Source organism: Candidatus Xenohaliotis californiensis, assembly GCF_963930935.1.
Classification (GTDB): domain Bacteria; phylum Pseudomonadota; class Alphaproteobacteria; order Rickettsiales; family CAWVOK01; genus Xenohaliotis; species Xenohaliotis californiensis.
In genome coordinates this window covers 1-57671 of record NZ_CAWVOK010000014.1, presented here as the reverse complement: position 1 = coordinate 57671, position 57671 = coordinate 1, and the positions used below count along the sequence as shown (strand labels likewise).

At 31.8% G+C, this 57671-nt stretch carries 52 protein-coding genes, 2 tRNA genes and 2 pseudogenes; 23 read left to right on the top strand and 33 right to left on the bottom strand.

Annotated features, from left to right (window positions below):
- Positions 1–271 precede the first annotated feature (271 nt).
- The 3 genes from AABI72_RS01805 (at position 272) to dcm (ending at position 2246) form a co-directional block, all read left to right on the top strand.
- Positions 272–436 (top strand): hypothetical protein, encoded by a 165-nt coding sequence (locus AABI72_RS01805; protein ID WP_338363820.1) that lies wholly within the window; start codon positions 272–274, stop codon positions 434–436.
- Positions 437–479: 43 nt separating this feature from the next.
- Positions 480–977 (top strand): Eco47II family restriction endonuclease, encoded by a 498-nt coding sequence (locus AABI72_RS01800; RefSeq protein WP_338363842.1) that lies wholly within the window; start codon positions 480–482, stop codon positions 975–977.
- A gap of 75 nt (positions 978–1052) precedes the next feature.
- On the top strand, positions 1053–2246 hold the full coding sequence (gene dcm, locus AABI72_RS01795; RefSeq protein WP_338363818.1) for a DNA (cytosine-5-)-methyltransferase: 1194 nt from the start codon (positions 1053–1055) through the stop codon (positions 2244–2246).
- A 527-nt stretch (positions 2247–2773) separates the two neighbouring features.
- Here dcm and AABI72_RS01790 read toward each other — a convergent pair.
- The gene (locus tag AABI72_RS01790) at positions 2774–2947 is read right to left on the bottom strand and encodes a hypothetical protein (protein ID WP_338363816.1); all 174 of its coding nucleotides are present in this window, start codon (positions 2945–2947) and stop codon (positions 2774–2776) included.
- A gap of 177 nt (positions 2948–3124) precedes the next feature.
- Here AABI72_RS01790 and AABI72_RS01785 point away from each other — a divergent pair, with 177 nt between their 5' ends.
- Entirely contained in the window at positions 3125–3346 is a 222-nt protein-coding gene (locus tag AABI72_RS01785) for a hypothetical protein (protein WP_338363814.1), read from the top strand.
- 364 nt (positions 3347–3710) lie between these two features.
- On the opposite strand, the gene AABI72_RS01780 is transcribed toward AABI72_RS01785, so the two are convergent.
- Both AABI72_RS01780 and AABI72_RS01775 read right to left on the bottom strand, forming a co-directional pair.
- Entirely contained in the window at positions 3711–4142 is a 432-nt protein-coding gene (locus AABI72_RS01780) for a DUF3987 domain-containing protein (protein ID WP_338363812.1), read from the bottom strand.
- Complete coding sequence (locus AABI72_RS01775) at positions 4120–4764, bottom strand: DUF3987 domain-containing protein (RefSeq protein WP_338363839.1); 645 nt, start codon at positions 4762–4764, stop codon at positions 4120–4122. Before AABI72_RS01775 ends, AABI72_RS01780 begins: the two co-directional genes overlap by 23 nt.
- Between AABI72_RS01775 and AABI72_RS01770 the strand changes: the two genes are divergently transcribed.
- Positions 4727–4921 carry a hypothetical protein gene (locus AABI72_RS01770; protein ID WP_338363810.1) on the top strand — a complete coding sequence of 65 codons (195 nt, stop codon included), beginning with the start codon at positions 4727–4729 and terminating at the stop codon, positions 4919–4921. The two genes, AABI72_RS01775 and AABI72_RS01770, sit on opposite strands and share 38 nt — an antisense overlap.
- 35 nt (positions 4922–4956) lie before the next feature.
- On the opposite strand, the gene AABI72_RS01765 is transcribed toward AABI72_RS01770, so the two are convergent.
- From AABI72_RS01765 to AABI72_RS01755, 3 genes are all read right to left on the bottom strand, one after another.
- A complete protein-coding gene (locus AABI72_RS01765) occupies positions 4957–5298 on the bottom strand; it encodes a hypothetical protein (RefSeq protein ID WP_338363808.1) in 342 nt (113 codons plus the stop codon).
- A gap of 165 nt (positions 5299–5463) precedes the next feature.
- Positions 5464–5658 carry a hypothetical protein gene (locus AABI72_RS01760; RefSeq protein ID WP_338363806.1) on the bottom strand — a complete coding sequence of 65 codons (195 nt, stop codon included), beginning with the start codon at positions 5656–5658 and terminating at the stop codon, positions 5464–5466.
- Positions 5659–6178: 520 nt separating this feature from the next.
- Positions 6179–6267, bottom strand: a tRNA-Ser gene (locus tag AABI72_RS01755).
- 640 nt (positions 6268–6907) lie between these two features.
- Between AABI72_RS01755 and AABI72_RS04980 the strand changes: the two are divergent.
- From AABI72_RS04980 to AABI72_RS01740, 4 genes and pseudogenes are all read left to right on the top strand, one after another.
- A pseudogene (locus tag AABI72_RS04980) lies at positions 6908–7060 on the top strand (hypothetical protein); the annotation flags it as partial.
- A 693-nt stretch (positions 7061–7753) separates the two neighbouring features.
- Positions 7754–7990 carry a BolA/IbaG family iron-sulfur metabolism protein gene (locus tag AABI72_RS01750; protein WP_338363803.1) on the top strand — a complete coding sequence of 79 codons (237 nt, stop codon included), beginning with the start codon at positions 7754–7756 and terminating at the stop codon, positions 7988–7990.
- Between the two features lie 2 nt (positions 7991–7992).
- A complete protein-coding gene (grxD, locus tag AABI72_RS01745; RefSeq protein WP_338363801.1) occupies positions 7993–8328 on the top strand; it encodes a Grx4 family monothiol glutaredoxin in 336 nt (111 codons plus the stop codon).
- Positions 8329–8330: 2 nt separating this feature from the next.
- Positions 8331–9287 (top strand): ABC transporter ATP-binding protein, encoded by a 957-nt coding sequence (locus AABI72_RS01740; RefSeq protein ID WP_338363799.1) that lies wholly within the window; start codon positions 8331–8333, stop codon positions 9285–9287.
- A 37-nt stretch (positions 9288–9324) separates the two neighbouring features.
- Here the strand turns inward: AABI72_RS01740 and AABI72_RS01735 are convergent, their stop codons facing one another.
- From AABI72_RS01735 to glpX, 3 genes and pseudogenes are all read right to left on the bottom strand, one after another.
- Entirely contained in the window at positions 9325–12348 is a 3024-nt protein-coding gene (locus tag AABI72_RS01735; protein WP_338363798.1) for a UvrD-helicase domain-containing protein, read from the bottom strand.
- 88 nt (positions 12349–12436) lie between these two features.
- A complete protein-coding gene (locus AABI72_RS01730; RefSeq protein ID WP_338363797.1) occupies positions 12437–13198 on the bottom strand; it encodes a gamma-glutamyl-gamma-aminobutyrate hydrolase family protein in 762 nt (253 codons plus the stop codon).
- Positions 13167–14110, bottom strand: a pseudogene (gene glpX, locus AABI72_RS01725) (class II fructose-bisphosphatase). Before glpX ends, AABI72_RS01730 begins: the two are co-directional and overlap by 32 nt.
- A 104-nt stretch (positions 14111–14214) precedes the next feature.
- Here glpX and AABI72_RS01720 point away from each other — a divergent pair.
- Positions 14215–15006: a metal ABC transporter permease gene (locus AABI72_RS01720; RefSeq protein ID WP_338363796.1), complete on the top strand. Its 792-nt coding sequence runs from the start codon at positions 14215–14217 to the stop codon at positions 15004–15006.
- Here the strand turns inward: AABI72_RS01720 and sdhD are convergent, their stop codons facing one another.
- Both sdhD and sdhC read right to left on the bottom strand, forming a co-directional pair.
- Positions 15007–15396, bottom strand: a complete 390-nt coding sequence (sdhD, locus tag AABI72_RS01715) for a succinate dehydrogenase, hydrophobic membrane anchor protein (protein ID WP_338363795.1) — start codon at positions 15394–15396, stop codon at positions 15007–15009.
- Entirely contained in the window at positions 15393–15776 is a 384-nt protein-coding gene (gene sdhC, locus AABI72_RS01710; protein ID WP_338363794.1) for a succinate dehydrogenase, cytochrome b556 subunit, read from the bottom strand. Before sdhC ends, sdhD begins: the two co-directional genes overlap by 4 nt.
- Positions 15777–15834: 58 nt before the next feature.
- Here sdhC and AABI72_RS01705 point away from each other — a divergent pair, with 58 nt between their 5' ends.
- The 4 genes from AABI72_RS01705 to tig all read left to right on the top strand — a co-directional run bounded on the left by AABI72_RS01705 (position 15835) and on the right by tig (position 19333).
- A complete protein-coding gene (locus tag AABI72_RS01705) occupies positions 15835–16620 on the top strand; it encodes a M23 family metallopeptidase (protein ID WP_338363792.1) in 786 nt (261 codons plus the stop codon).
- A 48-nt stretch (positions 16621–16668) separates the two neighbouring features.
- Positions 16669–17154, top strand: coding sequence for an NADH-quinone oxidoreductase subunit NuoI (gene nuoI / locus AABI72_RS01700; protein WP_338363837.1), 486 nt, complete (start codon positions 16669–16671; stop codon positions 17152–17154).
- 582 nt (positions 17155–17736) lie between these two features.
- A tRNA-Leu gene (locus tag AABI72_RS01695) sits at positions 17737–17817 on the top strand.
- Between the two features lie 25 nt (positions 17818–17842).
- A complete protein-coding gene (gene tig / locus AABI72_RS01690; protein WP_338363790.1) occupies positions 17843–19333 on the top strand; it encodes a trigger factor in 1491 nt (496 codons plus the stop codon).
- Positions 19334–19356: 23 nt separating this feature from the next.
- Here the strand turns inward: tig and AABI72_RS01685 are convergent, their stop codons facing one another.
- The 4 genes from AABI72_RS01685 to AABI72_RS01670 all read right to left on the bottom strand — a co-directional run bounded on the left by AABI72_RS01685 (position 19357) and on the right by AABI72_RS01670 (position 23812).
- Positions 19357–20193 carry a polyprenyl synthetase family protein gene (locus AABI72_RS01685; RefSeq protein ID WP_338363788.1) on the bottom strand — a complete coding sequence of 279 codons (837 nt, stop codon included), beginning with the start codon at positions 20191–20193 and terminating at the stop codon, positions 19357–19359.
- Positions 20194–20946: 753 nt separating this feature from the next.
- The gene (locus AABI72_RS01680) at positions 20947–21978 is read right to left on the bottom strand and encodes an NAD(P)/FAD-dependent oxidoreductase (protein WP_338363786.1); all 1032 of its coding nucleotides are present in this window, start codon (positions 21976–21978) and stop codon (positions 20947–20949) included.
- On the bottom strand, positions 21975–22898 hold the full coding sequence (locus tag AABI72_RS01675) for a class I fructose-bisphosphate aldolase (protein WP_338363784.1): 924 nt from the start codon (positions 22896–22898) through the stop codon (positions 21975–21977). The genes AABI72_RS01680 and AABI72_RS01675 overlap by 4 nt, the downstream gene beginning before the upstream one ends.
- A gap of 47 nt (positions 22899–22945) precedes the next feature.
- Complete coding sequence (locus AABI72_RS01670; protein ID WP_338363782.1) at positions 22946–23812, bottom strand: 3'-5' exonuclease; 867 nt, start codon at positions 23810–23812, stop codon at positions 22946–22948.
- Between the two features lie 109 nt (positions 23813–23921).
- Between AABI72_RS01670 and AABI72_RS01665 the strand changes: the two genes are divergently transcribed.
- From AABI72_RS01665 to AABI72_RS01655, 3 genes are all read left to right on the top strand, one after another.
- Positions 23922–24632 carry a hypothetical protein gene (locus AABI72_RS01665; RefSeq protein ID WP_338363780.1) on the top strand — a complete coding sequence of 237 codons (711 nt, stop codon included), beginning with the start codon at positions 23922–23924 and terminating at the stop codon, positions 24630–24632.
- Positions 24633–24663: 31 nt separating this feature from the next.
- Entirely contained in the window at positions 24664–26577 is a 1914-nt protein-coding gene (locus AABI72_RS01660; RefSeq protein WP_338363777.1) for a RecB family exonuclease, read from the top strand.
- Between the two features lie 99 nt (positions 26578–26676).
- Positions 26677–27915, top strand: a complete 1239-nt coding sequence (locus AABI72_RS01655; protein WP_338363775.1) for a hypothetical protein — start codon at positions 26677–26679, stop codon at positions 27913–27915.
- 6 nt (positions 27916–27921) lie between these two features.
- Here AABI72_RS01655 and uvrC read toward each other — a convergent pair whose 3' ends face one another.
- The 5 genes from uvrC to AABI72_RS01630 form a co-directional block, all read right to left on the bottom strand.
- Positions 27922–29760, bottom strand: a complete 1839-nt coding sequence (gene uvrC / locus AABI72_RS01650) for an excinuclease ABC subunit UvrC (RefSeq protein ID WP_338363774.1) — start codon at positions 29758–29760, stop codon at positions 27922–27924.
- Positions 29761–29772: 12 nt separating this feature from the next.
- Positions 29773–30933, bottom strand: a complete 1161-nt coding sequence (gene dxr, locus AABI72_RS01645) for a 1-deoxy-D-xylulose-5-phosphate reductoisomerase (protein ID WP_338363773.1) — start codon at positions 30931–30933, stop codon at positions 29773–29775.
- Positions 30930–32189, bottom strand: a complete 1260-nt coding sequence (gene mtaB, locus AABI72_RS01640; protein ID WP_338363772.1) for a tRNA (N(6)-L-threonylcarbamoyladenosine(37)-C(2))-methylthiotransferase MtaB — start codon at positions 32187–32189, stop codon at positions 30930–30932. The genes dxr and mtaB overlap by 4 nt, the downstream gene beginning before the upstream one ends.
- A gap of 62 nt (positions 32190–32251) precedes the next feature.
- A complete protein-coding gene (locus AABI72_RS01635) occupies positions 32252–32998 on the bottom strand; it encodes a hypothetical protein (RefSeq protein WP_338363771.1) in 747 nt (248 codons plus the stop codon).
- 193 nt (positions 32999–33191) lie between these two features.
- Positions 33192–33782 carry a hypothetical protein gene (locus AABI72_RS01630; RefSeq protein WP_338363770.1) on the bottom strand — a complete coding sequence of 197 codons (591 nt, stop codon included), beginning with the start codon at positions 33780–33782 and terminating at the stop codon, positions 33192–33194.
- A 274-nt stretch (positions 33783–34056) separates the two neighbouring features.
- Here AABI72_RS01630 and AABI72_RS01625 point away from each other — a divergent pair, with 274 nt between their 5' ends.
- The 3 genes from AABI72_RS01625 to AABI72_RS01615 all read left to right on the top strand — a co-directional run bounded on the left by AABI72_RS01625 (position 34057) and on the right by AABI72_RS01615 (position 39492).
- The gene (locus tag AABI72_RS01625; RefSeq protein WP_338363769.1) at positions 34057–37638 is read left to right on the top strand and encodes a porin; all 3582 of its coding nucleotides are present in this window, start codon (positions 34057–34059) and stop codon (positions 37636–37638) included.
- A 338-nt stretch (positions 37639–37976) separates the two neighbouring features.
- Entirely contained in the window at positions 37977–38576 is a 600-nt protein-coding gene (gene coaE, locus AABI72_RS01620) for a dephospho-CoA kinase (RefSeq protein WP_338363768.1), read from the top strand.
- Positions 38554–39492, top strand: coding sequence for an RluA family pseudouridine synthase (locus AABI72_RS01615; RefSeq protein WP_338363767.1), 939 nt, complete (start codon positions 38554–38556; stop codon positions 39490–39492). Before coaE ends, AABI72_RS01615 begins: the two co-directional genes overlap by 23 nt.
- Here the strand turns inward: AABI72_RS01615 and AABI72_RS01610 are convergent.
- The 12 genes from AABI72_RS01610 to grxC all read right to left on the bottom strand — a co-directional run bounded on the left by AABI72_RS01610 (position 39489) and on the right by grxC (position 48604).
- Positions 39489–39920 carry a hypothetical protein gene (locus AABI72_RS01610; RefSeq protein ID WP_338363765.1) on the bottom strand — a complete coding sequence of 144 codons (432 nt, stop codon included), beginning with the start codon at positions 39918–39920 and terminating at the stop codon, positions 39489–39491. The genes AABI72_RS01615 and AABI72_RS01610 overlap by 4 nt on opposite strands.
- A 71-nt stretch (positions 39921–39991) precedes the next feature.
- A complete protein-coding gene (gene dusB / locus AABI72_RS01605) occupies positions 39992–40981 on the bottom strand; it encodes a tRNA dihydrouridine synthase DusB (protein ID WP_338363763.1) in 990 nt (329 codons plus the stop codon).
- Between the two features lie 2 nt (positions 40982–40983).
- The gene (locus tag AABI72_RS01600; RefSeq protein WP_338363762.1) at positions 40984–41283 is read right to left on the bottom strand and encodes a hypothetical protein; all 300 of its coding nucleotides are present in this window, start codon (positions 41281–41283) and stop codon (positions 40984–40986) included.
- Positions 41284–41315: 32 nt separating this feature from the next.
- Entirely contained in the window at positions 41316–41753 is a 438-nt protein-coding gene (rpsI, locus tag AABI72_RS01595; RefSeq protein WP_338363761.1) for a 30S ribosomal protein S9, read from the bottom strand.
- Entirely contained in the window at positions 41753–42238 is a 486-nt protein-coding gene (gene rplM, locus AABI72_RS01590; RefSeq protein WP_338363759.1) for a 50S ribosomal protein L13, read from the bottom strand. The genes rpsI and rplM overlap by 1 nt, the downstream gene beginning before the upstream one ends.
- A gap of 76 nt (positions 42239–42314) precedes the next feature.
- On the bottom strand, positions 42315–43970 hold the full coding sequence (locus tag AABI72_RS01585) for a hypothetical protein (RefSeq protein WP_338363757.1): 1656 nt from the start codon (positions 43968–43970) through the stop codon (positions 42315–42317).
- Positions 43957–44340 (bottom strand): DNA-directed RNA polymerase subunit omega, encoded by a 384-nt coding sequence (gene rpoZ / locus AABI72_RS01580; RefSeq protein WP_338363755.1) that lies wholly within the window; start codon positions 44338–44340, stop codon positions 43957–43959. Before rpoZ ends, AABI72_RS01585 begins: the two co-directional genes overlap by 14 nt.
- 52 nt (positions 44341–44392) lie before the next feature.
- Positions 44393–45577, bottom strand: a complete 1185-nt coding sequence (dapE, locus tag AABI72_RS01575; RefSeq protein ID WP_338363754.1) for a succinyl-diaminopimelate desuccinylase — start codon at positions 45575–45577, stop codon at positions 44393–44395.
- Positions 45578–46195, bottom strand: coding sequence for a 50S ribosomal protein L25 (locus AABI72_RS01570; protein ID WP_338363753.1), 618 nt, complete (start codon positions 46193–46195; stop codon positions 45578–45580).
- A 71-nt stretch (positions 46196–46266) separates the two neighbouring features.
- A complete protein-coding gene (gene sucD, locus AABI72_RS01565) occupies positions 46267–47163 on the bottom strand; it encodes a succinate--CoA ligase subunit alpha (protein WP_338363752.1) in 897 nt (298 codons plus the stop codon).
- Between the two features lie 2 nt (positions 47164–47165).
- A complete protein-coding gene (sucC, locus tag AABI72_RS01560) occupies positions 47166–48335 on the bottom strand; it encodes an ADP-forming succinate--CoA ligase subunit beta (RefSeq protein ID WP_338363750.1) in 1170 nt (389 codons plus the stop codon).
- 5 nt (positions 48336–48340) lie between these two features.
- Positions 48341–48604 (bottom strand): glutaredoxin 3, encoded by a 264-nt coding sequence (gene grxC, locus AABI72_RS01555; protein ID WP_338363748.1) that lies wholly within the window; start codon positions 48602–48604, stop codon positions 48341–48343.
- Positions 48605–48664: 60 nt separating this feature from the next.
- Between grxC and AABI72_RS01550 the strand changes: the two genes are divergently transcribed.
- The 3 genes from AABI72_RS01550 to AABI72_RS01540 all read left to right on the top strand — a co-directional run bounded on the left by AABI72_RS01550 (position 48665) and on the right by AABI72_RS01540 (position 56517).
- Positions 48665–49072, top strand: coding sequence for a DUF2628 domain-containing protein (locus AABI72_RS01550; protein WP_338363746.1), 408 nt, complete (start codon positions 48665–48667; stop codon positions 49070–49072).
- A 94-nt stretch (positions 49073–49166) separates the two neighbouring features.
- On the top strand, positions 49167–50480 hold the full coding sequence (locus AABI72_RS01545; RefSeq protein WP_338363743.1) for an NAD-binding protein: 1314 nt from the start codon (positions 49167–49169) through the stop codon (positions 50478–50480).
- Positions 50481–50547: 67 nt separating this feature from the next.
- Positions 50548–56517, top strand: coding sequence for a hypothetical protein (locus AABI72_RS01540; RefSeq protein ID WP_338363742.1), 5970 nt, complete (start codon positions 50548–50550; stop codon positions 56515–56517).
- Here the strand turns inward: AABI72_RS01540 and AABI72_RS01535 are convergent.
- A complete protein-coding gene (locus AABI72_RS01535; protein ID WP_338363741.1) occupies positions 56514–57542 on the bottom strand; it encodes a nitronate monooxygenase in 1029 nt (342 codons plus the stop codon). The two genes, AABI72_RS01540 and AABI72_RS01535, sit on opposite strands and share 4 nt — an antisense overlap.
- Between the last annotated feature and the right edge of the window lie 129 nt (positions 57543–57671).

Here is a 57671-nt window from a genome sequence, read left to right as displayed (position 1 = left end):
AGACATGCAATATTGTGTCATCATCTGTTGTTTTTACTGGTATAGCGTCATTAATATCTGTTATAGTTCAAATATAGATTGTCAATTACATCCCCTGTAGCTTACCTTGTATTTATTAGCTTTTCTAATTTCTTCTGCAATTGATTGTAGTTGCTATATTAAGGTTACACCTATGCTTAGTAACCCCCTTTCTTTAGTTAGTTGTAATTAAATTTATAAGCAGATATAATCATATAAACAATTAATAATCTATGTAATAATCAGTTTGACTATGGATAATAATAAAAGTGATCTATCTTTCATAAAGTATGAAAATTTATATTTAATATGTAAAGAAATTATAGATATTTTACAAAAAGCCAATGAGCAAATAGAATCTACTATACATAGCAATATTATAGACCCTTTTTCAGCTGTATTTGAAGCATCATTTTAGGTTACCACTTGAAGAATGGATTGAAAGAGAAAAATCAAGATAAATACATAAAACATTTCAAAATGCTATAGGTGGGTTTCATCAAAAAATTCTAGGAAAAATAAAAGGCTGGGAAGATCTAGGGAGTGGTAATGTTGTTGATATTGTTAACCATGAAAAGAAAATAATTGTGGAAATCAAAAACAAGTATAATACAATCAAAGGCAATCATAAGGTAGCAATATATGATGATATTGATTTAATCCTAAAAGATAAATATATAGGATATACAGGATATTATGTAGCTATTATTGATAAAAAGAGAATCAACTTATCATTTACCCCTCCGGATAACAAAACTAAAACAAGAAGAAAAGAAAATCAGTATATTAGGCAAGTAGGTGGTAAAACATTCTACACAATAGCTACTGGAAATGAGAATGCTATTGAAATGATTTATCAAATAGTTCCTAAAATTATTTCAGATATTATTGGTGCATCTGACACTAACATCAGCAAAAGCTCTTTATTTACAGAATTCTTTGAGAAAAGCTTTAAATAACCCTTGCTTTATGCAATGGTTATTTATATAATAGAGTTATTGGTTATAAATTTTCTCAATGATTAATTATATATAATGAAACTAACAGTCCACGAAGTGAGTAAAAATCTTTCTGTTTCTCCTGACACAATTAGGAGATGGAATAAGAAAGGATTAATTAAAGCTACTCGATCTTCTCAGAATTATAGATTATTTGATTTAAAAGAAGTTACTAGATTGTACAATAAGCTTAATCTTAATAATACTATTACTGATAACCTTTATAAGATATTCATTGAACAAGACAAAAGTAATTACACTGGTATTGATTTATTTGCAGGAGCTGGAGGAATGGCTTTAGGCTTTGAAAATGCTGGTTTACATCATCTTTTATTAAATGAGATTGATAAAAATTGCATAGCAACATTAAGAAATAATTTTTATAATACTGAAATCATTCACGATGATATTAATTATATTTGTTTTAAACAATATATGAATAAAATTGACTTCATTCAAGCTGGGTTTCCTTGTCAGGCTTTTAGTTATGTAAGAAAAAGTCTAGGGTTTGAAGATACTAGAGGGACATTGTTTTTTGAATTTGCAAGAGCCATTAAAGAAACAAATCCTAAAATAGCTATAGGTGAAAATGTACGAGGCCTTATTAACCATGATGAAGGTAGAACATTACAAACAATGATTAAGGTTCTAAAAGAATTAGGTTACAAGGTAGAATATAGATTACTTAAAGCACAATATTTAGATGTACCTCAAAAAAGAGAAAGATTGATAATATTAGCTATTCGTAATGATTTGGATATAGATTTTGTATTTCCTCAAGAAAAAGATTACATTGTTACCCTTAAAGATGCCTTGAAAGATTGCCCTCCATCAATAGGAATGGAATATTCAGAAAGAAAAAAGAAAATATTATCTTTAGTACCTGAAGGTGGGTATTGGAAAGATTTACCTGAAGAGTTACAAAAAGAATATATGAAAGTTAGCTTTTACCATACTGGTGGCAGAACTGGAATGGCTAGAAGACTTGCTTGGGATGAGCCTTCTTTAACGTTAACTTGTAGCCCAGCACAAAAACAAACTGAAAGATGCCATCCAGAAGAAACAAGACCTTTAAATGTAAGAGAATATGCCAGAATACAAACTTTTCCTGATAATTATAAATTTGAAGGTTCAATGCATGCTCAATATAAACAAATTGGTAATGCTGTACCTGTAAATTTAGGCTATCATATAGGTTTATGCGTAAGAAAGATGTTGGATAGTATTTAACTAACTCTTTGTTCTCATTAGCTCAATTATTGGCTCATTATGAGTGTCACTATAGGATATTAGTTCTATTCTGATATTAACTACCCATCTAACAAAACAATAGGAAAAAAATGACATCAATGCACTTCATTGGTAAAAGGAGCATTGGTTCTCAGAACTAAATTATAATCACCATTGTAGCCCAACTCTGGGTTGACTTTGATCATATTATCTAATGCTCAACCCGAGATGTGTGCCCAATTCCCACTGTTATTGTGGTGTTTGCCATTTAGTGGCATAGGTTAGATAGCCTAAAAACATCATGTGAGACATATCCGCAATCCCAGAGAATATTCTTTTGTTAGCCAGCTTGTCCAAGATGTCATTTTCTAAAGTAAGATACGTGTTGTAGGTAATATTGGCAAAAGGGGAGGCTGTCCCTTGCAATTAAATCTGACGCTGTTGTTGTTCCTCTTTTCACAGTAGCAGATTTTCCAAAGGTTGTGCTGTGAGGAGATGCTCATTGTCCTGCTCCAATTTCTGCAAACCTATTTCATTGACGACGTTAAGTGGATACTCTCAAGGATCTTATTGATAGTGGTTTTGATCTCAATCTTCACTGATTCGATAGCAGCATTTATAAAATTTAATAACTTATTGCTTGCATCAAACCCAGACAATACCTTTCCTTTGAATGACTCTAGGATTTGGTTTGAATCCATGTTTTGGTGTAATCAAGTTGTCCTAGAGACACATGCTTGCAATGTTAAGTATGTATGTGGTTATAAATGAGATTTTTCTCACCATGACTTGAAAGAATAGTAATAAGAATGATTGTATATATATCGTTTTTATTACCTGTAATTAAGTTGGGAACAGAAGAAGAAGGATGGCAGAGGATGAGCGTTTCTCCTGTAGGGTTTCATGTAGGAAGGTTTTACGTTGCGAGAGTATTTCGAGAGATTTTATTAAAAGAGAATTTACATTTCGATGGTAAATTAAATCAGCTTGCATGGAAGGCATTTAATTATAGACCATTTCCAATAACTAATAAAATAAATCAGAGAAATCTTTTTCAACAAGAAGTATGCCAAGAAAGAAAAAGGTTTGTCTTTCCTTAATAAATTTAGATAGGTTTAAAGAGGAGTTGATTGCCTACTTTACCGAAGAAGAAGTCCTCTTTCTTGTTAAATACTTAAGAGGATTTGCCAATAGGGTGAGAGATGAATTCTTTCGTGTTCGTAAACCAATCTCCATAGAAGCTTTTATGGAGATTTTCGATCCTGTTATAGACAAATCAGTTGTTTTATGCATTTATTTGTCTTTCATTTTGATGATTTTGCTATAAAGAATAAATTAAGAAATAATAATTACAATAATTCAACTTTTTTTCTTTAGTATTGTGAATTATCCAATTATGTTTTTCTAATATTTCAAGAGCTTGCAATATATCTTCTTTTCGTCTAGGTCTAGGGGCTTTTTGCATCAGCTTGTTAACAGTGAAGGATTTTTTTCTTTGTTATACTGCAACCATTCTAGTATTTTTTGAGCATGTAGTATTTCTTGTGATGCAGTATATTTATTCATAATATTATTTGTCTCATTGAGGTAGACTTCAGTAAGTTTTATGGCATTTTGCATATTGTGTGCTTCTATTTTAGATGTTTTTTTATTTTCAAATAAGGTTAATACTGCTGCTATTCTTGCACACATTTCACTAGCCTTAGATGCATTAGCTTTTATATGATGGTATTTATTTTCTTTACGTTGCTGTTTTTCAATATACTGGCTGAATTCATGTAAAATGTTTTTTGCTTCATGTGATAGTGGTATTTTTTCTATTACCAAATCATTTATTGTGTTTTTTTCGATATTGAGTTTTGTCAACAATAGTTTATTTATTTTTTTTACATGCATTTCTAATGCATTCTTCAGATTCAACATTATAAAAATTTTTATTTCTATATCCAATCTTACTTACAGGATATGCAATAAGAAAATGCAACAAGATTTCTTGCTCTATTGTTAAAATATCTGAAAGCAATAATTCTGATATTTTAGGTTGCATTAGTATGTGAATTGAAAGGCATTTTTTATAAATGTTAGAACAATCAGATCCTGCTCTAGTTCTATTCAGTGGGGTTCCATCCCAAAATTTTGAAAATTCAGAAATTGTTTTAGCTCTATTTTCTTTATTCATCCCATGGCCACCAATAAACTGACCTCCTTTATTGGAAAATAATCCAACAGAAGGTCTTCCTTCTTCAAACAATTTAAATAAACCTTCATAAGTAGGATCAGTAGTAACAATAGCGCTAGACATAGGTGGGGGAATAGTATTGAGTTCATCACAATTTTGAGTTTTCTTATTTAGTATTTTATTTAATTTTTTATCTTCTTTTATTTTAAATACTTTCTCATTGATTCTATATTTTTCTAATTCATTACGATAATTTTTGTATAACTCTAATTGTGCATCAAATGCTGCTTTCATCAACAAATTGTCACAAGAGCTTTTACGTTCTCCAGATTCTGCAATTGTTAAACAAAAAAGAGAACATGGCTTAAATCCATTAAGAGTTTCTACCTCTGCAATATGCTACACACATAATGAAGCAATACTTAGTGCAGATTGTACTGCTATTTCTATGGGTGCTTGTGTTATATCTTCTATTGCAACCACTATATCCTTTTAAACATCCGGGCATCAATAGGATAGTTAGTTTTTGCCTCAGATCCTATTAACAATGGTATGGGTTTTTTTGCATATATTGTTTTGGAGCAAATGAATAAAATTTATTTTTATCAATATCATTCCAATTTTTGTTTTCTGGAAAGGATAATGATTTTTTGAAAAACTATGTTCTAATTTTGGATGAAATAATAAATTATCATTTAGCTCAATTTTTATGTTGCGTTCTTCACGTAAATATTTTTCTGCAATAGTTCCTTTTAATGGAATGCATTCTGATAAGATTTTATCTATATATTCTTGTATATTTTTGTTTGTTTTTCTTTCTTTGTTGAGATTATTTAATCCAAATTGATCACTTATAGTTTTTAATATATCCACACTGTCACATCCTGCATGACAATAAACAAGTAATTTATCATTGTCTTCTGATATAGATAGTGCAGGAGTTTTAGTATTATTGTAACAAGGGCAATATGCAGTTCCATAACAATCATACCAATACCAGGCCAGGTGCCATTTAATGAAAGTGTTGTTTGTTTTGCACTAATCATTACTCACCTCCAGCTGTGTTATATAATTTTTAATTGCTGCTAATATAGTAAGTCTTCTTGCTCCAATTTTGATGCTTTTTAATTCTTTATTTTTAATTAATTCAAATACTTTTGTTTTACCTATGGCAATTAAAATTGCTGTTTCTTTTGGTGAAAAAGCTAATGCTATTATGTTTTTGTTTGTCATAAAATTTTTTTGTAAAATTAAGTTATAATGAGTATTACATAGGGTTATGTGCCAATAAAGGTGACAATATTAGAGTTTTGGCACGAGTTTTGGCGCGTGATAATCCTTAGAAAATATGAGCCTACAGCCTTTTAGGGCAAAAAATAAAATAGTTTTGGCGCGAAGTTTTTAGCCATTAGCCAAGACAAGATATTTTTATTGGTTTAATAAAAGGAGGAGTATGGTTTAAATATTATTGTTAATTTATGCAGAGAATATGAATTAACATAATATTTGTAATATTTAATGGTAATTATTCTATGCAATATAAAAAATTTGTTTTCATGAAAAATAGGAAGAGAATTTGGCAACGATATCTTTAAAGAGATAAGTATATTTTTAATTCTTGATCTGAAATTAATCTAACAATTTATAGGTAATTTATATATTTAAATTAAATTAAAATGTGGGAATGCATGTGGGAACGAAAAAATAGTAACTTTATATAATGCCCTATAAATAGTATATTGAAGAAAATTATTGGCGGAGAGAGAGGGATTCGAACCCTCGATAGGGAAACCCTATACTTCCTTAGCAGGGAAGCGCTTTCAGCCACTCAGCCATCTCTCCATTTGTAGAATAATAATATACCACTTTATATAAAAATGATATAAATAATTTAGGTAATTACATAGTTCTGCATTAACCTGATAAACTAACATTACTACATACATAATTGTTAATTTTAATTCAATCATAGAGCTAATTATTTTCCAATAGGCATTTGTATAAAATGTTTTAGATGAAATAATTTTATTATTAGCTTACCTGATAGGTTATCCAGAGCGTTAAATGTAAAGATAATAGATACAAATATATAAAGACAAAAATATTTTATTGTAAAATAATGGGATTATAAAAATGGTTTTTTACAATATGATTTGCTGCATATTAATAAAAGGTTTTTCATCTCTATAATCACTCAAAGACATTAAGATAATTCAAAAACTACATGACTAATTGTTGCAAAGAACTATAAGGTGTCTTGATCTGAAAAGACAGAAAACTAAGCAATAATGTTGAAATTTATGAAAAATATGAAGCAAATAGGTATTTCAATAAAGAAATAAATAGAAATCAAGCAGAAAATAATAAAAATAATTCTGATACTAGTTATTTTATGTATCATTATCTAAATATTATTGTTTTATACGTTAATAAAGACCATCTTTATTTCAGATAATTATAATGTTCCTGTTTTCATAATGCACAGAATATTATAACTAATGCTCCTACTGAATTTACTAAGCTTCCTTCTGATCTTCATTCTCGTTTTGATAATTATTTTGGTAAGTTTATTAATTTTTTTGATGATTCTGCTAATTGTGATGAGATTATTAATATAATGTGCTACTATTTTTGAGGCATTCAGAGGGTAAATCTGAATTGCCTTTAATTCTGTTGTTATTGATCCAAAAGGTTAACAGGCAGTCCAATTCTAGTTAAATGATGTAATCCACTATTAGTATATACGTTTTTTAACTTGATGTTAATTTATCTAGTGCTATTGCTGAATCTATAAATGCTCTTCATATGATACTTCAATTGCAACTTTTTTACAAAAGAGGTGTGTGAGGTAATGCTAGATATATTGAGATTATTTGATCTCATTTTATGTTGTATCTACTGATGTCCATTTTTAATGTTTTGAATATTCAGGAAGGGGTTCTATTCTATTATTATTTACTCCTATGCTATAAATAGTTTTTATGGATAATATATTTCTTCATGATAATTTTTCTTTATATGATACGCTAATGGCAGAGCTAATGGTTTTTTTAAAGAACTTTGTTAAACATGATGTTTTAACAGGTTTAATTTCTGTTAGAGTTGATTTAAATTACCAGTAAGGTCTTGATAGATATTTCTTATATAAAGTTTATTTTGATTATTATCTTTTTGTTAATGCTCATTTAGCTGAACAAGTTGTTTTTAATAAGAAAATTTATATATTGCATTGTTGGTGCTATCAATGTTCTTGCTCTTGCATTACTTTGTAAGTGTTGTATACTAGTATGCATGTAAATGATGAATTATAGTGTTTGTTGTGTCTAATGTGACAAAGATAACAGAAGCTTTGCATAAAAATTTAACAGATCCAGAATTGTCTGTGGATGATTATATGGGCGATGACCAGCATCTTTCTATTACTGTACGTTCATCTGACTTCTTAGGTCATAGCTCATTAATGTGTCATAGAATGGTACAGCAGATTATTAAGAAAGAGCTTGGCAATGATTTTATTGGTGGTGTAGTTCATGCATTGAAAATAGAAGTGGAGGCAAAAGAGTAGTTATGTCAGATGTGCCAAATAATAATGTTGCAATAGTGATAAAAAATTTGATTATGAAAAATAATGTAGTGCTTTTTATTAAGGGTGAGAAACAAGAGCCAAGGTGTGGCTTTTCTCAGTTTGTAGTAAAAGTTTTAGATGATTTAAATGTAGATTTTTTAGATATTAATGTTTTGGCAGATGATGAGATGCGTCAAGGAATTAAGGATTATTCTGATTGGCCTACTATACCACAGTTATATATTAAAGGTGAGTTTGTAGGTGGTTGTGATATTGTTCGTGAGATGTTTATTTCTGGTGATTTGCAATCTCTGTTAAAGTCTAAGGGAGTTATGTAGGTGTGTCTAATGCTATCGTAATTAAGAATCTTAGCAAGAGATATAAGGATGGTATTGGTGTGCTTGCTCTTGATAATGTTAGTTTAAGCATTCCAAAAGGTGCTTTTTTTGGACTTATAGGTGCCAATGGCGCTGGTAAATCAACAATGATTAACATTATAGCTGGAATGGTTAAGAAAACGTCAGGTACAGTGCAACTTGATGGCTATGATTTAGAGAGTGATTTACTGATGTTTCGTCGTTCAGTTGGCATTGTTCCTCAAGAGCTTGTCTTTGATCCATTTTTTACAGTTTCTGATATATTGTATTATTATGCTGGATTCTATGGTGTGCCCAAGAAAGAGCGCAGAGTAAAAGAAATTATGGAGATGTTAGGAATAGATAATAAAGCCAATGTTAAGCCAAGAGGATTGTCTGGTGGAATGAAACGTAGGCTCCTTATAGCAAAGGCAATTATTCACTCACCTCCTATAGTTATTTTTGATGAACCAACAGCTGGTCTTGATATTGAATCAAGGCACAGGCTATGGGAATGTATAGAGAATATTAATAAAAGTGGAGTTACAATTATGTTAACTACTCATTACATGGAAGAGATAGAGCGGTTTTGCAGTACAATAGCAATATTAGATTCTGGCAACATAATTGTTAATTGCTCCAAAAAGGCATTGTTTGAACAATTTGGCACTAAATCATTAACATTAGAATTAAATAAAGCACTATCAGATAATGTTTTTAGCCGTTTAGCTCACTATGGTATTGAGCGTGTAGGTGATAAAATGATATGCATTAAATCTGTTGATGCTGGATGCAATAGAGATTTTTCTCTAACGCAAATTGTTAAAGAGCTTGACTGTGAAGGACTGGAAGTTATAGATGTCAATTCTTTAGAAAGTAATGTGGAAGAAATAGTTATGGAGTTAATAAATAGGAATAGACAAATAGGCAATTCACAGTAACAGCATTAATCTTTTAAAATGTTTCATTTGTTATGTGTTAATAACTATCCATTGAGAATTGCATTTGTTTTATGCTAGGTGTTTGATATTGTGTATTTTTTATAGCTATGCTTTTTATTCCTTTTATTGTTGGGGCAAATTTAGATTTTTGTGTCCAGCTAAGAAATAACTGTAACTTAGCACGCGTCATACCAACATATAGCAATCTCTTTTCTTCTGCAGCATTTTCTTTTTCTCGATTGTTGTGTTTTATAAGGTCATTTGGCATAAATATAAAAACAACATTAAATTCTAGTCCTTTTGCTGAGTGTAATGTCATAAGATTGATGGCATTTATATTGTGATTGTCATTAAATTGTTCTGCTAAGATATATTCATGCTTAAATTGCTTAATATTGTTTTTACTCTTATGTGCTAGATCAATCATTTTTGCTGATATATTGCTTAACTCAGATTTATTTTCATTGTTTAATATTTCTGTTGTATATTTTTGTATTTCATCTGCTATATTTTTTGGTTTGGTTGTATTAATATGATGCATAATACCCTCAGCTATTTTGGATTGCATCAGTGGTTTTGAGTTATGTTTTTTAAAAGGTAAGTTAGCTTTGTTGAGAGCATCAATAATGATTTTAGAATGTGTATCATATCTATACAATATGACTATGTCTGAAAATGACAGCTCATCAATTGTTTGTTTTGTATAAGTTTGTAATTCCAATGAATCAGATGCACCAGTAATTTTTTTTATTGTTTTTGTAATGTTGTTTGCTGCATCATGAGAAGATGATGTTTTGTATGATAAAATGTTTTCTGTATGTTGATTATTATGTGTCTTAGGGAGCCCTAGCAGACTGTTTGATAGATCAATAATATGACTTTTAGAGCGATAATTATGCTTTAAAGTTATAGTTTTGCTGTTAGGATAGTCTTTGGAGAATTTATGGAAATATGAAATATCTGCTCCTCGAAAGCTATATATTGCCTGATTTGGATCACCTATTGCACATATATGGTTTGTTTTGCCTGCTATTAGTTTAATTAATCTATATTGATTATGATCAATATCTTGATATTCATCTATTGATATATGCTGATATTTTTTTTGGTAGTATATGCATATATCTGCTTGTTCTTCTAGCATTTTTATAGACATTAGAATTAAATCATCAAAATCAATCTTATTTGTAGCCTTGAGTATATTGTCATATTTTGTGATTATTTCTAGCAAACTAGATGATGGTGTTAGCTGAAAATATTTAGTTTTTGATATTTCTTTGATTGTGCTGCGTATTTTTGTAGTACTTAGTTTGACATTTTCTGTGATTATGGCTATTTTTTCAGTCTCTGCTATAACTTGGAAATCAGCAGGTATATCAATTGTATTATGCCACTTTTGTAGCATTTCTAGGCACATTGAATGAAAGGTATGTATATTGATTTTTTGGCTACTCTCAGGTATAAGATTTGTTAGTCTATGCCTCATCTCATTTGCAGCTTTATTTGTAAAAGTTATAGCTAGTATGTTTTCAGGCAATATTTGATGTTTGCTAACCATGTTACATATTCTGTGTGATAGTGTGTTTGTTTTACCTGAGCCTGGTCCAGCAATTATTAACAATGGGCTGTTTATATGTTCTACTGCATGTTTTTGTTCTGCATCAAATTTATTTGTATTATTGATACAATGATATTTTTCTTTAGGTTCAGTTCTCTGATTTTTGATATTTCTGCCATCTAATGATCTATTTGTTTTTTTTGTTGGAGTGATAGGCAGGAAAATTGGTAATGTGTTATTTATTTCATCTGGCTTAAAAAGTTTAATAATTCCATACTCACCATCATAACCAGCATTACATATTACAGACTTTGATCTAAGTCTGCTTATGGCCTCCGCCAATATACTGGAATCATGTTGGCGTAATTCATCTACAGAGGTATGCATAAGTATTGATAACTCTGAACCAAATGTGTTAATAAGATGATTGTAGTTTTTCATAACTTTTTTGGTGCCTGGACCCACTTTATGTATTTCAGATAAGATTTCATTTAATGGTATTAGGCTGGTGAATTTAGCGGCATTTGGTGGTGGTGAATTTATGGCTGACTCCATTGTTCTAGAAGCAAGATTTACAACTCTATGATGCACACCAATAGTAATTGGATTGCCACAAGATGGACAAATACCGTTATGTTTTTTTGTTTCACTAGGAATCATTTGTATATGGCATTTTCTATGACCATCCATATGATATTTACCTTCTTCAGGGAAGAATTCTAGTGTTCCTTGATATCCATTGCCAGTTTTTAATGACTGCATTATAGCAAAGTAGCTTAGTTCTGTATTATATACTGTGGCCTCACGTGCTAATTTTGTTGGTGAGTGTGCATCAGAGTTAGATACAAGTCTAAATCTATCAAGTGAGCCAACCATCCAGTTCATTGGTGGGTCAGATGATAATCCTGTCTCAACTGCAAATATTTCTTGTGACAGGGTGCCATAACATTCATCTATTGAATCAAATCCTGACTTTGAGCCTAGTGCAGCAAACCAAGGTGTCCATATGTGTGCTGGTATTAAATATGAATAAGGATCACTTGTTTTTACTATTTCAAGCAAATTGCACGAGTCTAATCCTAATATTGGTCTGCCATCTGAGGCTAGATTGCCAATTTTGGCAAGTTCAACAATTATTTTATCAGCTGCTTCAAAGCTTGGAGCCAATACAACGTGGTGCACTTTTCTTACTTTTTCCATTTTTTTATATATAGTAGATATCTCTACTTGCAGTGTGAACAATACAATATTGTTGCGAACTGATACAGGAAGTGTTTGATTTATTTTAGATGTTATATGTGGTGATAGTTGGAATAATCCAGATTCAGTAGGAATAAGTTTTTCTTTTAATTCTTTTATCCATAGTGGGTGTGTGAAATCTCCTGTTCCTACAACGTTTATTCCTTTTATTTTTGCCCATATATACATATTCTCCAGATCAAGATTTCTACTTGTTGCTCTGGAATATTTGGAGTGCACGTGAGTATCAGCATAAAAAAGCATATGGCAGTTAACTAGACATTTGATGTAATATTGTATGTCTTGTTGATGTTTTTGTCTATGCTTACATCTTAACAGCATTTTAAAATTTTTAAGGCATATGGTTAATGAATTTATCATATTTATTTTGTTTATATTTTTTTACAGCCTCCATAAAAGCTGTGAAGATTTTTGTGTCGTGTTTGCTAGAATGTAACTCAGGATGCCATTCAACACCTATACAGAATTCCTTGTTTGTGTGTTCAATTGCCTCATGAACTCCATCTTTTGCAGTTGCAGAAATTTTTATATTTTTTCCTGTTGTTTTAACCGCTTGATTGTGGGTTGAATTAACAACAATTTCAGTTTCTCCAATAATTTCAAAGAGTTTAGTATTTTTGTCAATTGTTATATTATGAACAAGTTCAGCTCTGTTGGCATCTGTTGATTTATGATTTAATGCATTTGGTATTTGTTCTGGTATGTGCTGTATTAGCGTTCCACCACAGACAACATTCATTAATTGCTCACCTGCGCAAATACCTAGCATTGGAATATTAGTTTTAAGTGCTTCTGACATAAGAATACTTTCAAAGTTGAAGCGTAATTCATTGTATAATAATTTTTTGATTGGTTTTTCACCATAGGTCTCAGGTCTTATATTGGAATCAGATCCACTAAATATTATTCCATCTGCTATTTCTAGGTAGTGCTTTATGCTAGGTGTTGAGTACGGTGTCAAGAATGGTGTACCCCCAAGATCTCTGATAGTGCGTGAATAATCAGCACGTAAACAGTACCAATCGCGGTTGGAATATCCATCTTTGGATCCATATTGAATATCAAGAGTTATTAGTATAATAGGTCTCTGCATGTTTATTTACCTTATATGTGTTATTTATGTTTGTAATACTCTGGTCTTCAGTACACATTATAATTGACTCAATATTTAGCCATTCACCATAGATATTTATACCATTCATTCCCATTGCATTGGTAATAGCTGTGGCAATGAAGACTGTATCACCTTTAATCATTTCTTCAGCTGTATATATTTTATCTTTATTATCTATACCCATATTTTTTGCCCTTAGCCATTCTGTGTCATTATTAAATATTAGACGTCCTTGTATAGTTCCACCTAGGCATTTTATTGCAGCAGCAGCAAGCACACCTTCTGGTGCACCACCTGTGCCAATATATACATCTGCTTCATTGGTGGCAGCTTTTATTGCTGCAACAATATCACCATTTCTAATTAATAATACCCTTGAACCAAGTTCTCTAATTTCTTTAATTTTTTCATTATGTCTTGGTCTATCTAAAATTATAACATTTAGCTCATTTACATGTTTTTTTTTTGTTTAGCAATAGCTTTTAGGTTTAGTGTAAGGCTTTTGTTTAGATCAATAGATGATGGTTCTATGTCTGAGCTTGTGATAAGTTTATCCATATAAACATCAGGTGAATGTAATATTGTGTTTGGTCGTGCAATTGCTAAAACTGACAGTGAGCCACTCTCTCCTTTGGCACACATTGAAGTTCCTTCAAGTGGATCAAGAGCAATATCAAGCCTTATTCCTTTTTGATTTCCAACTATCTCACCTATTGACAGCATTGGTGCTTTGTCGCGTTCTCCTTCGCCAATTTTTATTGTACCATGAAAATTAGTTAAATTGAGCTGTTTGCGCATTGCACTAACTGCTGCTTGATCTGCCATATGCTTATTGTCTTTGCCTAGCCATGAATATGCCGCTATTGCAGCTTTTTCTGTTGCAATAAGCATTGGAATTTTGAAGTTGATCAATGACATAATATATTTTAATTTTTTGCTTGTTGTATTGATACAATTTTTTTAACCTATAGACAAGATATTAAAATATTTTTTTTATGTTAGCCATATGTTCAATTGTTGTAGTGTTGTTAATTGCTGCAGTTGCTGCAGTTATAGGGTGTTTTGTGGTTTGGCGTAAGATAGAATATTTTGGTGATGCTTTGTCTCATTCTTTAATGATTGGGGCTGCAGTAGCATTATTTGTTGATATTGACCAAATGTTAATTATGGCAGCAATGTCTTTAATGTTAGCAGTTATAGTAGTTAATCTTAGCAATAGTGCTCATGGTGAAAATTTGGTTGTCAGTATACTGGCCAATGGTTTGATGGCTTTTAGCATTGTGATAGTTTTCTTTTTCAAAGGTTCTGGTTATGAGAGTTTTGAAGAATTTTTGTTAGGTGAGGTTAAGAGTCTTAGTTTTACAGATATTTATGTTGCATTAACATTGGTGCTGCTTGCTATTTTTATGTTTTATTTGCGTTGGGACAAATGGTTGTTGATTTCTGTTAGTAAAGATTTATCTATGGTTGATATACCCAATAAAAAGAGACTTGATATGGAATATTATGCTTTGCTTTCACTTTTTATAGCAGTAACAATTAAGATTGCTGGTATACTTTTGGTTACTTCTGTACTAACAATACCAGCAGCAATTGCACGGTTTTATGCCAAGAATATACCATCAATGGTTTTTTATTCACTAATTATTTCTTTAACAGCTACAGCACTAGGATTATTTATTGACTACTGTTATGGAGTGCCATTTGCTTCAGTTACTGTATCATTAGAGTTTACTGCTTTTGTATTAATATCATTGATTAGAAAATCTAATGTTTTTATTACATAATTAGTGAATTTTATAAAGCATTGCTGTTAATGCTATTATAGTTACTGCTGTAATAAGCTGAAATCCTATCTTAAAGACCACTCTAATACATTTAGGTTCTACATAATCTTCTAGCACTAGGCCAAATCCCATAGCACCATGGGATAACCCAAGTAATAAAAATAGCCAAAGAATTAAAACATTCAATGGTTTGTGGATTAGATTAGATAAGTTTGCACCATTTTTTAAATCTCCTTTAGCTACAGTCCAGCAAAATAAATATATAGCACGTGGGATGACTAATAAGATAAATGTTGCTGTAAGGTGTTGGGTTAACCAAAATAGAACACCATTGTTCCCAGATCCTAATCCTTTAGTTTTATATAGTGGTGTTTGGAAATTTTTTTTCATAATTTTTTCAATAGTATAATATATAATATGCTTGTAATAATTGTTAATAATATTGTTAATATGCCAATGCTGTTTACTGCTTTGACACTATGAGCTTTGCCTGTGATCCAGAGTAAATACTTAATTCCATTGAATGTATGGTAAAAAGCAGCAACAAGAAAAAGAGACATAAGAATAAAGCCTATGTTACCAGTACCAAAAAAAGTTATAAGTTTTGGTACTTGTTTACAGTAGTGACTAAAAATTAACAACCATGAAGTGCAAAGTAGATATAAGTATGCTAGAGCACCTGTTATTCTGTGCGCACCAGAAAGAAGTCCAGCAAAAGGAAATTTATATATACCCATGTGAGGTGACATTGGTCTAAAATTGTTTGACATATATTCTTTTCAGGATATTATTTGCTATAATGATAATAGCTTCACTCATTGAGTCAAGATGCTGGTAAGATTTTGTTTTGTATTGTGTATATCATTTACACTATTATCTTGTATACAAGAGCCAGCACCAGTGGTTTACAAAGATAGAAGTAGCTACATAGCTAAACCTATTATATATAGTGACCATAATCAGGGATTTACATACATTGATTATAATAATCAGGCATTAGTTGACATGCAGAACAAGGCTGATACTAACTTATCAACAGATGCTACTAAATTAGGTACTGCTCAACATATACCATCTGTTAACAAAGATAATATTTTTGCTAATGCTGTTAATAAGGTTGAAGTTGCTAATGTTGAGATAAAAAAAGATTTACCTATTCTAGAAAATGTTAAAAGTGATGTTGTTATAGAATTTGACTCCACTAATTTATTAGAAAAAGAAGACTTACCAGAGTTTATAATGCCCATGACAAGGGGTTACTTTCATCGACAGTCAGAAACAGACAAGTTAATGGGCAGAGTTTATATAATGAGCCCAGTTACAGGAAATGTTATGTCTGTTGCCAGTGGAAAAATTGTTTATATAGGTGATAGAAAAAAAGGTGATAAATTAAAAGATTACAATAATTTAATTATTATTGAGCATGATAATAAAATTATGTCTGTGTATGCTAATTTAGATAGTATAGAAACTACTGTTGGTAGCTTGGTTGAAAAAGGTCAATTGATAGCATCTGTAAACAAGAAGTATGGCAGAGATTATGAGTTGAATTTTTCAATGCGCTTAAATAAGAAAGAAATTGTGAATCCAAAAGATTATATTGCTAACCCATAATAGAGAATTTCTATGTCTTTGAAATCAAAGTTAAAGAAATTTATTGCCGTGTTTGATTTCATAAAATTTATATTATTATGGGATATACTGAAAGGTATGCTGCTTTTGTTATGTAATATGTTCAAACGTAAGGTGACTATTAAGTATCCTTATGCTAAAAATGCAATGAGTTGTAACTTCCGTGGTGAGCATATGTTGCGTTGTTATGATACTGGCATTGAAAGGTGTATAGCATGTAAGCTATGCGAAGTTGTTTGTCCTGCACAAGCAATAACTATTAAATCTGGTGTTGGTAAGGATGATGGACTGAGAAGAGCCTCATCTTATGATATAGATATGACAAAATGCATATATTGTGGATTTTGTCAAGAAGCTTGTCCAGTTTCTGCAATAGTTATGGGATCAAATTCTGAGTTTTCTACTGAAACTCATGAAGAATTATTGTATACAAAAGACAAACTTTTGTCTAATGGCAATGATTGGGAAGTTTTAATGAGTGAGATTTTGTTAAAAAGGCGGGATAAAGCTGGTTAGGATAATGATTAATTTTTGTGTTAATTAATTATTTGATTTATTAATATTCTGTTTGTTAGATTAGATATTTTGTTTGTATTAAGTTAATTATTTAGATTGCATGTTGTATAATTTATTTTTACTATTATTGGTGCTGGCATTCCAAATTTTTGTTTTAACAGCATAGTAAATGCATTAAGTTTTTTTAAATAGTATATGTCATTAAATGAAGTATTCTATTGATATGTTTTTGACCAATAATTTTTATTGGTAAACTATTGAATAGTTTTACTTGTGTCATGATTTGAATTTAATTGAAATATTTCAGTTATTATATCAGTACTGCTAGTTATGCCAATTATATTCAAAATTCTTTGTGATTTGTTCTTATTACTAAATGTCTTGCATACACTATAGTGGTGGAAGCAATTCACTATTTTTAGATTTGAGTCTTTGTAAAGTTTATAATATAATATATTGCTAAATAATTATTTAGCTTACTGGTAAAGTTTTGGATTATATATGCCAAATTGTTATGTGGGTCTGAAATTCTGTTGCAATTTTTCATTATTAATACTAGTATAGCTATGTATTTGCATATGTGTGGACATGGCGGAATGGTAGACGCGCTAGGTTTAGGATCTAGTGGGGTGACCTGTGGGGGTTCAAGTCCCCCTGTCCATATTTCTTAAAATAAATGGTTTTTTTTATGGTAGCTTATAGTTTAAAAGAATTATCTAATGATGAATTGAAATATGAATATAGATTTCATCTTATTGATAGTGATATCAACAGTGCAGTAGATGATAAAGTTAAGGAGTATTCTGCAAAAATTAGGATGCCAGGTTTTCGTGTTGGTAAAGTAAGTCCATTTGTTGTCAGGCAAAAATTTGGTGCTGATATACGCAAAGAGGTTGTAGAATCTGCCTTTAAAGAGGTTCATAATGAAATAGGTAAAAGATTTAACCTAGCTACTAATGTGGATGTAAAACTAGATGAGGAGACTGAAGGCAATATTTCAGCAACGCTGACATTTGAAGTTTTGCCAGCTATGCCTAAGATAGATTTGTCTACCATTAATGTGACTAGTTTTATTTGTGAAGTTAAAGATGCTGATGTTGATAAAGAAATAGAAATTATAAAAAAAGAGCAGAAAAATTTTATTGTTAAAGCAGGAAGGAAAGCCTTAGATGGTGATGCTATTGATGTTGATTTTGAGATTTTTGTTGACAATAAGTTAATAAAAGGTGGTGAAGCCAAGAATTATCGCATTGTGCTTGGAAATGGGCAGATGATTAAAGGTTTTGAAGATGGCTTGCAAGGAATGGAAGCTAATGAAAACAAGACATTTGATTTTGTTTTTCCTGATGACTATCAATCATCTCAAGTTGCAGGTAAAAAAGCTAAAGCCAATGTTAAAGTTTTAAGTGTTTTATCAGAAGAAGAAATAATTAGCAATGATGATCTTGCAAAAGTGTTTAATTGCACTCAAGATGAGATTAGAGTCAATACTAAAGCATCTTTACATAAAAAGGTTGATACTATGATAAAAGGTGTCAAAATAAAAGACCTTTTTGATGCACTAGATGAAAAAATAGATTGTCCTATGCCTAAAGCACTTCTGGATCGTGAGGAAAAAATGTTACTTGATAATGGCAATTTAGGCAATGTGCCATTAGATATAGTACGGTCAATGGCAGCAAGAAGAGTGAAAATAGGACTTTTTTTGATGAGCATAAGCAATGATAATGGTTTAAAGTTAAGCAATGATGATTTAACTCATTATGTTATGGAACAAGTTAGGAATAGTGGTTCCTATGGACGTGAGTTGTTAGATTTTTATATGAATAATGAGAAGGCTAGGGAGGCTATAGCTAGAAGTGCTATGGAAGAAAAAGGTGTGAATTTTGTTTTGACAAAGGTTTTAACTAAAGATGAAGAGATTACTTTTAGTGAACTGCAAAAGAAATATGATGCAATAGATAATGATTTACTGAAGAAAAGTAAAGCACCTAAAACGATAAAAAATACCAGCAAAGCAAAAATTATGACTGATGATAAAAAAGAATCATCTACTGAAAAGGTTAAATCAATTACTACTAGAGCAGCCAATGCTACAAAGAAAAGCACTAACATGGTAAAGTCAGCCAATAAGAAGAAAACAGCTTCAGTAAAGACTAGCATTAAGAGCAGTGAATAACATTATGAAATTTATTTAGGTAATTAAGCTGGCAATGACAATGTGATGTGCTTTGTGATATTGTGTAATAATATATTATTATTGTTTCTAAGTTTTTTGATAATTCCACTTGCATTTTTTAGAAGCTCTATTGCTAGATCAGATTGTTCTGTATGTTTAGATTTATCTTGATTGTCATGTATATCATCAATAATCTGAAATGCTATGCCAATATTAGTGGCATATTCTTTGATTAATGCAATTTCTTCATTACCTGCATTTCCCAGCATTGCACCAATTTCACATGCTGCAATAAATAATTGTCCAGTTTTCATTTTATTTATCTTAGTTCTTTTATCTATGCCTATATGTTTATTTTTATTCATTATATCAAGCATTTGACCACCAGTCATTCCATGAAAGCCTAAAGATTTTGATAATTTGTGTATTATCATACATTTTTTTTTATAAGGGATTGCAAGCATATAGCTAGATAGCAACTCAAATGATAATGAAAGCAGCGTATTGCCAGCTAATATAGCTGCTGCCTCACCAAATTTTTTATGGCAAGATGGTTGTCCTCTACGCATATCTGCATTATCCATAGCTGGCAAATCATCATGTATAAGTGAGTAGGCATGTGCCATTTCTATTGCACTAGCTGCCAATAATGAATGCTCCCAATTAGCATTAAAAATGTTTGCACACCCTATTAATAAGGCTCCTCTTATGCGTTTTCCTTTAGACATTAGGGAGTAATGCGCTGCTTGCATTAGTTGTGATTTGTAGTTTGTGCTATAGATTGTCCACAATTTATTTAAATGTTCATTGATTAATAATCTAATTTGATCAATTGTTTGGGGTTTATGTTTATTACTCATAGTTAATACCATTTTTTGGACAATATTTGTAATAGAGGTATTTTAGTAGTGTTTTATTGCTAACAACCACAGCTTGTTTTGTGGCAATTGTGTTTTGTTGTTTTAGTTTTTTGTTGTGGTTAATTTGCATTATTGTGAGCAGTCTCTTATAGAAGATTGAACAGCTAATTGTGTATATTTCACTTGAATTATTTTGTTATATACATAGTAAACATTAATAGCAAGTCTAATATTAAGTGTTTGTAATGTTGTATGAGAATTGGCAATGTGCTCAATATAATTTATTAGCATTGTTTCAAATAATGTTATTCTTGGCAAACAAACAACTTGTTTTATTGTAGTCTATACTTATGGTTAAATTTAATAATTAGATATTGGGTTTTGTTGTAATTTTTGCCTTTTGAATTATTGATTATGGTGCTTGTTGCTGTAATTTTATGATGGCTTAAATTAAGCAGAGATGCAGGCAGTACTAAATTTTTTTGATTAGGGTTGATTTTATGTATACACAGATTATTTTAATATAGCATTAGTAATCAAGCAATTGCAGGAATGCAATCATGGCTAATTGCTTCTAAATTAGATTAACAATTTTATCTGTTGATAATACAAGTGTTTTCTAAATGTCTGTAACACTAGTCTGTAACACTATCATTCAAGATACATTGTGCTGATATTTTAATATCTTTTTTTCATCGGCCTTAGCAACATGAAATTTATTCACTCATTTTAGCTATCAGGTTAATTTTTGCTTTATGCTTCCTGTTTTACATCATGTTGATTTTTAATTTTTACTGTTGAGTATTGGACAACAGGTTTTTTTTGATTTATCTGCTGATAAGCACTATGACAGGCTGTTACTGCTTCTGCAAATCCAGTTACTATTAGTTTTGTCTTGCTTGAATGTGTAGCAATGTCACCAATGGCAAATATACCATGAATATTTGTTGATTGTGTACTTGGGTCAACTGTTATAAAAGACTTTTCAACTGATGGTTGGCATGTCCAATTTAACATTGCCTTATTATTAAATTCTAGGCCAAAAAATAGTAATAGTTTTTTTACTGATATGGTTTTATATTCATTTTTACTGTTTTTAAGTGTAACACTATTGAGTTGGCCATTGCTACCACTGATAGCTTGCAGTTGATATGGAGTTATAAGTTGTACTAGCCCTTGTTGAGCAAAGTCCTCAATTTTTTTTAGCGTGGCAGGATTTCCTCTAAAATCTACCCTTCTATGAACTAGATATATTTTTTTTGTTATGTTTGCAAGTTCAATGGTCCAGTCTAATGCTGAATCACCGCCACCAGCAATCATTACCACTTCATTATTAAATGATTTTATATTTGTTATTTTATAGAAAATTGATTTTTCTTCAAATTCTCTAAGATTCTCAAGTGGTGGCTTGCGTGGCTGAAAGAATCCAGCACCAGTAGCAATAATAATTTTTTTGGATAGTACTTTATTGCCAGTGGAGGTTGTTGCAGTCCAAATATTATTACTGACTGATAGGTCAACTACAGCTTGAGATAGGTAGTAGTTTGGCTTAAATCTATCAGTTTGTTTTTTTAGCTCTACAATAAAATTGGCAGCTGTTATTTTATAGTGGCCAGGAATGTCATAAATAAATTTTTCTGGATATAAAGCAGTGCATTGTCCACCAACTTCACTGGATTTGTCAATAATATTAGAGGTTATGTTTAGCATTCCTGCCTGAAATGCTGCAAAAAGACCAGCCGGGCCAGCACCTATAATAGTTATATCAGCTACTTCTGTATTCATTTGTATATATTGATAATTTGTTTTAATAATAGCAGTGCATCTTTTCTAGGGCGCTGAAATGCATTACGACCTATAATTGAGCCATTGCCGCCTCCATCTTTTATACACTCTATTGTTTTTAGCAGGTTTTGCTCATCTGTAGCAGCACCACCAGAGAAAATAACCATTCTTTTGCCATTAAAACAAGATTTAATTATATGTTTTATTGCCGCTGTTTGTGCTATTTTTTCATCATTGGAGTTAAAACAATCCTTAGGATAAGATTTATCTAAAGCAGGATTTTGTAATAGATTATATGTTGGTGGCTTTACTTTCACTATATGTGCACCTAGTAAGCATGCCATATGTGCTGCATATGAAACAATGTCTAGCGCAGTCTCATGTATTTTTTTTATACCAGATCCTCGTGCATATGCCCACACAACACAAATTAAGCCAAATTGCTTGGCTTGTTCTATTATTGGTGCCAGAGATTCTATCATGTTTGTATAGCTATCTGATCCAGGATATATAGTAAAGCCAATACCAATGCAACCAAGTTTTAATGCACTCTCTACAGAAGCATAAATAGCTTGATATGGATCAAGTGTATTAGAATTTAGGAGTGTTGAGCTGTTTATTTTTAATATAAGTGGTATTTGACCAGCATATTTATCTGCTGTTGCTTCTAGCATTCCAAGTGGTGCAGCAAAAGCACTTAATCCAGCTTCTATAGCAAGTGTAATATGATATTCAGGATCATATGCACATGGATTAGAGCCAAAGCTTTTATCTGGACCATGCTCAAAACCTTGATCAACAGGTAATATAACCATTTTACCTGTGTTAGCCAATGCACCATGTATTAACATGCGTGCTAAATTGGTTTTAATGCCTGGATTTTCTCCATTGTAATTTTCTAATATTCTTTGTAAGGTCATGATGTTTATGATTGTGCAAAGAAGATTAATGTATTTAATATTTTACATTAATGTACAGTATTGTCAACTTTTGTAGCTATGATTTCAGCATCAATTGAGCTGTCAGCAGCTCCTAACCAAGCTTGATGAAATTTATTTAGATGTTCTTTATTGGAGTATGCAATAAAGTTTATAATTTGTTTGATTGCATCTTTGTATACATTTAATGTAATTGCTGCAGAATGTAGGGCATAGCGTAGATATACTAGATAGGTGTTTAGTGCATCAGTTTCACAATAGTTCCTTATTTCTGCTACTTTTCCAGAGTCATAAAGGCTTGCAACATTTGCACCATCTATTCCAAATTTGCCAGGATATCCAAATGCTGCACATATTTCATTAAGTTTAATACGTGCTGATGCACCAAAATCTGAAAGACTTTCTATTAAATCATAGTGATAAGTAGTGTTATATCTCTGATTATAGTTGTTCCATTTGTCACCACTGTTGTTGAATGTTTTGCCAACTATACCATGAACCATTGCTCTGTATTTGAGCACTGGAATGTCAAATGTTCTGCCATTGAATGATATTAAACCTGGTTGATGTTTGTCTATAAGCTGGAAAAACCATGATACTAACTCTTTTTCTGTAGCATTAGTAGTTAGTGCTGATTTTATATCTTCTAATTCTAAATATAAATCATTAGTGCTTTTTTGTACCAATATTTTTACATAGCTGATGGCAACAATTTTATGAAATGGTTGTCGCAAAAATGGATTTTTTCCTTCAGTGATATTAAGATGATAGTTTGTCATCTGCTCTCGAGCTTCATTGATGTTATTGCCATTGTATCCTACTAGATTTTTTGCAAGATTAGTGTCAGGTATGGTTTCTATATCAAAAACCATGATTTGCTTTCTAGTGTTTAGCATAAGTATAACCAATATAATTTTATTTGTGTTTTAGGATAAATATTTTTCTATAATTTACAAAATTTTATTTTTTTGTTTTAATTAGATAAGCTAGAATTTTATTCTATTCATGAGTAGAGTTTTTTTATTAAAGGGCATTGTTCAACTCATAGAAGAGTTGCCAAAGTTTGTTGCAGATATTGCTTGTGATAGTGTGCATATTATTGTTCCATCTAAATTATTTGCAAACACATTATGCTATAAAATTCGTAACATTGATTTTAGTAAATTAGTACAAATATCTACTATTTATGATATTGATCATTCCATAACAGGAAATGTGGCACCAGGTAAAAAAATAATTAGCAAGGCTCTTCGTGGTTTTTTGGCTAAGAAAATTTTGCATGATATGAATTTAGCTCTCTATGGTGATGAGTTGCTGATAACAGAAGATATGTGTCTAGCTATGGATAAATTATATTCTTATGGCCTAGGGATAAAAGATATTTGTTTGAAATCAGCTGGTGTGCAAAGCTTAGAGATTCTTGTAGAGTTTATAAATAGATGGGATGCATATTTACATGAGCATGATATGATTGATGCACATAAATATCATGAATTGAGAGTAAGAAGAATCATAGAGAATGGAAAGAGAATGCCATTTATAGCTATCAATTTACCTGTTGCTGATGTTGTTTTGCATGATTTTATGCTCAATATAGCTAGTGGTATTGGTGCAGTTATTTTTACTGGTGTGAGTATGAAATGGTTATCTGCAAAGCTTTCTAGTGATAGTCCATTTTTCCATCATCAGTCTTTTTTAACAGCTGTATATAAATAATATTGAATATGTTTTATTGTGTAGGTTTATCATGATGTTTAAATTGTCAAATGATATGGTGCATTTAGATGGTTTTGCATCCATAGTAGAAGCTGGCCTGTTGTTTCAGCAGCTTGAATGGGTTTGGAATGTGGTTAGTAGGAAGTATATTGATCAGAAAATATGTATTGCTGTATGTGATAACAGTGTTGCACGAGCTGCATATGAATATTTTTGTACTAAAACCAGCATGATTGCCATGGCTTATAATTCATGCTTATCATCACCAGAGATGATATTTTTTAGTCTAATTTTAGAATTTACAGAAATAGGCTGGAGTTCAACTAGTTTATTATCATTGTTAAAGTCACAATATTGTTCTTTTGGGTTTGCTTCTGATATAGTGTATAACTGTGTTTTGTTTTTAGAAGATGAAATTTTAAGGTCATATGCACCAGCTTATAGCACTAAACAATTGATTTGTTGGGTAGAGGACTATAAAGGAAAGGTTGTTAAACCTAAATATTTCACCAATTTTTTTTCTAAGCTTGTAAATACACTGAAATATATAGAAAGCTGGAGAGTAGGTGATTTGTCTCTTGATGTGCTTTGGCTTAATCATCTAAAGATTGTATCTGTGATTGCTGGGTCTAATAGTTGGTATAAATTAAACAGCAACTTTGTTGATTTTGTTGCAGAAGGTTGTAGAAGTTTTACTGTTAATGAGAGCATTTCTTTTACAGAATATAAGAGCCTTATTTCTAGGTCTATGCATAATTTTAATCCACCTATAATCACAGATAATGATTGGCTGACAGTGTGTGGCTTGCGGCATGCAGGATCTGTTTATGCTGATATTTTTTTTGTTCTTAATTTGTGTGATGAAAATTTATTTACTGGCTCTGCTTGGCCAGCAATATTAGATAAGCGTGCAATTAAGAATCTTGGTTTTACAACACTTGAGGATGTAATTAATCTAGAGTATTTATTGTCTTTGATTCATTCTGGTAAGTTATATATTTTGTGCAAGAGTTTGTCTATGGTTTCTGTATTACAGCATAGTATAGTTGATATACAAGTAACAAAAGCATTTACAAATGTTGAAAGATGTAGTCATTATATTGCACCATCTCCAAGTCCACCATTGCATATGCGACCTGTGGAACTCTCTGTTAGTAAGTTGCAATCCCTATTAAATAATCCATATGGTTTTTATGTGGAGAATATTTTGGGCTTGCATAGAAAGCTAAAAATTGATTTAGATGTAGATAATAATGTTAATATTGGCACCATTGCACACAAGTTGATTGATATGGTAGTAAGCAAAAAAGTTGTGTTAGATGCTGATAGTGTTAAAAGAATATCTAGGGAAATGATAGTTGATTTGCTTGGTACAAATTTAGTTTTGCCAAAAGTTGATTTTTCTATTATTCCATTATTGCAGAAAATTATTTGTGATTTTATAAAAATGCATCAGAAAAGATTACAAGGGAATATTAATGTTTTTGGTGAAGTTGATGGTGCAATATCTTTTTTTATAAAAGGCAAGAAGGTTGCGATAAAGGTACGATGTGACAGAATTGAAGTTGATAGAGATAGTGGCTTAGTTAAGATTTTTGACTACAAGACTGGCAGCATCCCAGCAATGAAAGATTGTAGGGCAGGCATGGAATTGCAGCTTTCAATAGCAGCTCTTGCAGCTCTTGATGGTGGATTTTCTAATATTGGAGAGATTGCTGGTATAGAAGAATTAAGTTATTGGGACTTGAGGAGAAATAAACTACAACCTGTTAAAAGTATAGGTTGTTTGGATAATATGTTAGACACAATAAGGAATAATATAAAATGTTTTCTGGCAGATTATCTCAATAAAGATAGTGGTTTTTATGTTAAGCCAAGGATTAATAGGAGGTATTGCATCACTGAACATGATAATTTGTCACGCATTGATGAAGAAGGATATTAGTATAATTTTAATTAAAATTTTATATATTAAATAGATGTTGAATTTAATACTTTGATTTAAAAAATTGTAATAATTTATATAGATCCAAGTGAGGTAAAAATGAGCGCAGGATCTGCAGATGGTAATGATATGGCAAATATTGCAAAAGAAAATAAAGTTGCAATAAGCAATGAGCAAGATGCAGAGGTACTGTTAGATAATATTTTTTCTAGTCTTGACAACAATGCTAAATTTACTAAGATCTCTACATCTAAGGTAAAAGATGATAGTGGCAATGAAACTATTGCCAGAGCTGTTGACACGCCAGTTGTCAGTGATAGCAATGAGGAGAGCTTACAGCTTGAGCAGGGTGATCTTAATAACAACAATGCTAAATTTACTAAGATCTCTACATCTAAGGTAAAAGATGATAGTGGCAATGAAACTATTGCCAGAGCTGTTGACACGCCACTTGTCAGTGATGTTGATAATGAAGAAAGTTTACAGTTTGAGCAAGGTGGTTTTGATGATAATGAAGATAATTTAACTGACAATGAGTCATCAGAAGATAAGAGCTTGTCGTATGGATTTGCACTGCCTAAAAAAATTTTTACTGGAGGTGGTAAAAAATCTAGAATGTTTAGGCATGAAATTGAGATGGATGCACTAATTAGTCATAATAATGCAGTACATAATGAAATGATTAAGTCAAGTAATTTGAGTAGACTGAAATCTGGTATTGATAGACAATATAATACTAAAGAAGTTAATGATCTTAAGCAAGAAGGTTTGTTTTATAACAAAGAAGGGTCACTAGGATTAAATATACTAGGTAAAGAGCATGATAATAGTTTGCATAATAACAATGTTGCCAATACTAACACATTGAAAGAGAAAAGCGGTGAATCTGTTGATGTTGTGAGTGCAAATAATTCTTCACCATTGGTAAATAAAATAGATGCACAAACAGTAAAAGCTGTAAAGAGCAAGATTCCTAATAAGATTACTGCAGATAGCAATAAAGAAAGTTATAAAAGCTCTGCAGTTAAAAGCAATTCTAGTATAAATAGTCATAAGTTACATAATATTACTAAGGATGTTGAGATAGCAGAAGATGATCATGATTTGAATATGGATGATGTTAAATTAAATGTATTGCATCCAGATCACTTAGCTGTGGAGAACAATTTTTCTAGGGAAATAACATATAAATTATCCACAGGTGATTTTACTAGTATTGCTTTTATTCCAGATGATAGGTTGCCAGCATTAGTTAAAGATAGTAATGGCAATATGATTAATCCAGTATTAGTGCCACGTAAACTATATAATAGCTTGTTTAGTGTAAATTATAAATAGTTAAACTCATTTTCCACTTTTTAGAAATCCATGCACTTTTTCTGCTAAAAATATGCTAAATCCCTTGGTTCTTGATATTTCTGCTACAGATGCATTTATTATGTTATCAATAGATTTGAAGTGTTTTATTAGATTATTTCTACGCACCAATCCTATGCCAGGTATTTTATCCAGCACTGAGCTTGTAATTCTTTGATGCTTTTTTTTGCGATAACCAGATATTGCAAATCTATGAACTTCATCACGTAAATGTTGTAAGTAGAACAGAGTTTTTTTGTCATTAATAGTAACTTGTTTTTGATCTGTGGTATAAAATTTTTCCATACCTGCATTTCTGTTTATTCCTTTTGCTATACATAAGAATGGAATCGTAATATTAAGGTTTTTCATTGTGTCATTGACTACTGCAGCATGACCTGGGCCACCATCAATTAACAATAGATCTGGTATTGTACCATTTGTTTTTGCAAATCTTCTGTTTAATACTTCACGTAACATAGCATAATCATTGTTAGTAGTAGTTTTAATATTGAATCTTTTATACATTTTTTTCAAAAAACCATTTTTATCTGCTGCAATAATTGCACCAACTGGACAATCGCCAAAATTATGACTATTGTCATAGGCTTCTATTAGGTTAATTGGATACGTTATGTTTAAGATTTTTGCCAGTATATTTAAAATATTTTCTACCTCTTTTTGTTTCTTGATGAGATTTTTAAGATATGCTTCAGCATTTTTTGCTACGAAATTCATGGTTTTTAGAATATTTTTGTCTTCAGCATATTTTATTGTTGATAGATTTTTTTGCCCATGTTTAGAGGCGCTGATGGTGAATAATGCTTCTTCAACTATACTAGTACTAGTAAGTTTTATGTTGGTGTATATTTTTTCTGCTGGAGCTTTAATATGGTAAAATTGTATAATAAATGTTGAGAGTATCTGCTCTTTTTCCTCTTCCCAAGTTTTTTGTGAAAAAAATACTTGATTACCAGTATTGCAGTGATTACGGAAAAAGAAGACTTGTATACAATAGAAACCATCTAGAAATTCTATGGCTATAAAATCAGCATTTAGTATTTGTGGATTGACTGATGTGTTTGACTTTACTGAATAAAGATCATCTATTGCAGTTATGGTATTCTTGTACTCATTTGCTAGCTCATACTGCATTTGTTCACTAGCACCGATCATTTTGTTGGATAATTCTTTTTTTGTTTCACTAATTTCACCATTAAGAAATTTTATTGCATTAAGCACATTTTTGATATATGCATTTTTCTCAATTAGTCCTACACATGGTGCAGAACATCTATTGATGTAATATTCTAAACATGGTCTATTTCTACTTGTAAATACTGCATCAGAACATACCCTAATTTTAAAAAATTTTTGTATTATAGAGATAATTAGTGTTATGTTTGTAGCACAAGTGAATGGGCCAAAATAGCGTAGATTTTTCTTTCTTTCTCCACGATATTTCATTATTTTTGGATATGGGTGGTTTTTTGATAGTGCAATATAAGGATAATTTTTATCATCACATAGTTTTATATTATAAACTGGCTGCATGCTTTTTATAAGACATGCCTCTAATATTAATGCTTGTGCCTCATTGTCTGTGAATATAACTTCTATTTCAGATGCTTTGCTTACCATAACTTGTATTCTATTATCCAATTTTTTTGGCATGGTATAGCTAGTAAGTCTTTTTTTTAGGTTTTTTGCTTTGCCAATATAGAGCACCTCATCATTAGTGCTAATAATTTTATAAACACCAGGCTGATTGCTAATATTTGCTATTTGTTGTTTTAGATTATTTGTTGAAATATGGAGATTATTCATAGTTTGTATCTGTTATAAGATTTTTACTGACTCTATAATATTTTTTGCAGCTCTTCTTCCAGAATGATTTGCTATAATGACATCATTAATGTTATATACACTGTTAAATGGCACAAGATTTATTGTTTCTTCTATAACATCTATTATTTTATTAAATAAAATTTTACCATGCATGAAAGCATCAACAGCAATTTCATTGGCAGCATTTATTATGGTTGGATAGTTTCCACCATGTTGCATTGCTTCTCCTGCTATTTTTAACACCCTAATATGATCTTGATTAGGTTTATATATTCTTATAGAGTTTAACTTCTCTATATCAAGCATATTATTATACACAGGTATTTTAGGCCATGTAAATATACTGGATATTGGTATTTTCATATCTGGTGTGTTTATTATTGCTGATACTGAACTGTCTTGATAGGTCAATAGTGCATGAATGAGTGCCTGAGGATGTATTAAAACATTAAGTTTTTTTGGCTCTATATTGAATAGATTATGTGCCTCTATTAATTCTAGTGCTTTATTCATGAGAGTGGCAGAGTCTATGGATATTTTTTCTCCCATTTTCCATATAGGGTGCAGCTCTGACATTTTTGGTGTTACATTTTGTAATTGCTGTTTTGTATATCCCAGAAATGGTCCACCAGAAGCTGTGATTGTAAAGCTTTTTATCTCATTAATATCACTGCCTTTTAATAAACGAGATATAGCATGATGCTCAGAGTCTAATGGTATGATTTGAGTGCCATTGTCTTGTGCCATTTTCATGATAATTTTACCTGCACAAACCATAGGCTCTTTGTTAGCAATTGCCATTATTTTGCAGTTGCCAATAGTGTTGACTATAGCATTTATACCGGAGAATCCTGATATTGCCATTATAGCTCTATCAATTTTTGTGCTACATGCTTCCTTTACTCCATCTTCACCTGAAAGAATTTTTACTTTGTGGCCATTTAATATTTCTTTTAATTTAGGATATTTTTCTTTGTTGGCAATTACAACAATTTGAGCATTTGTTTTAATGGCATTACTTGCTAGCAGCTTGTAGTTTTCTGCAGCAATTAATGCATTTACAGAATATTGTTTGGTATAGTTTTGTAACAATTCTATGGCTTGTTGACCAATAGATCCAGTGCATCCAATTATAGAAATAGTTTGTTTCATATCATATTTGCCAAAAGATGTCCATTATTATGTTTAATAATCTTTAGCTTTATTATTGACCCAGCTGGCAGTTTAGTGTTTGCTTTTACTTTCATAAAATTTGCAGTATGACCTTTGCTAACAACATCACTTGATTTACTATTTTCAATTAATACACTATGCTCTTCTCCAATGGAGTTATTATATAAAATTTTCTTCATTTCTAAACCAGCATTCCGAGCAATTTTTACTCTTTGTTTTATAATATTGAATGGTACTTGTGGCATTTTAGCTGCTGGTGTGTTGTTGCGTGGTGAAAAAGGGAAGACATGCAGGTGGCTTATTCTGGCTTCTTTTATAAGATTTATGGAGTTCTGGAACATTTCATCATTTTCAGTTGGGAAGCCAACTATTAGATCTGCACCATATGTTATATCACTTCTGTAGTGTTGCAGATTATTGCAGAATTCAATAACTTGAGATCTTGTGTGCCTTCTCTTCATTCTTTTTAGAATCATATTATCACCTGATTGCATGCTAATGTGTATATGTGGCATTAATCTTTGTTCATTTTTAAACAAATTAATTAAATCTTGATCAATTTCTGCTACATCCAATGATGAAAGTCTCATTCTTGGTAATGAGGGAAATAGTTTAAGTAGTCTTTGTATTGCTTGCCCAAGGTTGATTTTAACTGGTAAGTCATTTCCATATGCAGTAATATCAACTCCAGTGAATACTATCTCTTTGCAGCCATTTAATAGTGCTTTTTCTATACATTGGGCAATTGCACCAAGTGGCATTGACCTGCTTTTTCCTCTGCCAAGTGGTATGCAGCAAAAAGTGCAGCTGTGATCACAACCATTTTGCACTTCTATCAACATTCTAGTTTTACTAGTTGTTTTTTCTACATCATATATTAATGGTTTAGATTTGGTTGGAAGTTCACTAACTACTATTTTTTTTTCCATCATTGAATAATTTTGTGGCACTAGCTTGTCATGATTGCCTAGCACCATATGAACTTCAGGCATTGCAGCAAATTTATCTGGATTGATTTGTGCAGCACAGCCAGTGACAAATATTTTAGCATCTGGTTTGTTTTTTTTTAAATTTCTTATTGTTTGCACAGCCTTTTTTTCTGCTTCATTTGTGACTGCGCACGTGTTAACTACAATGCTGTTTTCAGTGTTTCCCATTATAACATGTTCAATAACATCCCCTTCATGTTGATTTAGTCTGCAGCCAAAGCTTATTACTTGGTTTGTTTCTGACATTTAGTGTTTTTAATAAATAAATTAATTAAATTATTTTATGCTAAAAGTATTTAATCATCAAGCTATAGTAATTGGGTTGATGCACATTGATCTTGTAAATATTGAGCAGAAGAAGTATGGTTCATTCTATGTGAAGGGGTGCTGTAGTTATGCATAGTTGCAATGCTTAATGCATCTTCTAGGCTTTGTACTGTATAGTTAGTATTACTTGTTTTTAATAGATTTTTTAATGTATTAACTCTATTAGATGGCACTAGAACTAATACTTTTGTATTTTCATCAATTTGCTGCTTGTTTTCAGTAAGGATTTTAGGAATATAGTCTGGTGAGAGGCATTTTCTTATTGCTCCATGTTTTGCTGCTAATAGCATAGTTTCTATTTCAGTGAGTTGAGAAATAGAGTCATGGTAATGATTTTGTTCTGCAGATGTGCTTGCATTTTTTGCTAGTTGTGCATTTTTATGTTTTTCTTCTTGCACTAAATGTAGCTCTTGATCAATGTTTTGAAGTCTTATATGATGTTGTAGATCTGGGCTTATGCATGAATACATGGGTGTTTTATACTTACTAGAAATATCTGAGATCTTTAAGGCATGTTGCATTGAATTGTGATTATTGCTTGGTAGAGTTATGATTTGCAGTCTTGGATAGGCTATAGAGTTGTTGTATGAGCTAGATAATTGTTTTTGCATTTTGCTTTGTATCATAACCTGTTCTGTGGTTTTTTTTGCATGAAGATCAATGTCTTTAAGCCTTTTGTTTAATGGATTATCATGATATAATAATTGATTTATTTTAGCTATATTCACTAATTTTTATATTTTAACTCAATAATATAATTGATAAGTTATGTTATTTTAGAAAAATTGTCAAATTCTTAATAAGAAGAATTTGACATAATTAACTTTTTAAGATGAGAATATTAATAATTATTGTGGTTGGGAGCGCATTTTTTGTATGTGTTGGCTTTTTCTCCACTTTTGATTATCAAGATCAAGTACTCTAACTTTTTTTCTCCTTCCCTTGTTTTTTATGTTTTTTGACTGTTGTGTGTTTTTTGCTGTGTTTGAGTGTGGCGAGTAGTCTAGAAAGTATAGGAATCCATCCTCCTTCAAATTTATGGCCTTTTTCACCACTTTTTTTGTGTGAATTTTGTTCAATGAGGAATTTGTTAATGTTTTCTGGTATGAAGGCACTAACTTTCTTATATTGTTGCATGTTTTTTTGGCTTTCCTTTTCTTTTTGTATATCATTATACTCTCTTAAATATTGCTGATACATAGTGGCAAAAGTTTCCCCATGAGCTATTTGTGAGTCATCCTTTGCAATGCTGTGAAGCATAAAGTTTAACACCCTTTTTCTTTTTGGAGAAATTGACACAACTGCTTTTTTTGTTTCACAGACATTATTTATTATATTCTCTAATATACTATCTTTTGTATAGTGTCCAGTACCAATCATTTTTTCAATTACTAACAAATTTTTATTATAACATTTTGCAACAGTTTTCATAATAATATTATGATCATGTGCATATCCATCAAACAGTCTGTGTATCACTGCTAGTATATCACTATTGTCAATTTTATTCATATATTGTTAGTTAATAAGTATATATTAAATATCTTAGTAAACAATAGTTTATTATTTTTTAACTCATATTGAGTTGTTTTTTTTGATCTATTTTTCATTTAATGCTAGGTGTTTAATGCTTTTATTAATGTACTATGTCTTTTGTACCACACTGTTAATTTTAAGAGATAGTGATAGTTGTTAAGGGTTGCAATAAGTTGTGCTAGGTATAATATAAATTTAGCTAACATAATAGCATTATTTAGCTATATTAATTTTAGTATAGGGTTTTTATATGACAGATTTGTGCATTCAAAGTCAGATAATGCAAAGAGATATTCAGGATGGCAGTGATAATATTGTCAAAAAAACAGCATCTTATAATGTTGTAGATACTAGATCTAGTTTTAAGCTTTTGACACTATCCACATTTTTAATATCTTCACTTTTCACATCTACAGCTTTTATAAGCACTAATGCTAATGCTTCCCATCATCATGATAATGACAAACACCATGATAGTAATATGCACCATGATAACAAACATAATCATGACAATATGCATCATGAAGATAAACATCATGATAACAAACATCATCATGAAGATAAACACCATGATAACAAACATCATCATGAAGATAAACACCATGATAACAAACATCATCATGAAGATAAACACCATGGCAAGCATCGTGAGAATAAGCACAAAACAGAAATGAAGCAGCACACTAAGCATAATAATATGCAGTATCATGCACCACCTACTAAATATGAACCTACTTCTGTTTATCACAGGGGTACTAAAACCAGCTTGTATGGTGATGTTGATTTTCACTTTGCTTTTTTAGACAATGAAGATAAATTTAAACTTGGCAGGCTTACTCGTGACCATGTAATGAGTACTACTTATTCTGTGGGTGGAGAAGCAGAGATTTGGGTTAATAAAGATACCAGAGTTGGTGCAATAGTAGGGCTTGCTGCTACTAAAGATAAAAGATATGTATTTGACGTTGTTGGTTCTTCAGATCCAGTGTTATCTAGTCAAAACACACCGGTATCACTCCCAGCACTGCAATCTGCAAAACAACTGAATGCAAAACCTACAACTAGTGGCAAAAAACCTACAGTTGGTACTAGCTCTACAAATCTTAACTTCGATGTTGAAGTGGGCACAGCAAAAGTGTTAGATCTTGCTGGTTCTTCAACAACACAAATAGCTGCTAAAGCTGGCACTGGGGGAATAGATGCAACTGTTTCTGGTGTAGTAAATAGTGCAACACCTGTTATCGATAAGGTAGCAATAAAATTACCAGAAGTCACTCTTTCAAAAAGTGGCACTGAAAGTGTTAATTTTACTTCTACTGGTTATGATAAATTACTCACTCCAACAGGTGGTGGAACAGTAGATTCAGTTAAAGCTAGCAATAAAGCTGTAACTGTTGCCTCTGGCGATACAGCAACTGCAATAGATGGCAGTGGCATTACTCTTACTCTAAATGGTACTGGCTCAGTTGATGTGTTGAAAAAAACAGGACTATCAGCAACTAAAGTAGTTACTGCAACAGGTGCTTTAACTACTACCGATGTTGCTGGTATTACAGATCCTGCTACTATAACTGCAACAGCTGCTGCACCATTGACAACGCCAAAAACAACACTTGCAGCATCATCAGTACCAGCAATTAATACCCAAGATTTTAGTGGAAGTGGATCTGATACTCTTACACATAAACACGCTATAAATAGCTCTGATATAGCAGGTGCTCTTACTGCAACAACAACTATTGATGTACCAACTATATCTGTTGGTGGTGATACGGCATTGAAGCTTAAATCTCCAGATTTGGATGGTGATACTAAGCTTGTGCAAAACAAGGGTTTAAGTGTTGATGACTTGGCAGTTGACTTGTCTAGCATTACTCTTGGCACTCCCAGCTTAGCAGATGCTGATACTAGACTTATTACAGCAAAAGGTGGCTCTGGTGCTCCTACTGTAGATTTATCAGAGTTTGTTGATCCAACAAAGCTTGCTTTTGCACCAGCTTTAACTGCTACAGTGGAGGGTTATACTGCTGGCTATGGTTCAACAGGCACTGCTGATATAGAGGGTGATTTAACTGCTAATATAGCAGCAGGTGCTGATGTGCCATTAGCCATTCCAACTAAAGATATACCTGTTATTGCTAGTATAGCTGGTAATGTTTTACCTCCTGGAACTGTTCCAATTACTATTCCAATTACTGGCTCTGTTACTGCAAGTGGGGTTGTGGATGGCTTGAGTTCTACTTTAAATAATTATGCAAGATTTGGTGATGCTAAAGCTACTTTTGTTGATGCACACTTAGATCGTGCTGCTGTTTACATAGAAAGTAAGTTTGGCCGCTTTGAAGCTGGTTTGGATGAAGGACCAGAAGTTAAGTTGAGAACTGATGCCTCTACTATTGCTCATGGTACTGGTGGTATTGATGGTGTGTGGCATTATTATGCCAATCTTGGTGGTGTTGTAGGTCCAAACTTATTGAATACTACATATAACACCTTTTTCCCAGATATTAATACATCTGATTTTGGTTTAACTTCTAGTAGTTATTTTTTCTATCAACCAGCAACTTTTTCAGAGTTTAATTTGGAAAATGCACCAAAAGTTGCATTTTACAGCCCAGATTTTGGTGGATTTAGAATTGGTATGAGCTATTCAGCTGAGCAGAGTGATGATAATGTATATCAGCGTTTTGCTAATAAAAATGGTCAGTCATATAGTGATGTTCTTAGTGGCGCTGCTGAGTATTCTTTTATGATGAATGATATGGAATTTACTGCTAGTGTATTTGGTGAGTTTGCAGAGCATAATGAAAGATGCCTCTCAAATCTTACATCAAGTAGCAACAGTGAACGTTGTGTACAAAATTACTATGATTTAAAAAATCTTGGTTTTGGTGGTTCATTTGGTTTCCATGGCATTAGGTTTGCTGGCTCTTATGTAAACTTGAAAAAATCTGGTCAACGTATGGATTTGGCATGGAATCCAGATTGGCATGTATCTAATGCAAAAAATAATCCAACTGGTGGTACAGTTGCTTTAGCTCCCACAGTTATTTCAAATAATGAAAGTGCATTATATTCAAAATCAGAAAGACCAGAAACTAAGCGAGGCATTCCAAATAAAGTGTTGTTTAAAGATTTTGCATTAGTGCAAGTTAATTTTTCAGAAACTAGCAAGACTCAAGTTTTCACTGGTGGCACTGGTGCTGCAGCTGCTCTATCAGAAGATGCTACTGCTGGTATAACTCTTGATGTCAATGGTAATATTATTATGGGTAATGCATTATTCCCCTTTGCTGTACATACAGCAGCTGCTGATACAGAAATATCACTTAAAGTAACACCAGCTGATACAGATGATGATGTTTATGGTGAGCATGATTCATATTACTGGACACTTGGTGCAGCTTATGAAATGGGCCCTGTAGGATTTAGTATTACCTATATGAATGCAAAAACTCAGCAAAATGATGCATGGGGTGGTAGAACAAGATTGCGTAACTTTGTTGCTAGTTTTGATTATGAGATTGCTAAAGGGTTTACTCCATATATTGAAGTTTCATATTTCAAAACCGAAGATAAGACATATGGCTTTTTAGATGCAGCACAATTGCAAACTACAGCAGCTACTGCAGCAAATCCTAGTGATGTTACAGGAGCAATGGTAAATTATGATGCATTACAAGATACTTTATTTGCACAGATGTATGGTAATTCTATTTATATGTACAGCTCTGATGCCGGCAAAGGAGCTGATATTAATGAGATTAAGAAGCTTGTAGAAGATGAAAATAAAGGATACACAGTAATGATTGGTGCAAAGATGAGTTTCTAAATAAAGCTCACGCTAATTGATAAAAGCCACTGTTTTGTATCAGTGGCTTTTTATTTGTTAAATTAAACTTTATCAGTTATTGACAGTATATATTTTTTTGTTTATTGTATTCTAATATCTAACTTTTGATATAGTTTTATGTACCCTGAGCAAGGTGTTGGCTTGCTTTTTAGTAGATTTAAAAAGATATTTATTATTCAACAAGTATCTATAGCTTTCTATTCTTGGAGCTGTTTTTATAAAATAATTTGCTTAGATTTTCTATTTTCTATCCAATTTTGTTGCATATATTATATTCTTAATGTAATCAATGTTATTATAGATAATGTTGGTATACAATGAAAGTTGTAGGTCTCACTGGATTGATAGCATCTGGCAAAACTGTTGTTGCTGAGTTTTTGCATAGTAATAATATACCAGTGTTTGAAGCTGATAAGGCAATAAGAATGCTTTATGCAGAAAATCAAGAAGTTATATCAAGTGTAGCAAAAGTATGTCCTTCTGCATTTGTTGATGGTGTTATTGATCGCAAGGTTTTGCGTAAGTGTATATTCAGCAATAAAAGCTTATTAAGTGAACTTGAGATTGTAACTCTTAAATTTGTTAGAGAGTTGCTGTTAGATTTTATCAGTTCAACAGTAGAAGGTTTGCTTGTAATAGAAATGCCACTTTTATTTGAGAGCAAGTTGTATAAGTACTGTGATTATATAATTAGCATTGTTTCTGATAAAAGCATCCGTGAGCATCGTGCAGTTAATATGCGTAATATGAGTTTAGATTTATTTAATTTTTTAAATGATCGACAAATTGGTGATGATGAGAGGATTGCTAAGTCTGATTTTGTGCTATTTAATAATGAAACTGAAGATTTGTTGATAGAGTCTGTTAAGAAAATTTTACAGGAACTTGGTAAAGATGGTTGTTTTAATAATGACTGAACCCAAGGCATCCTCATCACAAAAAATGAATGAATACAGCATTGACAATGAGTATGCTAATACTAGGATTGATAGATTTTTATATCTTAAATTTGGCTTTACACATGGAATGATCAGAAAATTTTTAAGAAAAAAGTTAGTAACAGTGAATGGCAATAAGGTTGTTGCTGATTACAGAATGTTGTATGGTGACAAAGTTTTAATTTATGTGTCAATATTATCTAGAGAAAAAATAGAAGTTAGTAAAAAAAATAATTTTGTGACTGATAAGTGCTACAAAAAATATGAGAAAATAGCACTTAGTATGGTGCTGGACAATATGAATGAGTTAGTTGTTATTAATAAGCCATATGGCATGCCTTCACAAGGTGGTTCTAATATAAATGTGAGTATTGATTCATTGCTTAAGTATATTGAGAGTGGTTTACATTTAACGCATAGGTTGGATAAATATACCTCTGGAGTTATGCTTTTAGCAAAGGGAAATTTAATGGCTAGGAAGATTGGTGAACTGTTTAAGAATGCTATGGTAGGCAAAACATATTATGCTTTACTTAGTAGAATGCCTAGTAGTAAGTCAGGAGTGCTTGAGCTGCCATTATGTGAGATAGAGCAATCTGGTGAGCGTATTGTGGTTGTAGCCAAAACAAATGGTATTAGATCTATAACAAAATATAACGTTATTACTCGTATTAGTGAAGATATGATATTGGTTAGATTATCACCATTAACTGGAAAGAAGCATCAGTTAAGAGTTCATATGTTGCACCTAGGTTGTCCTATTATAGGTGACAAGAAATATGGTGGAATTGCTGGTAAGTTATGTTTATATGCGCACTCTATAAGTTTGCCAGGGGTAGGTATTTTTAGTGCTACCCCACCTAAGCACATGAGTTTTATATCTCCAGTGCTTTAGCTTACAATTTTGTACTGCATGCCACCTATAATGTTATAGGTATTTTTATCTTTAGAATGAAGTGGGAGGAAGCATTGGTCATACTTAACTATTCCACTGTTAGAATAGAGGATTTTTTTATCTTCAATAATTGGGTTTTGATAATACATAACTTCATCAAAAGCGCCTGATAAGATTTCAGGATCTGATGATACCAAAGGTGGTGAATCATGCTCTGGATCGAGTTCTTTTTTGTATGCAGATACTATTTCATCCCCTAAATGTGTATACTTATATATAAGTTTGTTGCTAGCCATTTTTATAGACATAATAAAGCAATGCTGCCAAATTTCTAGTATATCATCAGAAATAATCTGCTCCATGGAAGGTGGTTTTTGTTTGCTGTGTAGTTGCTTCCAATAATGATAGAGTATATTATTTAAACTCATTTGTTCCTCATTGTATTATACAACAGGAATTATCTATTGTTTGGTTTAAGCATATGTTAAATTAAGTTTTGCTAATTTTGCACATCAGAGAAAAATTCTTTTATCATTTTATGTACTAATAAATAATCATTACATTGGTTAATTTTCTGACGAAATGCTGTTGATTGTGGCATTCCAGCACTGTACCATCCAATATGCTTGCGTGCACATTTCATTCCAACATTAGTTCCATATTGGTGTAACAATGATTCATAGTGCTCAATGACAATATTGTAAAGTTTTTCCACATTTGGTGGTTTGCTTGGTTTATTTTTAAAAATTTCATCAATTAGCTGGCCAACAAGCCATGGCTTTCCATAACTTGCTCGACCTATCATTACGCCATCAGCTTCAGATGATTTAAGTGCATTATATATGTCTGTAGCATTTCCTATATCACCATTAGCAATAACTGGTATTTTAACAGCTTGTTTTACTTGTTTAATGGCAGTCCAGTTAGATTGTCCATTATACATTTGAGCTCTAGTGCGGCCATGTACGGTAATCATTTGCACTCCAGATTCTTCTGCTATTCTTGCTATTTTTGGGGAATTTAAGTTATTTTTATCCCAGCCTAGACGCATTTTAACTGTAATTGGAATGCTAACAGCTTTTGATATTTTTTTGATAATTTTTGCTACAAGTAGTTCATCTTTCATTAAGGCAGAGCCTGCTAAAGTGCCAGTTATTTTTCGGCATGGACATCCTAGGTTTATATCAATAATTTTTGCACCTGTATAGGCAATAATTTTTGCTGCTTCAGACATGAGATCTGGATCAGAACCAACTATTTGAACTGCCATGTTAGCAGATGAATTATTGTCTTTCTTTATACGATTTAAAGTTTTTTGGCAATGTTCAACCATAGCTCTACTGGCAACCATTTCTGATATAGTCATCTCAGCACCCATTTTTGTTGCTAAATTTCTGAATGAGATATCTGTAACATTGCTCATTGGTGCCAGAATAATTGGGTGTTGTATTTGGATATTCCCTATTTTAATAGGAAGCATTTTAGGCATATCTATGTTAGCATTTGGTTTACTGGACGGCGTACACAAGGTGATTTATCACCTCCTACACAAGGACTTGGTAAGCCAGGGTCATCATAGCTAGATGCACAAGCAGATAGTAACAGCAATAAAACTATTGATATAGCTATTATAAGTTGTGGATATGCAAATTGTTTAAATTTTTTTGTCAAAAATTTTGTTATAAACATAATAAATATCCAAGCCCAATAGATAGGTGTCAATATTAACAATAAAGGCATTGATATAGGTGTTGCAAGGATATCATTGTTCAATTTTAATTTTTTTATCATTAAATACCTAGAAATAATAGACAAATTAAATATTAACGTTTAGCAAACTGTGTTCCACGTCTTGCTTTGTGTTTGCCATATTTTTTGCTTTCAACCATTCTGTTGTCACGGGTTAGAAGTTTACTGGAAGATAGTGTAGAGTGATAATCTGGATTAAAAATATCAAGAGCTCTGCTAACTCCATGCTTAATGGCACCTGCTTGTCCAGATAGCCCACCACCACTAACAGTGCAGATTATGTCAAATCTATCTTCACATTTTAATACTACAAATGGTTTTAGAATTTCATTTTTATATCGTTTATGTGAAAGTGGTTTGTCAATATTTTTGTTATTAATTACTATCTTTCCTGTACCAAGTTTAATCCATACTCTAGCAGTTGCAGTTTTACGCCTTCCTGTTGCATATGCTCTGCCAAATCTATCAATTGTTTGTTTAGGTTTTTCAGTTACTTGGTTGGCAATATTCATTATACCTGCTCATTTTTATTAATTGTATTTTTTGTATTCCAAGATGAGACATCTAGTATTTTTGGTTTTTGCCCTTGATGTTTATGTGTATCATTTTTATATATATATAAATTACTGAATCTCTGGCGTGCCATTGGACCACGACCTAGCATTCTTTTTACAGCTAAACCCAAAATTCTTTCTGGAAAACATTTCATCATTCTTTGTGGTGTAGTTTCTTTTAGGCTACCTATATATTCACTGTGTCTATAGTAGATTTTATTTTTCATTTTTTTGCCAGTAAACTTAATCTTATCAGCATTAATTACAATTATATTGTCACCACAATCCATATGTGGAGTATAATGAGGTTTATGCTTGCCTTTTAATAATAATGCAATTCGCGATGCTAGTCTGCCAACAATCATATCTGTTGCATCTATTAACATCCATTTTTTTTCAATTTCTGATTTTTTTAATGAAAAAGTTTTATTTAAGGTAAACATTATTTAAGTTTATGTACATTTAAATAATATTATTACGAGTTAACTATATTCTGTCAATAATTTTGTCATATTGGAACTATTCAATATGTTGTTTTTTGTGCTCAAAGCTTATATACAGATCTGTCTTTTCCAAAGCATTTTTAGGCAGGAAGTTTGATATATAGTATTGCATTATTGCAATAAGTCTTTTGTCATTTATTGCATTTGCAGCAATATTGGCACCAATTATGCTAATAGGACGCCCTGGTGCATATAAATTGTTGCTTAGAAACATTTTATAAGCCTCTCCCGCTAGATCTTCTTGCAAGAGAATTTCAGCCAATAGCTCTTGTGATGGTTTAAGAAAAACTTTTGTCGATACTGTTGGAGATATTTGTTTTTCTATCATTATAGCATTTTGTGCAAAGTGTATTGCACGCTGATAATCTTTGTGTTTGACATTTAATTTAGCGAGCAACTGATTTTTAATAATATATCCTATATCTTGGTCATACCCATTGAGTTTTACTAGTTGTTTATTAAGAATTTTCAATGCATTTTCTATTTCATTAGACTGGGAAATTGATACTGTGGCAATTAAAACATTTTCAATAGCATTGCTATTATATAACTCATCTTGCAGATTGGTTATTAAAGATAATGCTTCTGAATGCTGTGCATTAGTGTTATTGATAAATGATACAATGGCTCTGTACATGGCCTGTATGGATTGATTGTTATTAGTATCTATGGTTTCTTTAATTTCTTTTAATTGTACTAATGCTTCATCTAAAGACATTAGTTGTGTTAAGCCATATATAATATTTATTGCTGCTTGGTAGTTTAAGTTTGCTTTATCAAGATTGTTTTTTGCTATAATTTTTTTTGACAAATCCCATGATATTTTATTTAACTGAATAAATTCAGTCCAACTTGCAGTATTGAAATAGTGTTCTGCTATTAGCATAGTATAACATGGGCCTATATTTACATGATCTTTCATTGATGTAAGGATTTTGTTAGCTTTGTATGCTAATGTTGGTGTATTCCACACTGTGGCTGCATATCCTTTGAATAGATTTATTTGAGGATGTTTTTTGTATTCATTTTCCAGGATTTCACCATATTTTTTGATATTGTATGGATTATTGCTGTAGATAGGGCTGGTTAGTACAGATTGTAGGTATAATAACACAGCATTTAGATTATCAGAATATGTATTTTTAATGGATTGCATTGCATTAAGGTATTTAGCATTTATGATTTTTAACTTAGCCCTAGTTTCATTCTCTTTTTTTTGATAGAGATTTTTAACAGCATTAATATAATGCAATTCAGATTCACTGAGTTCAGATAGTTTTTCTTTACTGTAACTATTTATTTGATCTATTATTTGATTAATTTTTTGTTGTGTATGGCTGCCAAGTTGTCTATATGCTAATATTTGCCCCCAAAGTGCCATAATCATATTTTTGTCTAGATTATGTGCATTTTGGAAGTAAAAATTTGCTTGTATTGGTTCAAAATAGTGTAGTGCAAGCAAGCCAGACAAAAAATTTTGCTGTGCACTGTCATTTGTTGTTGTGAGTGGAAATTTTTTGATTTCATCAAATGAGCTATTATCCAGCTCTTTTGTGGTATAAAAATTATCATTAGAGTTACATAGGCCAATTGGTGTTGCGTGCAAATTTTTTGAGATTAAGATATAAGTGAATGCTAAAAATATTGATGCAATGTATTTATATTTTATCATTTTCATTATTAGATGAAAGAATTGCATCTTCATTAATATCATCATATCCACTCTCTTCCGTAGGATCTAATTGCTGCATAATGTCTAGATTATCTATTGAGCTGCCCATAAAATCTATAATACCAGATGTATTTTTATTAGTAGTATATGTTTTTATTAATTTTTGTTTTAACTCATTGATATTAATTTTTTTAAATGCAATTTCCTCTAAAGCAATCACAGTATTTTTTTTATCATTCTCTACTTCTTTAGCATTATTGTCTAGTTTTATGCCAGAGTTTATTTCACATATGCGTTGATTCACAAGAAGTATAAGTTCAAATTTATTTGGTATAATCTTCATACATTTTTCAATAATATCAATATGCATAATGCTAGAAACAAAATATTTTATTCTAAAATATTTTATTTCTTACAGCAAGTCAAGAATTATTATTTTCTGCGTGTTGTGTACTATGGAAAAATTTACTAATAAAGTTTAGATAAATTTTGTATAGATTGTTTAAATCTGCAAGTGAAATATGCTCATTTGCTTGATGTGCAGTTGTTGACAGTGGGCCAAATTCAACAACTGGTAAGAATTTTGTTATATAACGCGCATCCGATGTTCCACCTGAAGTGCTGTATGATGGTTTGTTTCCCATTATTTCTTGTATTGTTTTAGAAAGCATTTGAGTAATTATATCTGGATTGTTAATGAATGGCTCAGCTGTAATATCACTATCTAAATCATAGCTTTCTAATACGATGCATTTTTTTTCTATAGTTTGTATTAATGATTCTGATGTGTGTAAGTTGTTGAAGCGTATGTTGAATTTAATTAAGACATTATCCGGTATTACATTATGCATACTAGAATTTGTTTCTATGCTTGTGATTTCTAAATTTGATGGTGGGAAATGTTCTGTGCCATTGTCTAATTTTGTTTTCAATAGTTCATTAGCAAAATTTAATGCCATTGGCAATGGATTTTGTGCTAAATTAGGATATGCTACGTGTCCTGCTTTTCCATGAATTTTGACTTTAAAATTTATAGAACCTCTGCGTCCTATTTTTATAATGTCGCCAAATATTTTTTGACTAGTTGGCTCACCAACCAAGCAGTAGTTAGGAAGTTTATGGTTTTCTTTGAGCCATTCCATTATTTTTGGCGTGCCATTTGTCGAGTCAGTTTCTTCATTGTTGGTTAGTAATATTGTGATTTTGCCACTAATTTTATTATTGCCAGCATTTTTGATTATATTAATTGCAGCTGCAGTAAAACATGCTACAGCTGTTTTCATATCTACTGCACCACGTCCATAAAGATTGCCATGAGCTGTGGTTGGCACAAATGGATCAGAAAGCCAATTGTTAATATCACCTATTTCAACAACATCCAAATGTCCAGCAAAACATAAGTTGAGTTTTGGTGTATTGCCAAAAGCACAGCTTGCATAAATATTTGCAGTATCAGGATGGTTGGGTGCTTTAAAGATAAGTTTTTTACAGTTAAAATTATTAGATTGTAATAACTCAAGCATTAAACTAATTGCCATTTCACCATTGCTTGAGACATCATTGCATGCAATAAGTTTTTTACTAAGTAACAGTGGATCAATATTCATTTACTTATTATTTTCTTTTGAATTTTCAGTATTGTCTGATGATTCTTTTGCCTGTCCTTTTTTGCCTACAATGTTTGCAATAGGTGTATTGAGATCTGTAATTACAGATTTAATTATTTTTGGTAGTGGTAAATCTTTTATACGTATAAATTCTCCTACAGTTTTTTCAGATAGATCAACATCAACATGTCTAATTAAATCATTTTTAGGACATATGCACCAAATATATCGATGTATTATGTTAATAAAACCACCTTTTTTAATTCCAGGTGATGATTCTGTATTAATAAAATAGATGAAGACTTTCACTTTGTTTTTTGTCCCTGCTTTTTGGAAATCAATATGTTGCAATTTATCAGTTACACAATGTTGTTGTACATCTTTAACAAAGACCTTTTGTGCTTTTCTATCATCAATTTTTATATTAAATACAGAGGAAATAAGCTCACCTTTTTGATGAGCAATATCTAGGCCATGTGATTCAACAGATATATTAGTTGATGTGCCTTTGCTGTCATTAATAATAGCAGGTATCATGCCATTTTTTTTTAAAGCTTTAGTTGCTGCTTTGCTGGGATTTTTTCTAGATGATGCAGCTAATTCTAGCAATTCACTCATTTTATGCCTATGCTGAGTCTTAAATCATTAATGCTATCAATATATCTTAGTTTGCTCAAATAATCAATTCTTTAATCCTTATTATTAGCAGTGAATATTTTAATTGCATTTTTCATTGTTTCACCTATTTTTGCCAAGTTTGGTGCAACTAAGATACCTGCATTTTTTAATGCTGAAATTTTACTAATAGCTGTACCATTAGAACCAGTGGTGATTGCTCCAGCATGCCCCATGCGTTTTCCTAATGGTGCACTCATTCCAGCTATAAAACCAACAATAGGTTTTTTTATAGGATAATTTTTAACTATTCTAGCTACCTCTTCTTCAGCATTACCGCCAATTTCACCTATTATAACAATTCCTTTTGTTTTTTCATCTTGTAAAAATAGTTCTATTGCATTGGGAAACGTCAATCCTGGCAATGGATCGCCACCTATACCTATGCATGTTGATTGACCCATTCCAGTATTGGTTATTTGTGCAACAGCTTCATATGCTAGAGTTCCAGATCTAGAAATAACACCTATGCTACCTGGTTTATGTATTTTGGCTGGCATTATTCCTATTTTGCATTCACCAGGGGTTATGATGCCTGGGCAATTTGGCCCAATTATTGTTGTTGCTGTATTTTTTATTATGTTTTTAATTTTTACCATATCAAGTGTTGGCACACCTTCGGTTATGCAGACTATAAGTTTTATGTTGGATTCAATAGCCTCTAACATTGCATCAAATGCAAATGGTGCTGGTACATATATTACTGTTGCTGTTGCTCCTGTAGTTTTCACAGCCTCATTAACTGTATTAAATACAGGAAGGTCAAGACAAGTGCTTCCACCTTTGCCTGGTGTAACACCAGCAACTATTTTTGTTCCATAGTCTAAAGCATTTTTCGTATGAAATTTTCCTTGAGCACCTGTTAATCCTTGGCATATAACTTTAGTGTTTTTATTAATTAGTACTGACATTTTCAACCTGTTTGTTTAGCATTTGCTACAGCTTTTTGTACAGCTTCTTCAATATTACTTGTAAAAAAAACATTTATATTAGCTTCTTGCAGCTTTTGTTTTGCATATTCGGAGTTTGTTCCAAGCAATCTGATAATAATATTTGGCTTTGTTTTAAGTGTTGGTATGGTTGATATAATGCTATCAGCAACCATATCTGCTTTAACAATGCCAGCAAAGATGTTTATTAAAATTGTTTTTACTTTATGGTTATCTAAGACTATTTTTATGGCTTTTGAAATACTTTCTACATTTGCAGTACCTCCAATATCTAAGAAGTTTGCAAGTGATCCACCATGTTGCATTATTATGTCCATAGTAGCCATAGCTAACCCTGCACCATTTACAACACAGCCTATATTTCCATCCATTTTAATAAAGCTAAGATCATTTTTTGCTGCTTCTACTTCACTTGGAATGCTGTCTTTTGCACTATACAGTTTTGTAATATTGGGTTGTCTATATAGTGCATTGTCATCAAAAGTCATTTTTGCATCTAGAATAACTAAGTTGTTTTGCATATCTAATGCAAGAGGATTGATTTCTATCTGACTGGCATCATTAGTAATGAAAGCATTATATATACCAATTATTATATGTTTTAGTTCTTTAAAGCACGCCATGTTAAGTTTGGCACCAAAGATTATTTGTCTTATTTGAAAGTCCATAGGACCAGTAGTAATATCTATGGGTATTTTTATAATTTGCCCCATATCTTTTTTTGCCAGTTCTTCTATATTTATCCCTCCAGCTGCAGAGAAGATTATTGTTGGTTTTGCTATTGCTCTATCAATTATAATGCTAAGATAAAACTCTTTTTTTATGCTGATTGCTTGCTCTACATAGACAGCCCAAGTGGTTTTTCCCTCTGAACCAGTTTGTGCATTTACTATTTTCATACCAAGCATTGATTCAATTTTTTTTCTTGCATCACTAACTGTTTTGGCAATTAGCACACCACCACATTTGCCTCTGCCACCAGTATATGCTTGTGCCTTTACTACTAAAGGCATATGTTTAAAATTTTTTAACTTAGATTCAATATTGTTTTTTGTTTTTACTACAAATCCTTTTGGTATTGGTAGGCCAAATTTGTAAAGAATTGTTTTTGCTTGATATTCATGTATGTACATATAACCTACAATAACTTCTCTAATTTATTATTTTTTACAAGTTGTACCAGATCAGTGTATCCACCAATGTGGTGCTCATCAATAAATATTTGTGGCACAGTTTTGTGACCATTGCTTTTGTTGATCATAGCATTGCGTGCTTCATCAGTATCAATAAAAATTTCATTATATTCTAGATGCATATTGTCAAATATAGCTTTTGCATTGGAGCAGTATGGACAGATGCGTGTGGAATATATAGTAATTTTTTTATTTTTTTTTGTTGTCATAGTGTCTAATAAAGATTCTTGCCAAGAGTATAGGAAAATATTAACCTAAAAAAAATTATTATGTCAATTGATAATATGCACATATATTATGTCTTTCATAAAACTGGTAGTGAAAATAATGGCTATGGATCTATTTCAATAGTGCAAGATGGTTTTTCAATGTATGCATTTTTATTTAATGTGCTTTGGGTTTTTTATAAAAAAATGTGGGCTATTGGTATATTGCTGCTTGTTGCACTTGCAGCAGTAGATTGGTTAATGCATTATTTTTGGAATTACACTTATTTTCATTATACAATACTTCATCTTTGGTTTATGTTTACTGTTGGTGTAATGGGCAACATTTTTATATCATGGCATTTATACATCAAAGGCTACAGCATGAAAACAGTCATTATAGGCAGAGATGAGCTGGAAGTTGCTAGAAGTTTTCTTACCATGTTAACAGATAATTCCAATATTTCTTAGTTAATTTTAATTTAACATGATATTTGACCAGTGTATGTAAAGTATTTAATAACTTTCAGTGTCTAACATATTGATAAATAACTATGAGTAAATGATGAAAGTTATCATATGTGGTGCTGGATTTATTGGTAGATCAGTTGCTGTATATCTAGATAGTATTGGTCATAGTGTTACTATTATAGACAAAAGTAAAGCAGCATTAGACTTGGCCAAGAGCATAGCACCTATTTATTGTGTTCTGGGTGATGCATTGTCTATAGAGTTGCTTGAGAATAATGATGCTAGTAAAGTTGATATTGTTTTGGCAGTTACTAATAGTGATGCTGTGAATCTTGCTATTTGTCAAATTGCAAAGTCATTTTTTACAGTAAAAATAAATGTTGCCAGAATTAAGCGTGATGCTTGGTTTTATGGCAATAGAATTGCAGATGATTTTGCACCAGATTTTGTATTCTCACCAGAATTAGTTATTGCAAATGCGCTTTTTTGCAAGCTGAAATGGCCTATGATTTCTAAAAAGTTTACAGCTCAATGTGGTCTTAAGATTTGTTTATGTAATGCAAAGATTGGGAAAAAATTTTTATTAAACTTCAATGCTATATCCAAAAAATTTAATGGTGTAATTCTCGGTATTTTGCATGACAATATCATATTAATGCCTGATGATTGTTTAAATATTAAAATGGATACTGATGATAGGCTTATTATTGTGGTTAAAGATTTGTCTTTCTTGAATGGTAATTTGTTTACAGATTTTGTACAGTTTTCATCTGGTTTTGTTTTATTTGTAGGGAAAATAGAAATATTACACACTTTGTTGAAAATTATGCAGAAAAATGAAGTGAAGAGAAAAATTTTGTTTATTTCTAATAATGAAAACAAAGCATTTACTGCTGCTAATGAGTTTGAAAAGGTTGATGTTATAAAAGGTAATGTTTTTGACCAGCTAACCATTGAGACTATTGCTAAGTATGGCATTAAAAATGCCATACTAGCTACAGGTGATGATGCAAGAAATGTAATGTTGTCACTTTATTTAAAGAGATGTTTATCCACAGAGCTTTCTACTTTTATTATTAATTCAGAATTTACCAATGATTTTTTGAATCACTTAAATGTTGATTATAATATTGATCTTTGCAGAGAAGCTAATCATTTTTTTTCTTATATAATTAGCAATGCTTTTCATGTTGGGCATAAGTCATATGTATTATCTGATATAAAAATTATAGAGATGAAGATTGATCTAAGCAGCGATTTTGTTGGAAAAAGTGTCAAAGAGTTTTTATTAAAATATAAAATAGATAGTGCTCTTGCTTTACTAAGATCAGATAGTATTTTTCTTCCCAACTATGATTCTAAGTTAGAATTAGGAGATGTGGTACTTGGGGTTAACAGGGCATCTTAACTAGTGATATGTGCATTTAAAAAAAATTAACTTTGTTATTTTATAATATTTGCAATTGTTCATTTTTATGAAAATAATGGCAGATTTTTGCATACGCATTGGTGATAATATTCACCCAGTTTTTTTTAGAGATAATAAATTTTATTTTGATAGCAAATTTTCTAATAAATCATTCACTGCAAGCCAATTAGATGGATTTGTTAAGAATTCTTCCGGAAAAGCTGTATTTGTATATGCGGATAATTATCTTGCTAATTTAACTGATTTTCCTGCTGAAAAAATGCAAGATCTTGTAAGCACTGATGGTGCAAATGGTTCTTTAGCACAGACTATGATATCAGATTTAATATGCACTGTTGGTGAACAAAATATTTTTTTAAAAAAATTTGATAATGACGTTTGGCATAGACTGGATGTAGTAGATGGAACTTGGAAGAGTATTAGCAATGATCAGATAAGATCAATTAATAGTCATATAGCCAATGGTTCATTTAATGATGTGTACAGCAGGGAAAAGTTAGACAATGCAACACACAATCAGACTATTTCCAATATGCAAGTTAATGTTGATGGCGGCCTAAATATTAATAATAATGACTTGAAAATTGATATTGTTTCATTGGATGATTTACTTAAATCAATTAATGATGATTTTGATTTAAATAGTGCTGCACTTAATAATGCAAGCATTACTGAAGAAGAGGTAAGGGTGGCTTTTAGAGATTTAGAGCCAAGTCTCACAGGTGCTGGTGGCAGTGTTGATGAAGAGTCGCTAAATGGTGTTGCAACTGAGGTTGTTAATGCAGTAAAAAAGCATGCAGAGTTGGCTGGTGTTCCGGAAATTGCTAAAGATTTAGATGATAAGTTTAAGGAGATTGTTGCTGATGATGATTTAGACACTAACAAAAAGATTGATATGATGAAAAGTGCAGCTTTTGAAGCAGCAGAGGATGTTGATGCATTGAATGATATGCCCAGTGAAGATTTAAGTGATGATACATTGCAAGTCAGTGAGCCTTCTACTTATAATAGTTTTGATACTGATGATCCTGATATTAATAGCTCTAATAAAGATGTTAACCATGTTACTGCACCTATTATTGATAATGGAATGCGGGATTTGCAGACAGATTTGCATTTAAGAGATACTGAACGCTTGAGGGGAGATGTAATTAATCAGGGTCGTGATATAGCTGATCATAGTGCTAAAATTCATGGTTTAGAGCATGATCGTGATTTGCATTTAAGAGATACTGAACGCTTAAGGAGTGATGTAATTAATCAGGGTCGTGATATAGCTGATCATAGTGCTGGAATTCATGGTTTAGAGCATGATCGTGATTTGCATTGGAGAGATACTGAACGCTTAAGGAGTGATGTAGCTAGCTATGGTCAAGATATTAGTTCATTGCGCAATGAATCATTGTTGCATGGGGGTAGAATTGATAATTTAGGCAGGGAGTCTTTAGAGTCTAGGATTGATATTGGTAATTTACGCAGTAATGTGGATAGATCACATGCAACAGTGCAAGATCATTCTGGTAGAATTAGTGATTTGACTGTTGGTACAGCTATGCATGGTGAGCATTTAAACACTCACAGTCATGATATAACTCGAACCTATGGTAAGCTTGATAGCCATTCTCAGCGTATTAATGATGTTATGTTTGGCATGCATAATACATCACAAGATATAAAATTAATGGATACTGTTGCTAGAATGGAGAAAGAGAGAATACAAGATCGAATGAATGCAATGCAGCAAGAGCATGCTAGAGATATAAGCAGAATTCAAAAAGAACTTGAAAGATCTCAACAAATGCCATATGCTCCAATGCAAGGAGCATTTGCTATGCAGCATGGCATGGGAGATCTTGCAGGGAGAATGCAGCAAGTAGAGCTATTACTTGCTAAAATGCAGCAAGCTGATGCAAGGAATGCTAATTTACAACAAAGCCTTGATAGGATTGATAAGTTGGCAAATGCTGTTGAGGCTAACAAAAATGCTATAGAAGGAATCAAGCTAGATAATGAAAGTTTTGGAGATAAAAGAGATGCAGATGTTAATTCTGAGCTCAAAAGTTTGTCTGATCGCAGTAATGCATTAAGCAGGGAAATTGCTAATATTAAAGCAGCAAGTAATGATTTAAGCGAGATGACTCCATCTGTTCAACTTAATGCTAGTGATATTGCTAATCAATTGGCAAATTCTGAGAGCTTTCAGTCAGCTGTTGCTGCAAAAGTACCTCAGCCACAAACTGTTTTAGTGCCAAATATGCAAAGTGCTGTTGACAATACTAAACATGATGTACAAGTTGCAAAAGTAAGTCCAAATATTGGTTTAGCTAATCCAGCTATAGTTGCACCAGTAAAGCCATACACCCCTACAGCTTCACAGGTTTATGCACCAAGTTTTGTACCATCCCCAATGAAGCAAGAGCAGGGTGTTGATAGTGCTTATAATAACATTCTTGCTGGATTAAAAGATGATCTTATTCTTAAAAAAGGAGTATTCATAAGCAAGGTGCACAAAGATATTGGTATTGGAATAAGCCATGATACAAGTAAATATGATTCTGCTACTGATGATGACTTTAGTGTTAGGCTGCGTAGAGATAGTAACAACAAGAGTAGACTTGATATTGTTATGCATAGTCCTGGGTGTATGGTTGATCCAGATGTTTTGTATGGAGTTGTTAGAGGGCAGGTAGATCTTGTTAATATAGCTGATGATGGTGGTAAGAGTATTGCACACTTTGCACCAGGAGATAACAATTATGAGCTGCACTCAGCGCCATTAGTTATTGAAAATTTTGCTCCAAGATCAGCACCAGAGCATGAGCGTAAAATGATTAGAGTTATTGTTCATGAGGATGGCAGGCTTGAGGTTAGTCATAGAGATGATGGGTACAATGATGCAGAATTGGATAATATAAAAATTTCAGGTAGAAGCATTAAGAGTATTTTAGACACTAAAGTCAGAGTTAATATTTATGATGATGTTGATGAGAGGGTTTTTGATGTAGGTGAGGAAGGCAGTGATATTGTCAGTAGTACTGTAGAACAAGACTCTGCTTTTTCACAAGGACATAATGCACCTAGTTATCAAAGTCATTCAACTAATAGAATGGAAGGATTGCATAGTGCTGTAGATAGAGAATTTGAAGCTGATGCATTTAAGAGTGAGGTTGATCGCCATGCTATAAGAGGCATGGAATCAAAACACTTATCAGATGATGCATATAGAAAACCTAGCGCCAGAAGAATGAAAGATGAAAAATCTAAAGTATCCTATAGTAGGAAAGATGATACTTTGGTTTTAAGTGTTCCTGATAAAGTTTTGGCTATAAAGGAGGGTGCCTTGAATCTTGGTAACATTAGAGAAAGGATGAATGCAAATGGTTTGAGTAAAACTGTAGTTTTGATGCCTGGTGACTTGCCATCATTTAATATTACTGTAGAAAAAGATGATGAAGATGTAGATAAAGTTGTTATTAACACTATTAATGAGTCAAATAAAGCTTCAAAAGTAGATTTAGATGCAAGTTTTATTAATGTAGGTGATAATCTTGTTAGTTTTAATGGCCAAGGAACAGATGCAATGCCAGAAGATGTTTTGCTGGAAGAGAGCTGTTTGAATGTTGATCACTCTTGCAGTGTAAAGCTTAATGGTGAAGAAATAGATATTGAAGATGTTGATAGGATGCTTGATGATGCAAGTTATAGATTTGGTCAAATCTTAGAAGAGGTAGATAAGGATATTGAGGATAGTGCTTTGGAAAGGGAAAAGTTGTCAATGATAGAAAAAGATGCTTCTAAATCTTCTTATAGAAGAGGTAGAAGTGATAGAGGGTTGGCACGTGATCTAGAATCTCACGCAGCAAGTAGAGACAGGTTGGATGCACTAGAAGCAGAAAATAGATCAACTGGTGTGCACAAATTAGGGAAAGTAAAATTGACCAATAAACCAGAAAAAATGTTTGTTATTGCACATGATATAGATTTTGATAATGCTAATGATTATGTTGATGGTTTAGAGGTTAGTAGCTTACTGCAATCTATGCATGATGCAGGTGTTAGTAGTGCTAGAATTAGGGGTAGTTATGTAGATTTTGACATACATAGTAGCAGTGATGGAGAGGTTAGAATAGATAATATTCAGCAGTCAGATAAAGATAGAGATGGGAATGGTCTGCATATTATAGTTAATAACAGAGCACTTAATGTGGATGGCAATGGCGTTAAAGGTTTTATAGATTTAGGTATGCATAATCTTGATTTACATCTAGATGTGCCAGTAAAGCTTGTGATTGATGGTAATTTAGTTGTGCAGAAAGCTATAAATAACAAAGTAAATCTTTTTGGCGAAAAGCCCAATGATCATACTATGAAAGAATTAAGTAGTATTGAGTGGATTAGTTATAAAGATGACACAAGAAAAGAACATTATGTTGATACTTCATTGCAAAAGAGTAAGGGGAAAAGTTGGCGCACAGAAGATAGATTTCTTGAAGCCAAAGATACCTTGCCAAAAGGTAGCAATGTATTTATAAAGGATACAAAGCGTAATGGTAAGTCATATGTTAGATTTAATAAGGATAAAACTGCTATTTCAGTAAAATCAGAAGGTTATAAAGAAGAGAGAGCATTAAATTTAGCTGAATTTGCTACAGGAAAGCTTTCTTCTGTTTCTAGCATTGATTGGACAAGAGAAATAAAATCTTCAGAAAACAAAAAAAATGTACTTTTAGGTTCTAATATTAGTATTGCAGTGCAAAGAGAAGATGATATGGTTAATTTTGATATTTCTAATTTTTCTTCTCGCCATTCACAACATGTTTTATTGGGCAATAAAGTAATAGCAGTTGATCCTAATGGTAGTGGTGCTAGAGTTGTGATTGATGGTTTTGCTAGCCATGATGAGAGAAGATTGTGGGAGCAAAGTTGCAATATAATTGCACCATTTCCTTCAGATGGCTTGCAAGAAGTTAGTGTGTCTTTTAATGGCTCAAGAGTAGCTGTTGTTAATAATGCAGATCGTAATAAAGATGCATATAGCATGAAGAATGATAATAAAAATGCTGTAGGTAAATATGTTAATAAGTATTCTAAAGATAAAGAACACATTTCAAATGTTAGAGCGCAACTTGGTTTTGATGGTGGGGAAAAAGATAGTTTTAGTTTGTTTCAAAGTAAAGGTAATGGATTTGTTGCTGTTGTTAGAGATAATAAAACTGGATTTACCCCTAAGCCTGAATTGTTTCACGAGCGCAAATCATCCCCATTTTTCAATAAGAGTGCTAAGAAAATGACTGATAGCATGCAAGAACTTAGAGTGTGCAATGAGGCAAATGGTAAGTGTTTTAAACTAGGTTTTGGCACCGATAGCACTAATGGATCATCTATTTTGCGTGTTGATGAGAATATTGGTGGCTTGGTTTATTTGCGCACTGATACTAATTTAATTGCTATTAATGGTAATAGTATTGTAACTTCAAGGCTGCCACCTTGGTTGTCACGTGAAAAAGATGCTAAGTATAGTAATTTCGATATTGATTTACGTGAAATTAAACCTAAAGAAGGTCTGAGAATAGAATTTGCAGGCGCTGGTCATTATGCATTTGTCACTAGAAGTGGTGATGTGTCAATTAATAAGAAATATGCTCATGATAAATCTTCTACAGTGCAGAAAGATAATGCAGATAAAGACATAAATAATACAAAAAAGAGCGACAAATCACAAACTATGAAGAAAAATACTGAAAATAGCAAATCTACAAAAAAAGAATCTATGGATTCTGTAGCTGATATATATGATGGTGAAAGTAAATTATCTAGCACTGATCTTGATAAGCTGAAATCTCAGGTTAGTAAATTTAAAGATAAAGAGTTGCTAGAAAGGACTGGTAGCTTATTAAGTGGTGATACTAAGTATTTAGAACAAGAAGAAGAGAGTCAAGATGCAAAATTAAGTAAAGCTGAGAAAGCTAAATTGGATAAGTATAGTAGTGGGGAAAAGTCATCACCTTTACGTTAATATGTGCTAAAACTGTGGTGTTGATTTAATGCTGACATTGCTTCAACTATTAGATCATTGATAATTTCTACAACTGATTGTTCTTTTTTCACCATGCCAACACATTGTCCAGCCATTAATGAACCATTTTCAACATCGCCATTGATAACAGCATTACGTAGTGCACCTGCCCAATATTTTTCTATTGTAAGTTGTGCTTCTTTCTTATTAATTTTACCAGCATTGAATTGGTCTATTATTGTGCGTTGCAGTGCTAAGAAGTTTTTTGTTGCCTTGTTTTCTAATGCTCTAACTGGTATAACTGGAAATTCTTTATCTAATTGAACTGAAGCAATGGCATTGCGGCTGTTTGCTTTGATAAAAGTTTCTTTAAATTTAGGATGAGCAATACTTTCTGTAGCACAAACAAATTTTGTGCCAAGTTGACAGCCACTAGCCCCCATTTGTAGATAGCGCAACATCATCTCACCACTGCCAATACCACCTGCTACAAATACAGGTACTTCTTTTATGTGTGGTAGTATCTCTTGTGCCAGAACAGATGTTGATACTGCTCCTATGTGTCCACCAGCTTCAGAGCCCTCAATTATTAATGCATCAATATTGGACTTAATGCTGCGTTTAGCAATGGCAAGATTTGGTGCAAAGCACATTGTTTTTATACCCACATCTTTTAAATTTCTGATGTGTTCAACTGCTGCAAGACCACCAGCTAATACAACATGAGATACTTTTTCTGCAATACAGACATTAATTAGATTAAGCAGATCTGGATGCATTACAATTAAATTAACTCCAAATGGTTTAGTAGTTAAGTTTTTTGTTTTTTGTATTTCAGAAGTAAGCTGTTCTGAATTCATTGCACCACAAGCAATTACACCAAAGCCACCTGCATTAGACATTGCTGATACGAGGTTTGCTTCTGAGACCCAGCTCATTGCACCACACATGATTGATAGTGGACAACCAAGAAACTGACTACCTTTTGCCCATAGTTTTTTAAGCTCCCTATGGCTATTTTGCATAAGAATTAATATTTTGTAAAGTTATTTTATATTAAGACAATTTTACTTTAAAAACAATCATTTTTAGTATTTTAATAAGTGCATTTTATATATTGACATTAATTCTGTACAATGCTCACTATAGATCGG

Coding starts and splice junctions, on each gene's coding strand:
- AABI72_RS01805 (WP_338363820.1), top strand. CDS start 272: ATGGATAATAATAAAAGTGATCTATCTTTCATAAAGTATGAAAATTTA.
- dcm (WP_338363818.1), top strand. CDS start 1,053: ATGAAACTAACAGTCCACGAAGTGAGTAAAAATCTTTCTGTTTCTCCT.
- AABI72_RS01790 (WP_338363816.1), bottom strand. CDS start 2,947: ATGGATTCAAACCAAATCCTAGAGTCATTCAAAGGAAAGGTATTGTCT.
- AABI72_RS01785 (WP_338363814.1), top strand. CDS start 3,125: ATGAGCGTTTCTCCTGTAGGGTTTCATGTAGGAAGGTTTTACGTTGCG.
- AABI72_RS01780 (WP_338363812.1), bottom strand. CDS start 4,142: ATGCATGTAAAAAAAATAAATAAACTATTGTTGACAAAACTCAATATC.
- AABI72_RS01760 (WP_338363806.1), bottom strand. CDS start 5,658: ATGACAAACAAAAACATAATAGCATTAGCTTTTTCACCAAAAGAAACA.
- grxD (WP_338363801.1), top strand. CDS start 7,993: ATGTCAGATGTGCCAAATAATAATGTTGCAATAGTGATAAAAAATTTG.
- AABI72_RS01735 (WP_338363798.1), bottom strand. CDS start 12,348: ATGCTTTTTTATGCTGATACTCACGTGCACTCCAAATATTCCAGAGCA.
- AABI72_RS01730 (WP_338363797.1), bottom strand. CDS start 13,198: ATGCAGAGACCTATTATACTAATAACTCTTGATATTCAATATGGATCC.
- AABI72_RS01720 (WP_338363796.1), top strand. CDS start 14,215: ATGTTAGCCATATGTTCAATTGTTGTAGTGTTGTTAATTGCTGCAGTT.
- sdhD (WP_338363795.1), bottom strand. CDS start 15,396: ATGAAAAAAAATTTCCAAACACCACTATATAAAACTAAAGGATTAGGA.
- sdhC (WP_338363794.1), bottom strand. CDS start 15,776: ATGTCAAACAATTTTAGACCAATGTCACCTCACATGGGTATATATAAA.
- AABI72_RS01705 (WP_338363792.1), top strand. CDS start 15,835: ATGCTGGTAAGATTTTGTTTTGTATTGTGTATATCATTTACACTATTA.
- tig (WP_338363790.1), top strand. CDS start 17,843: ATGGTAGCTTATAGTTTAAAAGAATTATCTAATGATGAATTGAAATAT.
- AABI72_RS01685 (WP_338363788.1), bottom strand. CDS start 20,193: ATGAGTAATAAACATAAACCCCAAACAATTGATCAAATTAGATTATTA.
- AABI72_RS01680 (WP_338363786.1), bottom strand. CDS start 21,978: ATGAATACAGAAGTAGCTGATATAACTATTATAGGTGCTGGCCCGGCT.
- AABI72_RS01675 (WP_338363784.1), bottom strand. CDS start 22,898: ATGACCTTACAAAGAATATTAGAAAATTACAATGGAGAAAATCCAGGC.
- AABI72_RS01670 (WP_338363782.1), bottom strand. CDS start 23,812: ATGCTAAACACTAGAAAGCAAATCATGGTTTTTGATATAGAAACCATA.
- AABI72_RS01665 (WP_338363780.1), top strand. CDS start 23,922: ATGAGTAGAGTTTTTTTATTAAAGGGCATTGTTCAACTCATAGAAGAG.
- AABI72_RS01660 (WP_338363777.1), top strand. CDS start 24,664: ATGATGTTTAAATTGTCAAATGATATGGTGCATTTAGATGGTTTTGCA.
- AABI72_RS01655 (WP_338363775.1), top strand. CDS start 26,677: ATGAGCGCAGGATCTGCAGATGGTAATGATATGGCAAATATTGCAAAA.
- uvrC (WP_338363774.1), bottom strand. CDS start 29,760: ATGAATAATCTCCATATTTCAACAAATAATCTAAAACAACAAATAGCA.
- dxr (WP_338363773.1), bottom strand. CDS start 30,933: ATGAAACAAACTATTTCTATAATTGGATGCACTGGATCTATTGGTCAA.
- mtaB (WP_338363772.1), bottom strand. CDS start 32,189: ATGTCAGAAACAAACCAAGTAATAAGCTTTGGCTGCAGACTAAATCAA.
- AABI72_RS01630 (WP_338363770.1), bottom strand. CDS start 33,782: ATGAATAAAATTGACAATAGTGATATACTAGCAGTGATACACAGACTG.
- AABI72_RS01625 (WP_338363769.1), top strand. CDS start 34,057: ATGACAGATTTGTGCATTCAAAGTCAGATAATGCAAAGAGATATTCAG.
- coaE (WP_338363768.1), top strand. CDS start 37,977: ATGAAAGTTGTAGGTCTCACTGGATTGATAGCATCTGGCAAAACTGTT.
- AABI72_RS01615 (WP_338363767.1), top strand. CDS start 38,554: ATGGTTGTTTTAATAATGACTGAACCCAAGGCATCCTCATCACAAAAA.
- AABI72_RS01610 (WP_338363765.1), bottom strand. CDS start 39,920: ATGAGTTTAAATAATATACTCTATCATTATTGGAAGCAACTACACAGC.
- dusB (WP_338363763.1), bottom strand. CDS start 40,981: ATGCCTAAAATGCTTCCTATTAAAATAGGGAATATCCAAATACAACAC.
- AABI72_RS01600 (WP_338363762.1), bottom strand. CDS start 41,283: ATGATAAAAAAATTAAAATTGAACAATGATATCCTTGCAACACCTATA.
- rpsI (WP_338363761.1), bottom strand. CDS start 41,753: ATGAATATTGCCAACCAAGTAACTGAAAAACCTAAACAAACAATTGAT.
- rplM (WP_338363759.1), bottom strand. CDS start 42,238: ATGTTTACCTTAAATAAAACTTTTTCATTAAAAAAATCAGAAATTGAA.
- AABI72_RS01585 (WP_338363757.1), bottom strand. CDS start 43,970: ATGATAAAATATAAATACATTGCATCAATATTTTTAGCATTCACTTAT.
- rpoZ (WP_338363755.1), bottom strand. CDS start 44,340: ATGCATATTGATATTATTGAAAAATGTATGAAGATTATACCAAATAAA.
- dapE (WP_338363754.1), bottom strand. CDS start 45,577: ATGAATATTGATCCACTGTTACTTAGTAAAAAACTTATTGCATGCAAT.
- AABI72_RS01570 (WP_338363753.1), bottom strand. CDS start 46,195: ATGAGTGAATTGCTAGAATTAGCTGCATCATCTAGAAAAAATCCCAGC.
- sucD (WP_338363752.1), bottom strand. CDS start 47,163: ATGTCAGTACTAATTAATAAAAACACTAAAGTTATATGCCAAGGATTA.
- sucC (WP_338363750.1), bottom strand. CDS start 48,335: ATGTACATACATGAATATCAAGCAAAAACAATTCTTTACAAATTTGGC.
- grxC (WP_338363748.1), bottom strand. CDS start 48,604: ATGACAACAAAAAAAAATAAAAAAATTACTATATATTCCACACGCATC.
- AABI72_RS01550 (WP_338363746.1), top strand. CDS start 48,665: ATGTCAATTGATAATATGCACATATATTATGTCTTTCATAAAACTGGT.
- AABI72_RS01545 (WP_338363743.1), top strand. CDS start 49,167: ATGAAAGTTATCATATGTGGTGCTGGATTTATTGGTAGATCAGTTGCT.
- AABI72_RS01540 (WP_338363742.1), top strand. CDS start 50,548: ATGAAAATAATGGCAGATTTTTGCATACGCATTGGTGATAATATTCAC.
- AABI72_RS01535 (WP_338363741.1), bottom strand. CDS start 57,542: ATGCAAAATAGCCATAGGGAGCTTAAAAAACTATGGGCAAAAGGTAGT.